The sequence below is a fragment of the Paractinoplanes hotanensis genome, from assembly GCF_023717965.1.
In the GTDB taxonomy this organism is placed as follows: domain Bacteria; phylum Actinomycetota; class Actinomycetes; order Mycobacteriales; family Micromonosporaceae; genus Actinoplanes; species Actinoplanes polyasparticus.
On sequence record NZ_JAMQOL010000040.1, the window covers coordinates 1 to 56,263 of the forward strand.

53 protein-coding genes and 1 pseudogene (1 of these 54 cut by a window edge) are annotated in these 56,263 nt (G+C 70.0%); 36 read left to right on the forward strand and 18 right to left on the reverse strand.

Annotated elements, in window-relative coordinates; all coding sequences use genetic code 11:
• Positions 1 to 95: 95 nt before the first annotated feature.
• Positions 96 to 1,964, reverse strand: coding sequence for a translational GTPase TypA (gene typA, locus LXN57_RS27495; RefSeq protein ID WP_251801121.1), 1,869 nt, complete (start codon positions 1,962 to 1,964; stop codon positions 96 to 98).
• Between the two features lie 138 nt (positions 1,965 to 2,102).
• Here typA and LXN57_RS27500 point away from each other — a divergent pair, with 138 nt between their 5' ends.
• Together LXN57_RS27500 and LXN57_RS27505 are read left to right on the forward strand one after the other, a co-directional pair.
• Positions 2,103 to 2,900, forward strand: a complete 798-nt coding sequence (locus LXN57_RS27500) for a transglycosylase SLT domain-containing protein (protein ID WP_251801122.1) — start codon at positions 2,103 to 2,105, stop codon at positions 2,898 to 2,900.
• Positions 2,901 to 3,047: 147 nt separating this feature from the next.
• Positions 3,048 to 3,473: an uL11 family ribosomal protein gene (locus LXN57_RS27505; RefSeq protein WP_221381832.1), complete on the forward strand. Its 426-nt coding sequence runs from the start codon at positions 3,048 to 3,050 to the stop codon at positions 3,471 to 3,473.
• Between the two features lie 38 nt (positions 3,474 to 3,511).
• Here LXN57_RS27505 and LXN57_RS27510 read toward each other — a convergent pair whose 3' ends face one another.
• Positions 3,512 to 4,111: an ATP-dependent Clp protease proteolytic subunit gene (locus tag LXN57_RS27510; RefSeq protein ID WP_251801123.1), complete on the reverse strand. Its 600-nt coding sequence runs from the start codon at positions 4,109 to 4,111 to the stop codon at positions 3,512 to 3,514.
• Between the two features lie 105 nt (positions 4,112 to 4,216).
• Positions 4,217 to 4,819, reverse strand: coding sequence for a TetR/AcrR family transcriptional regulator (locus LXN57_RS27515; protein WP_251801124.1), 603 nt, complete (start codon positions 4,817 to 4,819; stop codon positions 4,217 to 4,219).
• Between the two features lie 92 nt (positions 4,820 to 4,911).
• Here LXN57_RS27515 and LXN57_RS27520 point away from each other — a divergent pair, with 92 nt between their 5' ends.
• The 4 genes from LXN57_RS27520 to LXN57_RS27535 all read left to right on the forward strand — a co-directional run bounded on the left by LXN57_RS27520 (position 4,912) and on the right by LXN57_RS27535 (position 9,225).
• Positions 4,912 to 6,033: an epoxide hydrolase family protein gene (locus LXN57_RS27520; protein ID WP_251801125.1), complete on the forward strand. Its 1,122-nt coding sequence runs from the start codon at positions 4,912 to 4,914 to the stop codon at positions 6,031 to 6,033.
• Between the two features lie 165 nt (positions 6,034 to 6,198).
• The gene (locus tag LXN57_RS27525; RefSeq protein ID WP_251801126.1) at positions 6,199 to 6,933 is read left to right on the forward strand and encodes a GntR family transcriptional regulator; all 735 of its coding nucleotides are present in this window, start codon (positions 6,199 to 6,201) and stop codon (positions 6,931 to 6,933) included.
• Positions 6,934 to 6,959: 26 nt separating this feature from the next.
• A complete protein-coding gene (locus LXN57_RS27530; RefSeq protein ID WP_251801127.1) occupies positions 6,960 to 8,492 on the forward strand; it encodes an NCS1 family nucleobase:cation symporter-1 in 1,533 nt (510 codons plus the stop codon).
• Position 8,493: 1 nt separating this feature from the next.
• Positions 8,494 to 9,225 carry an aspartate/glutamate racemase family protein gene (locus tag LXN57_RS27535; RefSeq protein WP_251801128.1) on the forward strand — a complete coding sequence of 244 codons (732 nt, stop codon included), beginning with the start codon at positions 8,494 to 8,496 and terminating at the stop codon, positions 9,223 to 9,225.
• Here LXN57_RS27535 and LXN57_RS27540 read toward each other — a convergent pair.
• The 3 genes from LXN57_RS27540 to LXN57_RS27550 are packed head-to-tail and all read right to left on the reverse strand — an operon-like array spanning position 9,212 to position 12,060.
• Positions 9,212 to 10,669, reverse strand: a complete 1,458-nt coding sequence (locus LXN57_RS27540; protein ID WP_251801129.1) for a GGDEF domain-containing protein — start codon at positions 10,667 to 10,669, stop codon at positions 9,212 to 9,214. The genes LXN57_RS27535 and LXN57_RS27540 overlap by 14 nt on opposite strands.
• A 39-nt stretch (positions 10,670 to 10,708) precedes the next feature.
• Entirely contained in the window at positions 10,709 to 11,356 is a 648-nt protein-coding gene (locus LXN57_RS27545; RefSeq protein WP_251801130.1) for an MBL fold metallo-hydrolase, read from the reverse strand.
• A complete protein-coding gene (locus LXN57_RS27550) occupies positions 11,356 to 12,060 on the reverse strand; it encodes a maleylpyruvate isomerase family mycothiol-dependent enzyme (RefSeq protein ID WP_251801131.1) in 705 nt (234 codons plus the stop codon). Before LXN57_RS27550 ends, LXN57_RS27545 begins: the two co-directional genes overlap by 1 nt.
• A 247-nt stretch (positions 12,061 to 12,307) precedes the next feature.
• On the opposite strand from LXN57_RS27550, the gene rsgA reads away from it, so the two are divergent.
• The 14 genes from rsgA to LXN57_RS27620 all read left to right on the forward strand — a co-directional run bounded on the left by rsgA (position 12,308) and on the right by LXN57_RS27620 (position 29,605).
• Entirely contained in the window at positions 12,308 to 13,345 is a 1,038-nt protein-coding gene (gene rsgA / locus LXN57_RS27555; protein ID WP_251801132.1) for a ribosome small subunit-dependent GTPase A, read from the forward strand.
• 25 nt (positions 13,346 to 13,370) lie between these two features.
• Positions 13,371 to 15,164 (forward strand): DUF6311 domain-containing protein, encoded by a 1,794-nt coding sequence (locus tag LXN57_RS27560; protein WP_251801133.1) that lies wholly within the window; start codon positions 13,371 to 13,373, stop codon positions 15,162 to 15,164.
• Between the two features lie 196 nt (positions 15,165 to 15,360).
• Entirely contained in the window at positions 15,361 to 18,321 is a 2,961-nt protein-coding gene (gene uvrA / locus LXN57_RS27565; protein ID WP_251801134.1) for an excinuclease ABC subunit UvrA, read from the forward strand.
• A gap of 224 nt (positions 18,322 to 18,545) precedes the next feature.
• Complete coding sequence (locus tag LXN57_RS27570) at positions 18,546 to 19,076, forward strand: Rieske (2Fe-2S) protein (RefSeq protein ID WP_251801135.1); 531 nt, start codon at positions 18,546 to 18,548, stop codon at positions 19,074 to 19,076.
• A gap of 98 nt (positions 19,077 to 19,174) precedes the next feature.
• Positions 19,175 to 21,502: an excinuclease ABC subunit UvrC gene (uvrC, locus tag LXN57_RS27575; protein WP_251801136.1), complete on the forward strand. Its 2,328-nt coding sequence runs from the start codon at positions 19,175 to 19,177 to the stop codon at positions 21,500 to 21,502.
• A gap of 398 nt (positions 21,503 to 21,900) precedes the next feature.
• Positions 21,901 to 22,800: an RNase adapter RapZ gene (rapZ, locus tag LXN57_RS27580; RefSeq protein ID WP_251801250.1), complete on the forward strand. Its 900-nt coding sequence runs from the start codon at positions 21,901 to 21,903 to the stop codon at positions 22,798 to 22,800.
• Between the two features lie 2 nt (positions 22,801 to 22,802).
• A complete protein-coding gene (locus LXN57_RS27585; protein ID WP_251801137.1) occupies positions 22,803 to 23,786 on the forward strand; it encodes a gluconeogenesis factor YvcK family protein in 984 nt (327 codons plus the stop codon).
• A 58-nt stretch (positions 23,787 to 23,844) separates the two neighbouring features.
• Positions 23,845 to 24,825 (forward strand): DNA-binding protein WhiA, encoded by a 981-nt coding sequence (gene whiA / locus LXN57_RS27590; protein WP_221381814.1) that lies wholly within the window; start codon positions 23,845 to 23,847, stop codon positions 24,823 to 24,825.
• A 154-nt stretch (positions 24,826 to 24,979) separates the two neighbouring features.
• The gene (locus LXN57_RS27595) at positions 24,980 to 25,393 is read left to right on the forward strand and encodes a hypothetical protein (RefSeq protein WP_251801138.1); all 414 of its coding nucleotides are present in this window, start codon (positions 24,980 to 24,982) and stop codon (positions 25,391 to 25,393) included.
• 371 nt (positions 25,394 to 25,764) lie between these two features.
• The gene (gene gap, locus LXN57_RS27600; protein WP_221381812.1) at positions 25,765 to 26,763 is read left to right on the forward strand and encodes a type I glyceraldehyde-3-phosphate dehydrogenase; all 999 of its coding nucleotides are present in this window, start codon (positions 25,765 to 25,767) and stop codon (positions 26,761 to 26,763) included.
• Complete coding sequence (locus LXN57_RS27605; RefSeq protein ID WP_251801251.1) at positions 26,760 to 27,974, forward strand: phosphoglycerate kinase; 1,215 nt, start codon at positions 26,760 to 26,762, stop codon at positions 27,972 to 27,974. Before gap ends, LXN57_RS27605 begins: the two co-directional genes overlap by 4 nt.
• On the forward strand, positions 27,974 to 28,762 hold the full coding sequence (gene tpiA, locus LXN57_RS27610) for a triose-phosphate isomerase (RefSeq protein ID WP_251801139.1): 789 nt from the start codon (positions 27,974 to 27,976) through the stop codon (positions 28,760 to 28,762). Before LXN57_RS27605 ends, tpiA begins: the two co-directional genes overlap by 1 nt.
• Positions 28,763 to 28,851: 89 nt before the next feature.
• Entirely contained in the window at positions 28,852 to 29,109 is a 258-nt protein-coding gene (secG, locus tag LXN57_RS27615; RefSeq protein WP_251801140.1) for a preprotein translocase subunit SecG, read from the forward strand.
• A 148-nt stretch (positions 29,110 to 29,257) separates the two neighbouring features.
• The gene (locus LXN57_RS27620; protein ID WP_221381809.1) at positions 29,258 to 29,605 is read left to right on the forward strand and encodes an RNA polymerase-binding protein RbpA; all 348 of its coding nucleotides are present in this window, start codon (positions 29,258 to 29,260) and stop codon (positions 29,603 to 29,605) included.
• A gap of 6 nt (positions 29,606 to 29,611) precedes the next feature.
• Here the strand turns inward: LXN57_RS27620 and LXN57_RS27625 are convergent, their stop codons facing one another.
• Positions 29,612 to 30,211 (reverse strand): GNAT family N-acetyltransferase, encoded by a 600-nt coding sequence (locus LXN57_RS27625; RefSeq protein WP_251801141.1) that lies wholly within the window; start codon positions 30,209 to 30,211, stop codon positions 29,612 to 29,614.
• A gap of 78 nt (positions 30,212 to 30,289) precedes the next feature.
• On the opposite strand from LXN57_RS27625, the gene LXN57_RS27630 reads away from it, so the two are divergent.
• The gene (locus tag LXN57_RS27630; protein WP_251801252.1) at positions 30,290 to 30,697 is read left to right on the forward strand and encodes a VOC family protein; all 408 of its coding nucleotides are present in this window, start codon (positions 30,290 to 30,292) and stop codon (positions 30,695 to 30,697) included.
• Here LXN57_RS27630 and pgl read toward each other — a convergent pair.
• The 5 genes from pgl to tkt all read right to left on the reverse strand — a co-directional run bounded on the left by pgl (position 30,694) and on the right by tkt (position 37,369).
• Positions 30,694 to 31,434 (reverse strand): 6-phosphogluconolactonase, encoded by a 741-nt coding sequence (pgl, locus tag LXN57_RS27635; protein WP_251801142.1) that lies wholly within the window; start codon positions 31,432 to 31,434, stop codon positions 30,694 to 30,696. The genes LXN57_RS27630 and pgl overlap by 4 nt on opposite strands.
• Before the next feature lie 87 nt (positions 31,435 to 31,521).
• On the reverse strand, positions 31,522 to 32,535 hold the full coding sequence (locus LXN57_RS27640) for a glucose-6-phosphate dehydrogenase assembly protein OpcA (RefSeq protein WP_251801143.1): 1,014 nt from the start codon (positions 32,533 to 32,535) through the stop codon (positions 31,522 to 31,524).
• A gap of 16 nt (positions 32,536 to 32,551) precedes the next feature.
• Entirely contained in the window at positions 32,552 to 34,069 is a 1,518-nt protein-coding gene (zwf, locus tag LXN57_RS27645) for a glucose-6-phosphate dehydrogenase (RefSeq protein WP_322112172.1), read from the reverse strand.
• 94 nt (positions 34,070 to 34,163) lie between these two features.
• Positions 34,164 to 35,300 (reverse strand): transaldolase, encoded by a 1,137-nt coding sequence (tal, locus tag LXN57_RS27650; RefSeq protein WP_251801145.1) that lies wholly within the window; start codon positions 35,298 to 35,300, stop codon positions 34,164 to 34,166.
• An 11-nt stretch (positions 35,301 to 35,311) separates the two neighbouring features.
• Positions 35,312 to 37,369, reverse strand: coding sequence for a transketolase (gene tkt / locus LXN57_RS27655; protein ID WP_251801253.1), 2,058 nt, complete (start codon positions 37,367 to 37,369; stop codon positions 35,312 to 35,314).
• 335 nt (positions 37,370 to 37,704) lie between these two features.
• On the opposite strand from tkt, the gene LXN57_RS27660 reads away from it, so the two are divergent.
• The 3 genes from LXN57_RS27660 (at position 37,705) to LXN57_RS27670 (ending at position 40,292) form a co-directional block, all read left to right on the forward strand.
• Positions 37,705 to 38,670 carry a heme o synthase gene (locus LXN57_RS27660; protein ID WP_251801254.1) on the forward strand — a complete coding sequence of 322 codons (966 nt, stop codon included), beginning with the start codon at positions 37,705 to 37,707 and terminating at the stop codon, positions 38,668 to 38,670.
• Positions 38,671 to 39,069: 399 nt separating this feature from the next.
• Positions 39,070 to 39,363: a hypothetical protein gene (locus LXN57_RS27665; protein ID WP_221381802.1), complete on the forward strand. Its 294-nt coding sequence runs from the start codon at positions 39,070 to 39,072 to the stop codon at positions 39,361 to 39,363.
• A 23-nt stretch (positions 39,364 to 39,386) separates the two neighbouring features.
• Complete coding sequence (locus tag LXN57_RS27670; RefSeq protein ID WP_251801146.1) at positions 39,387 to 40,292, forward strand: ATP-grasp domain-containing protein; 906 nt, start codon at positions 39,387 to 39,389, stop codon at positions 40,290 to 40,292.
• 1,237 nt (positions 40,293 to 41,529) lie between these two features.
• On the opposite strand, the gene LXN57_RS27675 is transcribed toward LXN57_RS27670, so the two are convergent.
• Entirely contained in the window at positions 41,530 to 42,474 is a 945-nt protein-coding gene (locus tag LXN57_RS27675) for a COX15/CtaA family protein (protein ID WP_251801147.1), read from the reverse strand.
• A 116-nt stretch (positions 42,475 to 42,590) separates the two neighbouring features.
• Here LXN57_RS27675 and LXN57_RS27680 point away from each other — a divergent pair, with 116 nt between their 5' ends.
• From LXN57_RS27680 to LXN57_RS27720, 9 genes are all read left to right on the forward strand, one after another.
• Entirely contained in the window at positions 42,591 to 43,364 is a 774-nt protein-coding gene (locus LXN57_RS27680) for a helix-turn-helix transcriptional regulator (protein WP_251801148.1), read from the forward strand.
• Positions 43,361 to 44,782, forward strand: coding sequence for a Fe-S cluster assembly protein SufB (sufB, locus tag LXN57_RS27685; protein ID WP_221381798.1), 1,422 nt, complete (start codon positions 43,361 to 43,363; stop codon positions 44,780 to 44,782). The genes LXN57_RS27680 and sufB overlap by 4 nt, the downstream gene beginning before the upstream one ends.
• Before the next feature lie 3 nt (positions 44,783 to 44,785).
• On the forward strand, positions 44,786 to 45,916 hold the full coding sequence (gene sufD / locus LXN57_RS27690) for a Fe-S cluster assembly protein SufD (RefSeq protein ID WP_251801149.1): 1,131 nt from the start codon (positions 44,786 to 44,788) through the stop codon (positions 45,914 to 45,916).
• A gap of 84 nt (positions 45,917 to 46,000) precedes the next feature.
• The gene (locus LXN57_RS27695) at positions 46,001 to 46,333 is read left to right on the forward strand and encodes a non-heme iron oxygenase ferredoxin subunit (protein ID WP_251801150.1); all 333 of its coding nucleotides are present in this window, start codon (positions 46,001 to 46,003) and stop codon (positions 46,331 to 46,333) included.
• Positions 46,330 to 47,091 carry a Fe-S cluster assembly ATPase SufC gene (sufC, locus tag LXN57_RS27700; RefSeq protein ID WP_251801151.1) on the forward strand — a complete coding sequence of 254 codons (762 nt, stop codon included), beginning with the start codon at positions 46,330 to 46,332 and terminating at the stop codon, positions 47,089 to 47,091. The genes LXN57_RS27695 and sufC overlap by 4 nt, the downstream gene beginning before the upstream one ends.
• 28 nt (positions 47,092 to 47,119) lie before the next feature.
• Entirely contained in the window at positions 47,120 to 48,343 is a 1,224-nt protein-coding gene (locus LXN57_RS27705; RefSeq protein WP_251801152.1) for a cysteine desulfurase, read from the forward strand.
• Complete coding sequence (sufU, locus tag LXN57_RS27710) at positions 48,343 to 48,810, forward strand: Fe-S cluster assembly sulfur transfer protein SufU (RefSeq protein WP_251801153.1); 468 nt, start codon at positions 48,343 to 48,345, stop codon at positions 48,808 to 48,810. The genes LXN57_RS27705 and sufU overlap by 1 nt, the downstream gene beginning before the upstream one ends.
• Entirely contained in the window at positions 48,807 to 49,214 is a 408-nt protein-coding gene (locus LXN57_RS27715) for a metal-sulfur cluster assembly factor (protein ID WP_308206662.1), read from the forward strand. Before sufU ends, LXN57_RS27715 begins: the two co-directional genes overlap by 4 nt.
• A gap of 40 nt (positions 49,215 to 49,254) precedes the next feature.
• Positions 49,255 to 49,998 (forward strand): maleylpyruvate isomerase family mycothiol-dependent enzyme, encoded by a 744-nt coding sequence (locus LXN57_RS27720; RefSeq protein ID WP_251801154.1) that lies wholly within the window; start codon positions 49,255 to 49,257, stop codon positions 49,996 to 49,998.
• A gap of 27 nt (positions 49,999 to 50,025) precedes the next feature.
• On the opposite strand, the gene LXN57_RS27725 is transcribed toward LXN57_RS27720, so the two are convergent.
• Together LXN57_RS27725 and LXN57_RS27730 are read right to left on the reverse strand one after the other, a co-directional pair.
• Entirely contained in the window at positions 50,026 to 50,928 is a 903-nt protein-coding gene (locus tag LXN57_RS27725; RefSeq protein WP_251801155.1) for a CPBP family intramembrane glutamic endopeptidase, read from the reverse strand.
• Between the two features lie 129 nt (positions 50,929 to 51,057).
• On the reverse strand, positions 51,058 to 51,753 hold the full coding sequence (locus tag LXN57_RS27730; protein WP_251801156.1) for a histidine phosphatase family protein: 696 nt from the start codon (positions 51,751 to 51,753) through the stop codon (positions 51,058 to 51,060).
• 663 nt (positions 51,754 to 52,416) lie between these two features.
• Between LXN57_RS27730 and LXN57_RS27735 the strand changes: the two genes are divergently transcribed.
• A complete protein-coding gene (locus tag LXN57_RS27735; RefSeq protein WP_251801157.1) occupies positions 52,417 to 53,019 on the forward strand; it encodes a LysE family transporter in 603 nt (200 codons plus the stop codon).
• Positions 53,020 to 53,558: 539 nt separating this feature from the next.
• Here LXN57_RS27735 and LXN57_RS48635 read toward each other — a convergent pair.
• A pseudogene (locus tag LXN57_RS48635) lies at positions 53,559 to 54,308 on the reverse strand (Vgb family protein); the annotation flags it as partial.
• A gap of 224 nt (positions 54,309 to 54,532) precedes the next feature.
• Between LXN57_RS48635 and LXN57_RS27745 the strand changes: the two are divergent.
• Positions 54,533 to 54,685 (forward strand): hypothetical protein, encoded by a 153-nt coding sequence (locus LXN57_RS27745; RefSeq protein WP_251801159.1) that lies wholly within the window; start codon positions 54,533 to 54,535, stop codon positions 54,683 to 54,685.
• Between the two features lie 28 nt (positions 54,686 to 54,713).
• Here LXN57_RS27745 and LXN57_RS27750 read toward each other — a convergent pair whose 3' ends face one another.
• On the reverse strand, positions 54,714 to 55,394 hold the full coding sequence (locus tag LXN57_RS27750) for a DNA alkylation repair protein (RefSeq protein WP_251801160.1): 681 nt from the start codon (positions 55,392 to 55,394) through the stop codon (positions 54,714 to 54,716).
• Between the two features lie 32 nt (positions 55,395 to 55,426).
• On the opposite strand from LXN57_RS27750, the gene LXN57_RS27755 reads away from it, so the two are divergent.
• Positions 55,427 to 56,059 (forward strand): acVLRF1 family peptidyl-tRNA hydrolase, encoded by a 633-nt coding sequence (locus LXN57_RS27755; RefSeq protein ID WP_251801161.1) that lies wholly within the window; start codon positions 55,427 to 55,429, stop codon positions 56,057 to 56,059.
• On the opposite strand, the gene ypfJ is transcribed toward LXN57_RS27755, so the two are convergent.
• Positions 56,056 to 56,263, reverse strand: the 3' portion of a protein-coding gene (ypfJ, locus tag LXN57_RS27760; RefSeq protein WP_251801162.1) for a KPN_02809 family neutral zinc metallopeptidase. The gene runs 689 nt beyond the window's last position; only the last 208 of its 897 coding nucleotides appear in the window; its start codon lies off the right edge, out of view — the gene reads right to left on this strand; the stop codon is at positions 56,056 to 56,058. The two genes, LXN57_RS27755 and ypfJ, sit on opposite strands and share 4 nt — an antisense overlap.

Genomic DNA, 56,263 nt, shown 5'->3' on the forward strand with positions numbered 1-56,263 from the left:
CGCCCGCCCCCCCCCCCGCGGGGGGGGGGGGGGGGGCCCCCCCCCCCCCCCCCGCTACGACATCTGCCGTTGACGTATTCGGTGTTGACGTGGGTTTACTGCTGGTGCTTGCGGCGGGCGGCGGCCCGGCCGCGGGTCTGCTGGTCGAGCACGACCTTGCGGATGCGCACCGCGGCCGGAGTGACCTCGACGCACTCGTCCTCGCGGCAGAACTCGAGCGCCTGCTCCAGCGAGAGCTTGCGCGGCGGGATCAGGCGCTCGGTGTTGTCGGCGGCCGCGGCCCGCATGTTGGTGAGCTTCTTCTCCTTGGTGATGTTGACGTCCATGTCGTCCTCGCGGGAGTTCTCGCCGACGATCATGCCCTCGTACACCTCGGTGGCCGGCTCGACGAAGAGCTGGCCGCGCTCCTGCAGGTTGATCATGGCGAACCCGGTGACCGCGCCGGCCCGGTCGGCCACCATCGAGCCGTTGCTGCGGGTGCGTAGCTCGCCGAACCACGGCTCGTAGTCCTCGAACAGGTGGTGCATGATGCCGGTGCCGCGGGTCTCGGTGAGGAACTCGGTGCGGAAGCCGATCAGGCCGCGCGCCGGGACCAGCCATTCCATGCGCAGCCAGCCGGTGCCGTGGTTGATCAGCTCTTCCATCCGGCCCTTGCGGGTGGACAGCAGCGTGGTGATGGCGCCCATGTACTCGTCGGGGGCGTCGATCGTCAGCCGCTCGACCGGCTCGTGGACCTTGCCGTCGATGGTCTTGGTGACCACCTGCGGCTTGCCCACGGTGAGCTCGTAGTTCTCGCGGCGCATCTGCTCGACCAGGATGGCCAGGGCGAGCTCGCCACGACCCTGCACCTCCCAGGCGTCCGGCCGCTCGGTGTTGAGGATGCGCAGCGAGACGTTGCCGACCAGCTCGCGGTCGAGGCGGTCCTTGACCATGCGGGCCGTGACCTTGGCCCCCTTGACCTTGCCGACCAGCGGCGACGTGTTGGTGCCGAGGACCATCGAGATGGCCGGCTCGTCGACGGTGATCAGCGGGAGCGGGATCGGGTTCTCCGCGTCGGCCAGGGTCTCGCCGATCATGATGTCGGAGATGCCGGCGACGGCCATGATGTCACCCGGGCCGGCGCTCTCGGCCGGCTTGCGCTCGAGGCCCTCGGTGATCAGCAGTTCCGAGATGCGGACGTTGCTGATCGTGCCGTCGGTCTTGCACCAGGCCACGGTCTGGCCCTTGCGGATCGTGCCCTCGTGCACCCGGCACAGCGCGAGGCGGCCGAGGAAGTTGGAGGCGTCGAGGTTGACGACGTGCGCCTGCAGCGGCGCGCCCTCGGTGTAGGTCGGCGCGGGGATGGTCTCGAGAATGGTGTTGAACAGCACCTCGAGGTCGGTCGCGTCCTCGGGGACGGTGCCGTCCTTGGGCTGGTTGAGCGAGGCGATGCCGTCGCGGGCGCACGCGTAGACGATCGGGAACTCGATCTGGTGCTCGTCGGCGTCGAGGTCGAGGAAGAGCTCGTACGTCTCGTCGACGACCTCCTTGATCCGAGCGTCGGGACGATCGACCTTGTTGATGATCAGGATGATCGGCAGCTTGGCGGCCAGCGCCTTGCGGAGCACGAATCGGGTCTGGGGGAGCGGGCCCTCGGACGCGTCGACGAGCAGGGCAACCCCGTCGACCATCGTGAGCCCGCGCTCGACCTCGCCGCCGAAGTCGGCGTGGCCGGGGGTGTCGATGATGTTGATGGTGACGGGCGCGTCGGCCCCGGTCGGCTGGTAGCTGATCGCCGTGTTCTTGGCGAGAATGGTGATGCCCTTTTCCCGCTCCAGGTCTCCGGAGTCCATGACGCGGTCGGCCATCTCGCCCCGTGCGTGGGACTGGCTCCCCTGGCGCAGCATGGCGTCGACCAGGGTGGTTTTGCCATGGTCGACGTGGGCGATGATGGCGACGTTGCGTAGGTCGGTGCGGGTCTGCATACCACCATTGTCCCCGGAGAAAGTTGCGGTCGCGGGTCGGGGTCGATCGACGTTTCAGTCCTCGTTTAAGGGTGCTGCGCCGGATCGGGACGAAGGGTTAGCGTCCGCCGGCAACAGGTGCTTACGGGGAGGAATGAGATGGCGCGAGGACTCAAGATAGGCGCGGCCGTCGTCGCGCTGGTCATAGCCACCGGCTGCGGGCTGGTCCGCGGTAACGACGACGAGGTGGCGGCTCCGGCGCCGACCGCGGAGTCGGTGGCCCCGTCCGAGGAGCCCGAGCCGATCGCCGAAGTCACCGAGGCGCCGACGCCCGCGCCGGTGGCCACGTCGAAGAAACCGTCGAAGAAGGCCACCACCAGGGCCGCCGAGCCGACCCAGCCCGCGTTCTGGAGCGAGTTGCCGGCCTGTGCGCACTACGACAAGACGAAGCCGGTGCCCAAGAAGACGGTCAAGAAGGCGCTGCGGTCGGCCTCGTCGCGCATCTACTGGCGTACCGAAGCACCGACCTTGAAGTTGAACTATCCGCTGGTCAAGGCCATCGCTTGGCAGGAGAGCGGCTGGCAGACCAACATCCACAACTGTGACGGCGGGACGGGCGTCATGCAGGTCATGCCGGACACCGTGGATTTCGTCAACAACCGGTTCGGCCTGGCCTACGACGCGAAGAACTACAAGGACAACGCGTACGCGGGCGCCAACTACATGGCCTGGTTCACGCGGTGGGCGGGGCAGAACTACTTCAACGAGAACTACAACCTGAGCCCGAGCAGGTGCAAGTCGCACACCTCGTGGTGCCTGCTGAACGTCGTCATCTCGGGTTACAACGCCGGTCAGGGCGGCATCGAGGCGGCGGCGCAGAGCAAGACCCTGCCCAACCCGCAGTACGTGGCGGCGGTGCGCTCGCTGATGAACCGGTGCGAGTGCGACCAGTTCTGACGGCCGAGATACACTGGGAGGCGGAACCCGAGACTCGCCGTTTTGACCGGTTCACCGGCCCGGTTGTAAGGTCTCGGGGTTGTCGTGTGTTGAAGAAGCTGGCGAGCTGCTCTAGCTTGTGCAGCTCACCTTAAGGAGCCTTACGCAATGCCGCCCAAGAAAAAGACTCATGAGGTAACCCTCGCACTTGAGGCGGGTAACGCCGCGATGGTCGACCTCGGCAAGATGCTTGGTCCGACCGGGGCCAACATGCGTGCGGTCAAGGTCGAGTACGACGAGGCGACGGCGAAGAACCGCGGCGAGATCATCCCGGTCATCGTCAGCGTCTTCGAGGACCGCAGCCACTCGCTGGCCTACAAGACGCCGCCCACCAGCTTCCTGATCCGCAAGGCTCTGGGCATCCAGTCGGGCGCGTCCAACCCGCTGACCCAGACCGTGGGCACGCTGAGCCAGACCCAGGTCAAGGAGATCGCCGAGCGCAAGCTCCCCGACCTCAACGCGAACGACATCGATGCCGCGATCCAGATCGTCGCCGGCACCGCCCGCTCCATGGGCGTGAAGCTCGCTTCCTGAACCACCTGAAAACGGGCCCCGGTTTTCCGGGGCCCGTTTTATGCCTTGCCGATGATCTCGTCGATCAGCCCGTACTCGAGGGCCTCCTGGGCGGTGAGGCCGCGCCCGGCCGACAGGTCGTCCTCGATCCGGCTGCGCGACTGCCCGGTGACCTCGACCAGCCGCAGTGTGACCTCTTCGAGTTCGCGCAGGTGCTGCCCGGCGGCCCGGGCGACCTCGTCGGCCGTGCCGGTGACGCCGGTGGACCGGGGTTCGTTGAGCTTGAACCGGGCGTGCCGGTAGGCGGCCCGGCGCTCGGCCGCGGCGAGCAGGGCGACCACGGCCCCGCCGACCTGCGAGGTGACCACCGCGTGCACGGGCGCGGCCATGGCATCGATCACGTCGATGATCGACAGCACGGCCCCGAGCTCGCCGGCCTGGCTGGCCAGGTGCAGTTGCACCGGCGCCGGCCCGGCGGAATCCAGGGTCAGCAGCGCGGCGGCCATCCCGGTGGCGGCCTCGGCCGTGAGCTGGCCCCGGACCAGCACGATTCGCTGGTCGAACAGCTTTTCCTCGAGCCAGCCGGGCATGGCCGGCTGCTGCCACGGTTCCGGCTGCTGGGGCTGGGGCTGGCCCCAGCGCATCGGATCGTGCCGCATCTCCACCGCACACCTCCCGACGCCCGCCGTTCGGAGCCGCGGGCACCTTCACCCTATCCAGCCCCACGAACCCCGACGCCCCCTTCCGCTGAGGGCTGAGGGGCCTCAGGCTCGCCACCGCCAGTTGACCTCGGCCTCGGCCGGGGGAGGGCCGGGCAGGTCGCCCGGCGCGCGCAGGCCGTCGAGCAGCAGAGTCACGTAGCGCCGGCGCAACTCGGTGGTGCGGCCGGCGTCGAGCACCCGGACCGCCGCGCACATGTCGAGCAGCACCGTCATGTCGGCCGGCACGGCACCCGGTCGCATGCGGCCGCGGGCACGCTGGAACAGCGCGTCGCCGAGTTCGCTCGCCCGCATCGCGTCGGCGTTCATCTCGGCCGTGGGGGTGAACGTGCCGGCGAGGTGGACGGTCAGCGAGTGCACGTCGGCCTCCACCACGCCCCGCAGGAACGTCTCGAACGCCGCCCAGTCGTCGGGTTCGCGCGCGGCCTGCTCGGCCTCGGCGATGAACCGGCGCAGCCCTTCGTGGCACAGCGTGCGCAGCAGGTCTTCCTTGCCGGGGTAGCGCCGGTAGAGCGCGCTGATGCCGACGCCGGCGCGCTCGGCGACGGCCGCGATCGGCGCCCGGGCGTCGGCCAGGAACACCTCTCGCGCCGCGGCGAGGATCGTCTCACTGTTGCGGGCGGCCTCGCGCGCCCTGCCTGCCGTCATGGGCCCAGATTACCTCTGGAACGGAACGTTCCGCTCTGCTAGGTTGAAACGGAACGAAGCATTCCGTTCCGAACGGTAGACCGGGAGCCGACATGACCGAGATCCGCCCCTTCCGCATCGCCATCGACCAGGCCGACGTCGACGACCTGCGCGATCGCCTCGCCCGCACCCGGTGGGCCGGCGAGATCCCCGGCCAGGCCTGGCAGCGCGGCGTCCCGGTGGCGTACCTGCGAGAGCTCGCCCGTTACTGGGAGCGCGAGTTCGACTGGCGTGCCGCCGAGGCCCGGCTCAACGAGCTGCCCCAGTTCCTGACCGAGGTCGACGGCCAGACGCTGCACTTCGCGCACATCCGCTCGGCCAACCCCGACGCGGTCCCGCTGCTGATCAGCCACGACTGGCCCGGCTCGTTCGCCCTCTACCTGCCGGTCGTCGAGGCGCTCAGCCCCGACTTCCACCTCGTGCTGGCCAGCAACCCCGGGGTCGCCTTCTCCGGCCCGCTGACCTCGGCGGGCTGGTCGACGGGCCGCAGCGCCGCCGCGCTGGCCGAGGTCATGAGCCGGCTCGGCTACGAGCGGTACGGCGTGCAGGGCAACGGCGGTGGCGCCGCCATCGCCGTCGAGGTGGGGCGTCAACAGCCCGGCCGGGTGATCGGCGTGCACGTCAACGGCCACATCACGTTCCCCTCGGGCGACCCGGCCGAGTTCGAGGGGCTCACCGAGGCCGAGCAGGGCCGGTTGGGCCGCCTCCAGGAGTTCCGCGACGACAAGATGGGCTTCAACGCGATCCAGTCCACGCGCCCGCAGACGCTCGCCTACGGTCTGCACGACTCGCCGGTCGGCCAGCTGGCCTGGATCGTCGAGAAGTTCCAGGAGTGGACCGACCCGGCCGCCGCCCGGCCCGAGGACGCCGTCGACCGCGACCTGCTGCTCACCGACGTGAGCCTCTACTGGTTCACGGGCACGGCGGGCTCGTCGGCCAACCTGTATTACGAGATGGCGCACGACCCGTCGGCGTGGGCCCCGAAAGAGAAGTCGACGGTGCCGCTGGGGGTGGCGCTCGGGGTCACCGACATCACGGTGCGGCGGTTCGCCGAGCGGGACACTCCGGTCACGCACTGGACGGAGCTGCCGGCCGGCGGCAACTTCCTCTCGGCCGAGCAGCCGAAGATGTTCGCCGACGACGTACGCGCGTTCTTCGCCGGGCTGCCGCGGTAATTCTCCCCGTCGCCTGCCCGGCGGTGAGGCGGTCGGCCCGGCGGCATCGCCGGGCAGGCGCTGCGTGACCAGCTGGCCTTCGCCGAGGGCTTCGCGCAACAGATGCGGGACCACCTGGATCAGCACGGTAAAGGGCCGGTAACCGGCTTCGTCTAGAGTCCGGGCATGCCAGGTCCACGCCGCCGGTCGATCCTGATCTCGCGGCTGGCCGACCGGCCGCTGGGCCGCCCGCAGAACGTCATTCTCGACGAGCTGCGCGGCATCATCCTGGACGGGCAGGTGCCGCCGGGTTCCGCCATCCCGGTCGACGCGGTCGCGACCGCCTTCGGCGTGAGCCGGATCCCCGTACGCGAAGCCCTGATGACCTTGATCGGGGAGGGGCTCGTCGATCACCGGCCCAACGGCGGCTACCGCGTGGCCATGATGACCGCGCCGGAGTTCGCCGAGATCTATCTGGTGCGCGAGGCGCTGGAGACGGCCGGGCTGCGGGCGGCCGTGGAGCTGGCGTGCGCGGACGACGACGAACGGGCCCGGGCCGCGCACTCGGCCCTCGACGAGGCGATCCAGGCGTACGACGGAAGGCTCTACCACCGGGAGAGCCGGCGCTTCCACCTGGCGCTGATCCGGCCGTGCCGGATGCGGCGCCTGCTGCACATGCTCGACCTGGCCTGGAACCAGACCGAGCCGCTGCAGCCGATGTCACATCTGGACAGTGCCGAACGCGAGCTGCTGCACGCCGATCACGCGGGCATGCTCGCCGCCTTCTGCGCGCGCGATCCCGACGCGCTGATCGCGGTGTTCGCGACCCACCACCATCGGCTGCAGGCCGCGATCGGGGCCTTGCCGCAGGACACCGGGCTGTTCGAGCCGGAAGATATACAGTTCCGCTCATCCATGTGAAACAGCCGATACCTAGCGTCACGGCTATGGCCGACATCACCACGAGCAAGCCCGAGGACCTGGTCGAAGCCGCCGGCATGCCGGTCGGCAGCGGCGTCATCAAACCCTCCTACGATCCGCGCCTGACCAACGAGGACCTGGCGCCCCTGCGGAATCAGCACTGGGGCTCCTACAACATCTTCGCCTTCTGGATGTCCGACGTGCACAGCGTCGGCGGCTACGTGACCGCGGGCAGCCTGTTCGCGCTGGGCCTGTCGAGCTGGCAGGTGCTGGTGTCGCTGGTCGTCGGCATCACCATCGTCTACTTCTTCTGCAACCTGGTCGCCAAGCCGAGCCAGGTCACCGGCGTGCCGTACCCGGTGATCAACCGGGCCGCGTTCGGGGTGCTCGGGGCCAACGTGCCGGCGATCATCCGCGGGGCGATCGCGGTCGCCTGGTACGGCATCCAGACCTACCTGGCCTCGGCCGCCCTCGACATCGTGGTTCTCAAGTTCTGGCCCGGTCTGGCCCCGTACGCCGATGTCGACCAGTACGGGTTCCTCGGCCTGCCGCTGCTCGGCTGGTGCACGTACGCGCTGCTCTGGGTCCTTCAGGCGGCCGTGTTCTGGACCGGCATGGAGACGATCCGCAAGTTCATCGACTTCTGCGGCCCGGCCGTCTACGTCGTCATGGTGCTGCTCTGCGGCTACCTGATCTACAAGGCGGGCTGGAGCGAGATCGACCTCAACCTGGGTGACGTGAAGTACCACGGCTGGGACGCGGTGCCGGTCATGCTGGGCGCCATCGCGCTCGTGGTGTCGTACTTCTCGGGCCCGATGCTCAACTTCGGTGACTTCTCGCGCTACGGCCGGTCGTTCAGCGCCGTGAAGAAGGGCAACCTGCTCGGCCTGCCGCTGAACTTCCTGTTCTTCGCGATCCTCGTGGTCGTCACCGCCTCGCTGACCCTGCCGGTCTTCGGCGAGCTGATCACCGATCCGGTCGAGACCGTGTCGCGCATCGACAGCACGTTTGCGATCGCCCTCGGCGCGCTGACCTTCACCATCGCCACCATCGGCATCAACATCGTCGCCAACTTCATCTCGCCCGCGTTCGACTTCTCCAACGTCAGCCCGCAACGGATCAGCTGGCGGGCCGGCGGCATGATCGCCGCGGTCGGCTCGGTGCTGCTGACCCCCTGGAACCTCTACAACAACCCGGATGTCATCCACTACACGCTCGAGACCCTGGGCGCCTTCATCGGCCCGCTGTTCGGCGTGCTGATCGCCGACTACTACCTGATCCGCCGCCAGCAGATCGACGTCGACGCGCTGTTCACGATGTCGCCCGAGGGCCGATACCACTACAAGAAGGGCTACAACCCGCCGGCGATCATCGCGACCGCGGTCGGCGCGGTCATCGCGATGGTGCCGGTGCTGTGGACCGGCGGGCCGGGCATGCGCACCACCGCGCAGTACAGCTGGTTCATCGGCATGGGCCTCGGCTTCGTGGTCTATCTGCTGCTGGCGGCCCGGTTCCGCGTCGCCGGGACGAGCGGCGCCGACCGGGTGCTCAAGGGCTGACATGCGGATCCGCGTCATCAACCCCAACACCACGGAGTCGATGACCGCGCTGATCGCGGCGAGTGCCCGGGCCGTCGCCGGTCCGGGCACCGTCGTCGAGGCGGTCACCCCGGCGATGGGGCCGGCGTCGATCGAGAGTCACTACGACGAGGCCCTGGCGGTCCCCGGCATCCTGCAGGCGATCGCTTCGGCGCCCGAGGCCGACGGTTTCGTGCTCGCCTGCTTCGGCGATCCCGGGCTCGACGCGGCCCGGGAGCTGGCGGTGGGTCCGGTGGTCGGCATCGCCGAGGCGGCGATGCACGCGGCCACGCTGGTCGGTCGCGGCTTCAGCGTGGTCACGACCCTTTCCCGTACGCGGGGGAGAGCGCACGATCTGGCCGGGCGCTACGTCGGCGCGGGCGCCTGCCGCGGGGTGCACGCCTGTGACATCCCGGTTCTGGATCTCGAGCGCGACCCCGGCGTGCTCGATCGGGTGGTCGAGGTGGCCCGGGCCGCGCTCGACCGGGACGACTCCGACGTGATCGTGCTGGGCTGCGCGGGCATGGCCGACCTGTGCGCCCGGGCCTCGGCCGAACTCGGCGTCCCGGTCATCGACGGGGTGGCGGCGGCCACCGTGCTGGTGCAGTCGCTGGTCGCCTTGGGCGTGCGCACGTCGAAGCGCGGCGAGTACGCCCCGCCACCGGCCAAGCCGTACACGGGCCCGTTGACCGGGTTCGGGATCACGTCCGGCTGAGGCGGGCGCTCTTCTCGGCGTACATCGCGGCGTCGGCCGCCGCCAGCAGGGCGTCCGCGTCGGGCTGGGCGAGACCGCCGGCCGCGGCCAGGCCGACGCTCACCCCGATCGGATAAAGATCGGTTCCCCGGCGTACGGGCTCCGCGGCCAGCCCGCGCAGGCGTTCAGCCAGCAAGCGGGCGTCCTGGTCGCCGGTCACGTCACCGGCGAGCACCACGAACTCGTCGCCGCCGAGGCGCGCGGCCACGTCGCCCGGGCGCAGAGCAGCCTCCAGGCGGCGGGCGAACTCGACCAGCACGGCATCGCCGGCCGCGTGCCCGTACCGGTCGTTGACCTCCTTGAAGCCGTTGAGGTCGAGGTAGAACAGCACCGGGCCGAAGCCGTCGCCGCGCGGGCCGTCGCCGCGCGGCCCGGACAGCGTGTGTTCCAGCAGCGAGTGCAGCGTCGGGCGGTTGGCCAGGCCGGTCAGCTGGTCGTGCCCGGCCTGATGGGCCAGCGCGGCCCGGATGCGTTCCTGCTCGCGCACCACGAAGACGAAGCGCACCAGGACGAGCGTCGTCATCAGCACCACCGAGACGACCAGCGACACCCGGCTGAGCGTGGTCTCGAGGGTGTGCAGCCCGGCCGTCGTCGGCAGCACCACCAGAGCGATCCCCAGGAAGACGACCCGGGCCGGGTGCAGGCGCTGCTCGCGGGACACCCGGTCGGCGATCCGGTCGGCGTCGCGGTGCACGACGGCGGCCACGAGCAGGCTGTTGGCCAGCAGCAGCACGCCGTCGAGGCGGTCGGTCTGGAGCGTCTCGGACAGCCCGGGGAACAGCTCCGGCAGCGTCGAGATGCCGACGTCGCCGATCAGGGTCAGGGCGAGCGCGCCGACCAGGTACGGCGTCGGGCCGCGCTTGGTGCCCGGCGTGAGCACGAGTATCGCGGTCGCGGCGAACAGCAGCACGTCGCCGAACGGATAGAACGCGGACACCACGATCTGGAGCGACAGCCGTTCGTGCTCGGCGGCCGGCAGGATGACGAACTGCCAGCACAGCCAGGCCATGACCGTCGCCATGACCAGGCCGTCGAGCATGCCCTCGCGCAGCCGGCCGGGAGCGCGCAACTGGGTCAGCCGCACCAGCCCGGCCGCCAGCAACGGGTAGCCGGCGAGCCACAGCAGGTCGGACGGGGTGACCGTGTCCGTGTCGCCGATGATCCAAGTGAGGGCGTCGAAGAGCAGATCGCCGGCGAGCCAGACCGACAGCGCGGCCACGATGAACGCGTATCCCGAGCGGGTCGGGCCCCGCAGCGTGCGCAGCCGCACCCAGGCCAGGGCGACCAGGACCGCGAACGCCGCCAGGTACGACCAGTGTGCCGCCGAAGTGCCCGGCGCTACTGCGGAAACCGCGCCGGCCGGCAGGGCAAACGTCGGCACCAGGAGGGCCGGCACACGTCTCATACCCTCCTCATCGGCACGGGCGAGCTGCGCTCAAGGCAACTACCAGCCGCGGTCACGCCATTCGGCCAGGTGGGGACGCTCTTTGCCGAGCGTCGAGTCGTTGCCGTGGCCCGGATAGAACCAGGTCTCGTCGGGCAGCCGGGTGAACAGCTTGAGCTCGACGTCGTTGAGCAGCGACTCGAAGTTCTCCTTGTTGCCACGCGTGTTGCCGACGCCACCGGGGAACAGGCTGTCACCGGTGAACAGGTGGCCGACGCCGTTCGGGTCGTGGAAGAGCAGGGCGATCGAGCCGGGCGTGTGGCCGACCAGGTGGATCACCTCGAGGGCGTGCTCGCCGACCGCGATCAGGTCGCCCTCGCGCACGGTGCCGGTGACCACGGGGATGCCGTCCGCGTCGGCGGCGTGCGCCAGCGAGGCGGCGCCGGTGGCCTCGACCACCTCGGCCAGAGCCTGCCAGTGGTCGCCGTGGCGGTGGGTGGTGACAACCGTCTCCAGCCCGGGCTCGCCGACCAGCTCGAGCAACGTCGGCGCGTCGTCGGCCGCGTCGATCAGGATCTGCTCGTCGCCGCTGCGCAGCAGGTAGGCGTTGTTGTCCATCTCGCCCACCGACACCTTGGTGATCGTCAAGGAGCCCAGGTCACGGACGGCGGGCGCGCCGCCGCGCCGCACCTCTCCGGTGTACGCCATCACTTCCACCTCGTCGGGGTCGGGAGCTCGCCGTCGGGCGAGACGGTGAGGTCGGCGCCGTCGCCCCGGCCGGTCAGCCAGGCCGCGATCGACTTGGTCGGGCCGCCGACCACCGGCGCGTCCGCCGCGTCGCCGATCGTCAGCACGTGCTCGATGCCGTAGGGGCGCAGCTGCAGAGGGTGCGCGTCCGCGCCGGCCCCGGCGACGATCTCGCGCAGCAGCCGCAGCGCGAACGCGTCCGACCAGTCGGCCGGCGTGTACCCCAGCCCCAGGTCGACGTGGTGCACGGTCACCTCGCGCAACCTGGTCCACGGCACTGCCGCAGCCGATTGCCCCAGCCAGGGCAGGAAGACCGCCCATCCCTCGGCCGGCAGAGCCGCCCCGGCGTCGGCGAAGCGCTCGTGCGCGGCGCGGATGTCCTCCAGCTGTTCGCGCAGCGGCCGGCCGGCGCCGTCGTTGATGCCGGCCTCGCGCTCCTCCGGTGACGCGTACGGCGGGGTCTCGACCCCGGTGCGGGCCGTGATCAGCAGATTCGTCAGGGCGTCGGCGTTGCGGGCCACATGGGTCAGCACGTGCCCGACCGTCCACCCGGGCAGCAGCGACGGCGAGCCGACAGCTGCCGGATCGAGGTCGGCCGCCGTGCGCAGCAGGTCGTCGGTGGCTCGGTCGACGTCCGTCAGCAGAACCAGCGGATCCATCGTCATGACGGACCGCACCGAGCGAAGCGAGGGCCGGTACGGCATGACAGCTGAAATCGAGTCACCCCGACGACCCTAGCGGAGAGGAAATCACTTTCGCCGGGGTAGCCGCGACCGTACCGTCGGTGCAGACGCGTCGACCAGATCCCGCGAAGGAGGTGGGGAGCGTGCTGTTCGTCCTGGCGTCCCTTCACCCGGAGGCCTTGGGCTGACCCACGGTCAGGCCGCCTCCCGTCCCGAAACGGGTTCACCCATGTCGCACGATCTGTCCCAGCTCGGCTGGGACGAGTTCCTCGTATCCGCATACCGTCCCTACGACCGCTCCGACGCCACCGCGGGCCGCGTGCTGCGCGCCGACCGGGGCGTCTGCACCGTCCTCGGCCAGGACGGCGTCGCCCGGGCCAGCCTCGGCGGCAGTGTGCTGCTCAAAGCGGCGAAAGACCCGGCGCTGCTGCCCTGCGCCGGCGACTGGGTGGTGCTGCGGCACTGGCCCGACCGGCGGACCACGATCGAGGCTGTCCTGCCCCGGCGCACCTGCCTGGTGCGCCGCACCTCCGACAAGGACAGCACCGGCCAGGTTCTCGCCGCGAACATGGACACCGTCGCCGTGGTCGAGCCGATCCACCCCGAACCGGACGACGCGCGCATCGAGCGCCTGCTCGCCCTGGCCTGGGAGTCCGGCGCCCGGCCGCTGCTGGTGCTGACCAAGGCCGACACGTCGGCCGACCCCGAGGCGATCAGCCGGCAGATCGCCGGGATCGCGCCGGGTGTGCCGGTGGTCGCGGTCAGCGCGCGGCTCTCGCTCGGCGTCGAGCAACTTCGCGCGTACGCCGGGAAGGGTCGCACCCTGGCGTTGCTGGGGCGCTCCGGCGCGGGCAAGTCGACGCTTGTCAACGCGCTGGCGGGCACGCCGGTCATGCCCGTGCAGCAGATCCGCGACGTCGACGGCAAGGGGCGGCACACCACCGCGTACCGCAATCTGGTTCTGCTGCCGGGCGGCGGCGCCGTGCTGGACACGCCGGGCATCCGGGGGGTCGGTCTGCTCGACACCGCGGAGGGCCTGGCCCGGGCGTTCGCCGACATCACCGGGGTGGCCGCGCGGTGCCGCTTCGACGACTGCCGGCACGAGACCGAGCCCGCCTGCGCGGTGGCCCGGGCGGTGGCCGACGGCACACTGGCCCCGCGGCGGCTGGCCAGCTGGCGCAAGTTGCGACACGAGATCGAGGTCGAGTCGGCGCGGCAGTCGGCCCGCCTGACCGGGGCGGCCGGGCACCGCCGCAGGCGTTCCTGACGCATCCCTCTGTCACAATGCACCGGTGCGTGCGGTGGAGGAAGTCGTCGAAGGCAAGGCCGAACCCCGGCCCGAGCCGCCGGCGCCGCGGCGTTCCCGGGCCGACCTTGGGGCAGGGCTGAGCTATCTGTCGCTCGCCGTGCTGGTGATGATCCAGCTCTGGCGCGACCCGAGCGGCCGGGTGCTGGCCAGCAACGACGACGACCACGGGGTCTTCCAGTTCTTCCTGGCCCACGGCGAGCGGGTGCTCTTCCACGGCGACAACCCGCTGTTCAGCGACCGCATCAACGTGCCCGACGGCGTCAACATGATGGCCAACACCTCGGTGCTGGCCGTGAGCCTGCCGTTCGCGCCGGTCACGCACTTCTTCGGGCCGGCCGTCGCGGTCGTGCTGCTGCTCACGCTCGGCCTGGCCGGCACGGCCTTCGCCTGGTATTGGGTGCTGTCGCGCCACCTGGTGACCAGCCGGGTCGCGGCCTGGATCGGCGGCCTGTGGTGCGGCTTCGCGCCGACGATGATCTCGCACGCCAACGGCCATGTGAACTTCGTCAGTCAGTGGGTGCTGCCGTTCATCGTCTGGCAGGTGCTGCGGCTGCGCGAGCCCGGCCGGCAGTGGCGCGGCGGCGTCGTCCTCGGCCTGCTGATCGTGCTGCAGGTCTTCATCAACGAGGAGAGCCTGCTCTTCACCGCGATGGCCCTGGGCGTGTTCGTCATCGCGTACGCCCTGATGGCCCCGGCCCGGGCCCGGCAGGACGCGCGGCATCTGCTCGCCGGCCTCGGGGTGGCGGCCGCGGTGGCCGGCGCTCTGCTGGCCTATCCGCTGTGGTTCCAGTTCTTCGGTCCGGGCAACTACAGCGGCCAGCCGTTCGCCCCCGACAAGTACGCGACCGACCTCGCCTCGCTGGTCGGGTTCGCCCGGCAGTCATTGGCCGGCAACGCCGAGCTCACCCGGCGGATGAGCGTCAGCGGCACGGAGGACAACGTGTTCTTCGGCCCGGTCGGCTTCGTGATGATCGTGGCGTCGGTGGTGGTGCTGTGGCGTTCGGTGGCCGCCCGCGCCACCGCGATCGCCGCCCTCGTCCTGCTGGTCGCCTCGATGGGCCCCACCCTCGTCGTCCTCGGCCACCGCACGTCCGTCCCGCTGCCGTTCGGGCTGGTCAGCCACGTGCCGATCATCGACCTGGTCAGCGTCACCCGGTTCGCCATGGTGCCCGCGACCATCGCCGGCGTGCTCCTCGCGCTGGCCACCGACCGCGTGCGCGGCTTCACGCCGCGCGGGCGCCGGCTGTGGCAGGTGGGCCTCGTGCTCGCCCTGGTGCCGTTGTTCCCCAAGCCACTGCCGGTCGTCGAGGCCGACCCGCTGCCGCCGTTCATCGCCGAGGGCACCTGGCGGCAGTACGTGACCGACGACCGCAGCCTGGTCACGGTGCCGCTGCCCGAGGTCACCACGGGCCGGGCGGGCGTGCGCTGGTCGGCGCAGACCCTGCTCGACTACCGGTCCCCGCGCGGCTACTTCATGGGCCCGGTCGCCCCGCCGCTCGACCGCACCGGATCGTGGAACGCGCCGCGCCGGTTCACCTCCGACCTGCTGTGGCGGGTGCGCGAGTACGGCGTACGCCCCCCGCTGACCGCGGGCGACAAGGCCCGGATCACCGAAGACCTGATCTTCTGGCGGGCCGCTGTGGTGGTTCTGGTGCCCGGCAGCCGCAACGAGGGACCGCTGCTCGACACGCTCACGGCCGCGCTCGGCCCGCCTCAGCAGGTGGGCGGCGTACGCCTGTGGGACGTACGCTTCTTGCCTGTTCCACCGAACGAGTGACCCTGTCCAACCACCCCGGGCCATCACCCCTTCAGCGGAATCAAAAGCCGATTACCCGGCCGGGAGTGCGGGAATTAGCGCGATGTGACAAGCGCTGCACGTAGGCGGCGCTGTCGGCGGCAAAACTTGTCGTACCCCATGGCTAGAGTGGCCGCGGCTCTGCTCTTTTCAAACACCTGTACGGAGAGGCTGGCTGGTGGCCGACCGTTTGACTATTAGAGGCGCGCGCGAGCACAACCTGCGCGACGTCAGCTTGGACCTGCCCCGCGACGCCCTGATCGTGTTCACCGGTCTGTCCGGCTCCGGCAAGTCCAGCCTCGCGTTCGACACGATCTTCGCCGAGGGGCAGCGTCGCTACGTCGAGTCCCTGTCGTCGTACGCGAGGCAGTTCCTCGGGCAGATGGACAAGCCCGACGTCGACTTCATCGAGGGCCTGTCCCCGGCGGTGTCCATCGACCAGAAGTCGACCTCGCGCAACCCGCGCTCGACGGTCGGCACCATCACCGAGGTCTACGACTACCTGCGCCTGCTGTTCGCGCGCACGGGCATCCCGCACTGCCCGGTCTGCGGCGAGCGGATCAGCAAGCAGACCCCGCAGCAGATCGTCGACCGCGTCCTCGAGATGGACGAGGGCACCCGTTTCATGGTCCTCGCCCCGGTCATCCGCGGCCGCAAGGGCGAATACATCGACCTGTTCGCCGACCTGCAGGCCAAGGGCTACGCCCGGGCCCGGGTCGACGGCGTGGTCCACCCGCTGACCGAGCCGCCGAAGCTGAAGAAGCAGGAGAAGCACACCATCGAGGTGGTGGTCGACCGGCTCAGCGTCAAGGCGGCCGGCAAGCAGCGGCTCACCGACTCGATCGAGTCCGCGCTCGGCCTGGCCGGCGGCATCGTGCTGCTCGACTTCGTCGACCTGCCGGAGGACGACCCGCAGCGCGAGCGCCGCTTCTCCGAGCACCTGGCCTGCCCGAACGACCACCCGCTGGCCATCGAGGACCTCGAGCCCCGGGTGTTCTCGTTCAACGCCCCGTACGGCGCGTGTCCCGAGTGCACCGGCCTGGGCACCAAGAAAGAGGTCGACCCCGAGCTGCTCATCCCGGACGAGGAGCGCAGCATCCGCGAGGGCGCGATCCAGCCGTGGTCCGGCGGTCAGACCCAGGAATACTTCCTGCGCCTGCTCGAGGCGCTGGCCAAGGCCGAGAAGTTCAGCGTCGACACACCGTGGCGGCAGCTGCCCAGCCGGGCGCAGAAGATGATCCTGCACGGCTCGGAAGACCAGGTCCACGTGCGCTACCGGAACAAGTACGGCCGCGAGCGGTCCTACTACACCGGCTTCGAGGGCGTGGTGCAGTGGATCGAGCGGCGGCACAACGACACCGAGAGCGACTGGTCGCGCGACAAGTACGAGGGCTACATGCGCGACGTGCCCTGCCCGGTCTGCGGCGGCTCCCGGCTCAAGCCCGAGGTGCTGGCCGTGACGATCGCCGGCAAGAGCATCGCCGAGGTCTGCAACCTGTCGATCGGTGACTGCGCCGACCTGCTGGCGAGCATCGCGCTCGACGACCGGCAGAAGATGATCGCCGAGCGGGTCCTCAAAGAGATCAACGCCCGGCTGCGGTTCCTGGTCGACGTGGGCCTGGAATACCTGTCGCTCGACCGTGGCGCGGGCACGCTCTCGGGCGGCGAGGCGCAGCGCATCCGGCTCGCCACCCAGATCGGGTCCGGCCTGGTGGGCGTGCTCTACGTGCTCGACGAGCCGTCGATCGGCCTGCATCAGCGCGACAACCACCGGCTCATCGAGACCCTGGTGCGGCTGCGCGACCTGGGCAACACGCTGATCGTGGTCGAGCACGACGAGGACACCATCCGCACCGCCGACTGGATCGTCGACATCGGCCCGGGGGCCGGCGAGCACGGCGGTCACATCGTGCACAGCGGCTCGGTCGAGGGCCTGCTGAAGAACCGGAAGTCGCCCACCGGGGCCTACCTGTCAGGCCGCAAGTCGATCCCGACGCCGGCCGGCCGCCGCCCGCAGATCCCAGGCCGCGAACTGGTCGTGCAGGGCGCCCGCGAGCACAACCTGCGCGGCCTCACCGTGGGCTTCCCGCTCGGGCAGTTCATCGCGGTCACCGGTGTCAGCGGCTCGGGCAAGTCGACCCTGGTCAACGACATCCTCTACACCGTGCTGGCCAACCAGATCAACGGCGCCCGCATGGTGCCGGGCCGGCACACCCGCATCACCGGCCTCGAGAACGTCGACAAGGTCGTCGGCGTCGACCAGTCGCCGATCGGCCGCACGCCGCGGTCCAACCCGGCGACGTACACGGGTGTCTTCGACAACATCCGCAAGCTGTTCGCCGAGACGACCGAGGCCAAGGTGCGCGGCTACGGCCCGGGCCGGTTCTCGTTCAACGTCAAGGGCGGCCGCTGCGAGAACTGCGCGGGCGACGGCACGATTAAGATCGAGATGAACTTCCTGCCCGACGTCTACGTCCCGTGCGAGGTGTGCAAGGGCGCCCGCTACAACCGCGAGACGCTCGAGGTGCACTACAAGGGCAAGACGATCTCCGAGGTGCTCGAGATGCCGATCGAAGAGGCGGCGACCTTCTTCGAGCCGATCACGTCGATCCACCGCCACCTCAAGACGCTGGTCGACGTCGGCCTGGGCTACGTGCGTCTCGGCCAGCCGGCGCCGACGCTGTCCGGTGGTGAGGCGCAGCGCGTCAAGCTGGCGTCCGAGCTGCAGAAGCGGTCGACCGGCAAGACGGTCTACGTGCTCGACGAGCCGACCACCGGTCTGCACTTCGAGGACATCCGCAAGCTGCTGCTGGTGCTCAACGGCCTGGTCGACAAGGGCAACACGGTGATCACCATCGAGCACAACCTCGATGTGATCAAGAACGCCGACTGGCTGATCGACATGGGCCCCGAGGGCGGCAGCAAGGGCGGCCTGGTGCTGGCCACCGGCACGCCGGAAGAGTTGGCCGAGGTGCCCGAGAGCCACACCGGTCAGTTCCTGCGTCACATGCTGGGCCTCGAGGGTGAGGGCAAGGGCGCTCCGGACGCCACGGCCCGGGCCGCCAAGGCCAACGGCAGCCCGGCCAAGGCCGCACCCCGGGCCCGGACGACGCGGTCGCGGGCCAAGGCGGCTGTCTGACCTTCAGCAACATCACAGGTGACTCAAAGCTACGAAGCCCGGTCGAGGACATAGCCTCGACCGGGCAGTGCTTTGTGCGGGGCAAAAGCCGACGAACCCCACCAGAAGTCCGCACCCGGCACCGGATATTTTCGCGGTACGCCTGAACTCGGCGAGCCGCGCCAGCGTATGTAGAGGCGACGCCGTGTGACCACTCACGCGGACCAGGCACTGGAGGACAACCGATGACAGACGTGCAGACCACGACCGACGCCGAGCTCCACGAGGAGGAGCCCGGACGTCCGCGTTCGGCCAAGACGCGCCGTGTGGTCCTGCTCGGCGCCGGTGCGGCAGGCGCCACGGCCGTCCTGGCGGCCTGCGGCACGGGCACCTCGTCCACCAACAGCAACGGCACCGACTTCAGCAACAACCCCGGCCCGGCCGGCAGCAACGGCCCCGGCGGGAGCGACGGCGGCTCGGGCGACAACGGCGGGGGCGCAGCCCTCGCGGCCGTGGGCGACGTGCCCGAGGGTGGCGGCATCATCGCCGGCGACTTCGTGATCACGCAGCCGGTGGCCGGCACCTTCAAGGCGTTCAGCAAGGTGTGCACGCACGCCGGCTGCGACGTCAACAAGATCGACGGTGGCCAGATCTCGTGCCCCTGCCACAACAGCAGGTTCTCGATCGAGACGGGGGAGCCGACCTCGGGGCCGGCGACCAAGGCGCTGCCCGCGACCGAGGTCAAGGTGGACGGCGACAACATCGTCGCGGCCTAGATCTCCGATGATTCCCGGGCCGGAGGTCCGCGCCGTGGCGGCGGCGACGGACCTCCGGTCGGGTAATCATGTCAGTCCCCCGGATTACTGTTGAGCCTGTGCCAGACCCCTCCAGCTACCGCCCCGCGCCGGGCACCATTCCCGAGTCGCCGGGCGTCTACCGCTTCCGCGACCCGGGCGGCCGTGTCATCTACGTGGGCAAGGCCAAGAATCTGCGGAACCGGCTGAATTCGTACTTCGCCGACACCTGGTCGCTGCACGCGCGTACCCAGCAGATGGTCACCACCGCCTCCAGCGTGGACTGGGTGACTGTCGGCACCGAGGTCGAGGCGCTGCAGCTCGAGTTCTCCTGGATCAAAGAGTTCGACCCGCGCTTCAACGTGAAATACCGGGACGACAAGTCCTATCCGTTCCTCGCGGTGACGCTCAACGAGGAATTCCCGCGGCTCCAGGTGATGCGCGGCGCCAAGCGCAAGGGTGTGCGCTACTTCGGCCCCTACTCCCACGCCTGGGCCATCCGCGAGACGCTCGACCTGCTGCTCCGCGTCTTCCCGGCGCGCACCTGCTCGAGCGGTGTCTTCAAGCGCGCCGGCCAGATCGGCCGCCCCTGCCTGCTCGGCTACATCGGCAAGTGCTCGGCCCCCTGCGTCGGCACGGTCTCGGCCGAGCAGCACCGCGCCATCGTCGACGACTTCTGCGACTTCATGGCCGGGCGCACCGACACGTTCGTCAAGCGGCTCGAACGCGACATGATGCAGGCCTCCGAAGAGCTCGAGTTCGAGCGGGCGGCCCGCCTGCGCGACGACATCGCCGCCCTGCGCCGCGCGATGGAGAAGCAGACCGTCGTGCTCGGCGACGGCACCGACGCCGACGTGGTCGCCTTCGCCGAGGACCCGCTCGAGGCGGCCGTCCAGGTCTTCCACGTGCGTGACGGGCGGGTGCGGGGCCAGCGCGGCTGGGTCGTCGAGAAGGTGGAAGACCTGACCACCGGCGACCTGGTCCACCACTTCTGCAGCCAGGTCTACGGCGGCGAAGAGGGCGAGGGCGACGTGCCGCGCGAGGTGCTCGTGCCCGCGCTGCCCGACGACGCCGGCGCCCTGGCCGACTGGCTCTCCGAGCACCGGGGCAGCCGGGTCTCGCTGCGCGTGCCGCAGCGGGGCGACAAGCGGTCGCTGATGGAGACGGTGTCCCGCAACGCGGGCGAGGTGCTGCAACGCCACAAGCTGCGCCGGGCCGGCGACCTGACCACCCGCAGCAAGGCCCTCGACGAGATCGCCGAGGCGCTCGGGCTCGACTCGGCGCCGCTGCGCATCGAGTGTTTCGACGTGTCCCAGATCCAGGGCACCGACGTGGTGGCCTCGATGGTCGTCTTCGAGGACGGCCTGGCCCGCAAGAGCGAATACCGGCGCTTCGCCATCCGCGGCAACCCCGACGGCAGCGGCACCGACGACCTGGCGGCAATGAGCGAGGTGATGCGGCGGCGGTTCGCCCGCTTCCGCGCCCAGCCGGGCGCCGACGCCCCGCGCGACCACCCTGACGATCCCGACGACCTGAGCGTGGCAGATCTGGACGACGCGGACGTGGGTGCGGTCGGCTCGGAGACGGCCGCTGTGGGCTGGGCCGAGGCGGCCGCGGCCGGCGAAGCGGCGGCTCTTGAGGCGATTGCTGAGGGTGCGACCGGTGAAGCGGCGTCTGCTGGAGGTGCGACCGGTGGAGAGCTGGCTGCTGGTGGAGCAATCGCGGGTGGGACGACCGGTGGGACGACCGCTGGGGGAGTGATGGCGGCTGGGCCTGGTGAGGGCGACGAGGTAGCCACCGCCGACCTGCCCGGCATCGACCCGTTGACCGGACGCCCCCGCCGTTTCGCCTACCCGCCGCAACTCGTCGTCGTCGACGGCGGCCAGCCTCAGGTCAACGCGGTGGCCGCCGTCCTCTCCGACCTGGGCATCACCGACGTGGCGCTGTGCGGCCTGGCCAAGCGGCTGGAAGAGGTCTGGCTGCCCGGCGACGACTTCCCGGTGATCCTGCCGCGCACCTCCGAGGCGCTCTACCTGTTGCAACGCGTCCGCGACGAGGCCCACCGCTTCGCCATCACGTTCCACCGCCAGCGCCGCTCGAAGCGAATGACCGCCTCGGCGCTCGACAACGTGCCCGGCCTGGGCGAAACCCGGCGCAAGGCACTGCTGCGCCACTTCGGCTCGCTCAAACGAGTGTCCGCCGCGACCCCCGAAGAGATCACCGAGATCCCCGGCATCGGCCGCCGCACAGCCGAGGCGCTGCTGGCCGCGCTCAACCCCGAGCCCGCCCAGCCGGCCGACACCGGCAACGCGGACCCCGGCCCGGTGCCGGCCGGGGGCGCCGGTCGCACGAAGGCCGGCGCCAACCGCTCGAAGGCCCCCCGGCCCGAGGCGCAGCCGCACCACTAGCCACAGTCGTCCGGTCACCGCCGCCACCACCGAGCGGTGACCGGCCTGCGCTCCCTGTGGACAGCGCCCAGCCCGTATCGCCGTGCCTGTGGACAACCCGAAGCCTGATCGTCCGGAAGAACGTAGGGTCGGCCCCGATCGGGAGGGAGGGTGATCAGACCCGTCGCTGGAGCCCGAAGCGCGCTGGTCGGTTCGCAGCCCGGTGGAAATTCGCGGCGTGGGTCAGCCAGTCGAGATCGCCGGTTGCGTCGGCGTCTCCATGGACCGCGGACAGCCGCGGCACCGATCGGATGGATGACAGGCGTCCGAGGGGATGCCGGTGCCGGCTTCGGCCTAGGATGTTGTGTCCGCCGGGGGCGCGGGCGAAGCGACGCTGGGAGGCGTGCGTGACGGAGTCGATGCCGGAGTTCGTGGCCGACGCGACCGATCCTGACGAGGTGGCCACCGACCTGGTGGTCGTGACCGGGGTCTCCGGCGGTGGGCGCAGCACAGTCGCCCGCGCGCTGGAGAACGTCGGTTTCTACGTGGTCGACAACCTGCCCCAGGCGCTCATGCTCGACATGGCCCAGCTCGCGTTTCAGGCCGGGGGCGCGGCCCGGCGTACGGCCATGGTGCTCGACGTCCGCAGCCGGGCGTTCTCGACCGACCTCGCCGGGGCCATCCACGCCCTGCACGAACGGGGCTTCTCGCCGCGGGTCGTCTTCGTCGACGCCGAGGACGACGTGCTGATCCGCCGCTTCGAGTCGGTGCGCCGCTCGCATCCCCTCCAGGGTGACGGCCGCCTCGCCGACGGCATCGCGGCCGAGCGCAAGCTGCTGGCCGAGGCCCGTGAGCAGTCCGATGTGATCATCGACACCAGCCATCTCAACGTGAACCAGCTCCGCCGCCGCGTCGAGGAGCTGTTCGGCGGCGAGGACGTGCGCCGGCTGCGCATCACCGTGCTGTCCTTCGGCTTCAAGTACGGCCTGCCGCCGGACGCCGACTACGTGATGGACGCCCGGTTCCTGCCCAACCCGTTCTGGGTGCCCGATCTGCGCGACCACACCGGCCTGGAAGAGGCGGTGAGCACCTACGTCCTCGATCAGGAGGGCGCGGGTGACTTCGTGAAGACGTACGCCGGGCTGATCGCGGCCACCGCGTCCGGGTTCGAGCGCGAGGGCAAGCGCTACCTGACTGTCGCCGTCGGCTGCACCGGTGGCAAGCACCGCAGCGTCGCGATCACCGAAGAGCTGACCGCCCAGCTGCGCGACATGCGTCTCTCGGCCCATTCCTCCCACCGCGACCTGGGGCGGGAGTGACCATGCCCCCCGTACGGGTGGTGGCCTTCGGCGGTGGCCACGGGCTCAGCGCGTCGCTGCGGGCCCTGCGCAGCAGCGCCGCCCAGCTCGAGCTCGACATCACCGCCGTGGTCACGGTCGGCGACGACGGCGGTTCCAGCGGCCGGCTGCTGGCCGAGCGGGACGCGCTGCTGCCGCCCGGCGACCTGCGCCAGGCCCTGGCCGCGCTGGCCGACGACCAGCCGATCACCCAGCGCACCGCCCGGCTGCTGCAGTACCGGTTCGCCGAGATTCCGGCGGTCCGCGGCGAGGGCAACGATCCGCTGGTGGGGCACGCCGTGGGCAACCTGCTGCTGCTCGGCCTCATGGAGATGCTGGGCGATCCGGTGCAGGCGCTCGACCAGGCGGCCGCGATGGTGGGCGCTCGCGGGCGGGTGCTGCCGATGGCCCGGCACGCGATCGGCATCGAGGCCGACGTCCGCGGCGCCGACCCGCAGCGTCCCCACGAGGTCGTCACCGTCCGGGGCCAGCACGCCGTCGCGGTCGCGCACGGTCACGTCGAAGCCGTCCGCATCGACCCGGCCGACCCGCCGGTCTGCGCCCAGGCCATCGCCGCTATCGACGAGGCGGACTGGTTGATCTTTGGGCCGGGCAGCTGGTTCACCAGCGTGCTGCCACACCTGATGGTGCCGGGTCTGGCCGAGGCGATCATGAAAAGCTCGGCCCGGCGGCTGGTGACGCTCAACCTGGCCACCGAGAACGAGACGCTCGGCCTCTCGGCCGCCGACCACCTGGCCGCCCTGCACTGGTATCTGCCCGGCCTGCGGGTCGACACGGTGGTTGCCGACGAGCGTTGGGTGGGGGAGACCGAACCCGTCCGGCGGGCCGCGGAAGCTCTGGGCGCCCGCCTGGTGTTGGCACCCGTGGCCGTTGCGGACGGCAGTCCCAGGCATGATCCTGAGTCGTTGGGGGTTGCCCTGGTGCCTGTCCTGGGCGCCGATCGTTAAAGCAAGGGCGTAATGCGGCACTTACTGTTCAAGATCCGGCGCATGAGGTGACAACACGATGGCTATGACGGCAGCGGTCAAGGATGAGCTGAGCCGGGTCGACGTGCCCAAGCCCTGCTGCCGGCGGGCCGAGATGGCGGCCCTTCTCCGGTTCGCGGGCGGCCTGCACATCGTCTCCGGACGGGTGGTGGTCGAGGCCGAACTCGACACCGGCGCGGTGGCCCGGCGGCTGCGGCGCGAGATCGCCGACGTCTACGGCTACCCCAGCGAGGTGCACGTGCTGGCCTCGGGCGGGCTGCGCAAGGGCAGCCACTACATCGTGCGCATCGTCAAGGACGGTGAGGCGCTGGCCCGGCAGACCGGCCTGCTCGACGTGCGCGGCCGTCCCGTCCGGGGCCTGCCGCCGCACGTGGTCTCGGCCAACGTCTGCTGTGCGGTCGCCGCGTGGCGGGGCGCGTTCATGGCCCACGGCTCGCTCACCGAACCGGGCCGCTCCAGCGCGCTCGAGATCACCTGCCCCGGTCCGGAGGCCGCGCTGGCGTTGCGCGGCGCGGCCCGGCGCATCGGCATCACCGCCAAGGACCGCGAGGTGCGCGGCGTCGACCGGGTGGTCATCAAGGACGGCGACGCGATCGCCGCGCTGCTCACCCGGATCGGGGCGCACTCCAGCGTGCTGGCCTGGGAGGAGCGGCGGGTTCGGCGTGAGGTGCGCGCCACGGCCAACCGGCTGGCCAACTTCGACGACGCGAACCTGCGCCGCTCGGCGCGCGCCGCGGTGGCGGCGGCGGCCCGGGTCACCCGAGCCCTCGAGATCCTGGCCGACGAGGCTCCCAACCACCTCACCTCGGCCGGGCAGTTGCGGCTGGAGCACCGGCAGGCGTCGCTGGAGGAGTTGGGCGCGCTGGCTGACCCGCCGCTGACGAAGGATGCGATCGCCGGCCGTATAAGGCGTCTGCTCGCCCTCGCCGACAAGCGCGCCCGTGACCTGGGAATTCCCGACACCGAAGCCGCCGTGACCCCGGAGATGATGGCCTGCTGACCTAGCTCCCTGACAAGATGACGTGTGCCAACATGTCGCTTGTTCAGTTGATGCTGATTCGGCCACGCGAAAGCCTCTTACAACAACGCTCAAAAGCCCGGAAGACTCCCTCGCCATGGGAAGCATTCAGGAACTTGAGCAAAGGGTGACGGCAGTGGAAAAGGAGCAGAAGGAGGTGCGAACCTTGGCGGCGGGCGCGAGTCAGGACGTGTCGGATTACAAGGCGGCCCTCCAGGGGCACACCAGTTCGCTGAACGCTCTCCGCGAGACGCAACTGGAGCAGGCCGCGGACTTGAAGAACCTGTCCTCGGACTTGAAGAACGTGTCCGCGGACATCAAGAACGTGTCCTCGACGGTGGAGAAGGTGCTCGCCGAGTTGAAGGTCATGCGAGAGGCGCAGTTCCAGCAGGTGGCCGACATGCGGACGATGCGGGACACGCAGACCCGGCACTACGTCGACCAGCAGCAGCGCTTCACCACGGTTGAGGTGGGCCTGGACCTTGTCAGGGAGTCGCTTCGGCGCTCCGATGGAGGATCCGAGAACGCCGAGTCTGGTCTTGGCGGCTGAGTAACAACTTCCGGCCCCGGCGGGTGACCACCGGGGCCGGGCCGGAAGCTGTTCCGTTGCGGTTGGTGACGGTCACGTTGCGTACGGGACAACGGTTTTCGGGCGGAAGAAGCGCAGGTTAACGCGGGGGCTCGGTAACGCTCAGGTTGCGACCCCGCGCAAAACAAGCGTGGGCACTCGGATAGGGTCAAGACGACGGCGACGGTGCCGGCAGCTCGGCCGGCCGCGCTGTGCGCCGCCGGTTCGCCGCGGCGCCTCCTCAGTTCAGGCGCGGCGGTCGGACGCCCCTTTGCCGGCCCTCGACGCGGTCGGCAACGCAGACCCCTCCGCCGGTCGCATAATCCGGCGGACCGAAACGAGGAGATCCACCTGTGACCATCCGGGTTGGCATCAATGGCTTCGGCCGTATCGGCCGCAACTTCTTCCGGGCGGTTCTCGCCTCGGGTGCGGACATCGAGATCGTCGGCGTGAACGACCTGACCGACAACGCCACGCTGGCTCACCTGCTCAAGTACGACTCGATCCTCGGCCGCCTGCCGCACGAGGTGAAGGCCACCGCCGACGAGATCACCGTCGCCGGCAAGACCTTCAAGGCGTACGCCGAGAAGGACCCGAACAACCTGCCCTGGGGCGACCTGGGCGCCGACGTCGTCATCGAGTCGACCGGCTTCTTCACCGACGCCTCGAAGGCCAAGGCGCACGTCGACCAGGGCGCCAAGAAGGTCATCATCTCGGCCCCGGCCAAGAACGAAGACATCACCATCGTCATGGGCGTCAACGACAACCTGTACGACGGTGCGAAGCACACGATCATCTCGAACGCTTCCTGCACCACCAACTGCCTCGCCCCGATGGCGAAGGTCCTGAACGACACGATCGGCATCGAGCGTGGCCTCATGACCACGATCCACGCCTACACCCAGGACCAGAACCTGCAGGACGGCCCGCACAAGGACCTGCGCCGCGCTCGCGCCGCGGCCCTGAACATCGTGCCGACCTCGACCGGCGCCGCCAAGGCCGTCAGCCTCGTGCTGCCGGAGCTCAAGGGCAAGCTCGACGGCTTCGCGCTGCGGGTGCCGATCCCGACCGGCTCGGCCACCGACCTCACCTTCACCGCCGGCAAGGACACCTCGGTCGAAGAGGTCAACGCCGCGATCAAGGCCGCCGCGGACGGCCCGCTCAAGGGCATCCTCGTCTACACCGAGGACGAGATCGTCTCGTCGGACATCGTCACCGACCCGGCGTCCTGCATCTTCGACGCCGGTCTGACCAAGGTGATCGGCAACCAGGTCAAGGTCGTCGGCTGGTACGACAACGAGTGGGGCTACTCGAACCGCCTCGTCGACCTGGTCAAGCTCGTCGGGGCCTGATCTTGAAGACTCTCGACGACCTGCTCGGCGAGGGCGTGTCGGGTCGGCGCGTGCTCGTACGCGCCGACCTGAACGTCCCGTTCGACAAGAATGCCCCCCAGGGGGCAAATGCAGTCATCAGCGACGACGGCCGCGCCCGGGCGGTGCTGCCGACGCTGATCGCGCTGCGTGACGCGGGCGCCCGCGTCATCGTCATGTCGCACCTGGGCCGCCCCAAGGGCGCGCCCGACCCCAAGTACACGCTGGCTCCGGTGGCCACCCGCCTGGGTGAGCTGCTCGGCTCGCCGGTGGTCTTCGCGGCCGACACGGTCGGCGAGGACGCCCGCGCCAAGGCCGGCGCTCTCGAGGACGGCCAGGTGCTGCTGCTCGAGAACCTGCGCTTCAACGAGGGCGAGACCGCCAAGGACGACGCGACCCGGGCTGCCTTCGCGGGCGAGCTGGCCGCGGCGGCCGACTTCTACGTGGACGACGCTTTCGGCGCTGTGCATCGCAAGCACGCTTCGGTGTACGACGTGCCGGCCCTGCTGCCGCACTACGCCGGCGGTCTCGTCCTGCGCGAGGTCGACGTGCTCAAGAAGGTCACCGAGAACCCCCAGCAGCCGTACGTCGTGGTGCTCGGCGGCTCGAAGGTGTCCGACAAGCTGGCGGTGATCAAGGCGCTGCTGCCCAAGGTCGACAAGCTCCTGGTCGGCGGCGGCATGTGCTTCACCTTCCTCAAGGCCCAGGGCCACGAGGTCGGCAAGTCGCTGCTCGAGGACGACATGGTCGGCACCTGCCGTGACCTGCTGTCCGAGGCGCAGGGCCGGATCGTGCTGCCGGTCGACGTCGTCGCCGCGACCGAGTTCTCGGCCGACGCCGACTCGGTGACCGTGCCGGCGTCCGAGATCCCGGCCGACCGGCTCGGCCTCGACATCGGCCCCCAGTCGGTGGCCCTGTTCGCCGAGGCCATCGGCCCCGCCAGGACAGTGTTCTGGAACGGCCCGATGGGCGTGTTCGAGCTGGCGCCGTTCGCGGCCGGCACCCGGGGCGTGGCCGAGGCGATCACCAAGATCGACGGCTTCTCCGTGGTCGGCGGCGGCGACTCGGCCGCGGCCGTGCGCACGCTCGGCCTCGACGAGAGCGCCTTCGGGCACATCTCGACCGGTGGCGGCGCTTCCCTGGAATACCTCGAGGGCAAGACCCTCCCCGGCATCGAAGCTCTGGAGAAGTGATGGCGGACGCTCGCCGGCCGCTCATGGCCGGAAACTGGAAGATGAACCTCAACCACTTCGAGGCCAATCTTCTGGTGCAGAAGCTCGCTGCCGGTCTGACCGAGCAGCAGCTGACCGACGTCGAGGTGGCTGTCCTGCCGCCGTTCACCGACCTGCGCACCGTGCAGACCGCCGTCGACGGCGACAAGCTTCAGATCGAGTACGGGGCCCAGGACATCTCGCAGCACAAGTCCGGCGCGTACACCGGGGAGATCGCCGGCTCCATGCTGGAGAAGCTGGGCTGCACCTACGTGCTGGCCGGGCACTCCGAGCGGCGTGAGTACCACAACGAGGACGACGCCATCGTCAACGCGAAGGTGAAGGCGGCCTTCGCGAGCAACCTGACGCCGATCCTGTGCGTCGGCGAGGGCCTGTCCGTCCGCGAGGCGAACGGCCACTGCGCGCACTGCGCTTCGCAGCTCGACGCCGGCCTGGCCGGGCTCAAGCCCGAGCAGGTCAAGCAGATCGTCGTCGCGTACGAGCCGGTCTGGGCGATCGGCACCGGCAAGACCGCGACCCCCGAGGACGCGCAGGAGGTCTGCGGCGAGCTGCGGGCCCGGATCACCGAGAAGTACGGCGATGAGGTCGGCAACGCGGTGCGCATCCTCTACGGCGGCTCGGTGAAGGCGGCCAACATCGCGGCCATCATGGCCAAGCCCGACGTGGACGGCGCCCTGATCGGCGGCGCGAGCCTGGACGCCGAGGAGTTCGCCTCGATCGTCCGGTTTCGTGAGCACGTAGCACGCTGAGTCCGAACGTGTGCCCGGGCGTAACGATCGCCCGGGCACACGCTATTGTTGGACCGCTTGCAGTGCCCTTCGAGAGGAATCGTCCGACCATGCCGATGTGGTTCGCGTACACGTTGATCGCGTTGCTGGTCCTCACCAGCGTCCTGCTGACTCTGCTGATCCTGCTGCACCGCGGCAAGGGCGGCGGCATGTCGAGCATGTTCGGTGGCGGCGTCACCTCCAGCCTGGCCGGCTCGTCGGTCGCCGAGAAGAACCTCGACCGCTACACCGTCCTGGTGGGCATCGTCTGGTTCGCCTGCATCGTGGGTCTCGGGCTCTGGATGCGGGTCGCCGTCCCGAGCACCTGATTTCCTTGCGCCCCGTGCTTCCTGACGGAGCGTGATAGTCGTAGAATGTGCCGCGCGTCCGGTTCTGCCGGGCGCGCGGCTATTTTATGGCCTTGTTTCGGCCTGATTTCCGGTCGGCAAACCCGCCCTCGAGACAGGAGCGACATCCGTGTCCAGTGGCAGTGCGATCCGCGGCAGCCGGGTCGGCTCCTCCCCGGTCCGCCCCGACGAACGCAGCGAGCCCGCCCCGCGCCGTGAGGTGACCTACTTCTGCGCGGCGGGTCACGCCAGCCAGATCTGGTTCTCCGCCGAAGCGCCGTCACCCGACGCGTGGGACTGCCCGCGCTGCGGTCAGCCCGCCGGCCTCGACCGGCAGAATCCGCCGGGGCGGTCGCGAGCCGAGCCGTACAAGTCGCATCTGGCGTACGTCAAGGAGCGGCGCACCGACGAGGACGGCGCCAAGATCCTCGAAGAGGCGCTGGCCAAGCTCCGTCAGCGGCGCGGGCGCGGGGAGTAACGGCCCTCAGGCGGCTGTGTCGCGGCCCAGGTAGGTGACACCGGGCTCGGACGGCACGGCGATCTGCTCGAAGCCCAGACGGTCGTAGAACGCGCGCGCGGCGGTGTTCGCCGGGGCCATGCCCAGGTGCACCCGCTGCGCGCCGGCCGCGTGCAGCCCGGCCAGGAACGACCACATCAGCCCGCGCCCCAGCCCGCGGCCCTGCCACTCCGGCAGCAGGTCGATGTGCAGGTGCGCGGGATAGCGGGCCAGTTCCGGCACGAGCATGCGCTCGGGGTTGTGGTGCAGCTCGAGCCAGAACTCGTCGCGGGGGTCGTTGCCGTACCGGTCGGCGGTGGCGGGCAGCCATTCCTGCCGGTAGCGCCGGACGAACTCGGCCGTGTCGGTGGTGCCGACGACATAGCCGACGGCGTTGCCCGTCCCGTCGTCGAGGATCCGGGCCACGGTCGGCTCGAGAATGACGTACGGGGCTGCGAAGATGTCACCGACGAGACGGTCCGAGCTGTTCTGACCGCGCGCGTCCCCTCCGGAGTCGGCGGTACGCACGCAGATGTCGTAGACGGCGTCGAGGTCGGTAGGCCGGTAGGCGCGGATCTCTGGCTGCACGGATGCATTCTAGGTTCCGCGTACGGTGTGGCCGTGGTCACCGTCCGATGACACCATGTTCCGATGCGGAGCTCACCGATGCAGTGGACCCTCGAAGTTGTCGTCGTCCCCGTCGCCGACGTGGACCGCGCCAAGGAGTTCTACGCCGACCGTCTGGGCTTCGTCGTCGACCACGACACGAAGATCAACGACGATGTCCGGATCGTGCAGCTCACCCCGCCCGGCAGCGGGTGCTCGATCGTCATCGGCAAGGGCGCGGTGCCGAACATGCCGCCCGGCTCGCTCAAGGGACTGCAGCTGGTGGTGCCCGACATCGAACAGGCACATGCCGAACTGGTCGAGCGGGGAGTGGCCGTGAGCGACGTCCAGGCGGTGGGCGAGAACCCGCGGCCCACGCCGCACCCCCTGGACAATGTCGGCTTCGTCTTCTTCGACGACCCGGACGGCAACAGCTGGGCCGTCCAGCAGATCTCGTCGCGCGCCTAGCGCTCGCCCACCTTGGCCGCCGCGGCCTTGTCGAGCAGCCAGTAGGTCTTCGTCCGTCCGGTCGCGTGCGCCGCCGGCAGCAGCTTGTCGCCGTCCAGAGCCCGGCTCACCGAGTCGGTCTTGTCCGGGCCGGCCGCGATGAGCCACACCTCATCGGCCGACTGGATGGTCGGCATGGTCAGGGTGATCCGGTTCGGCGGCGGCTTCGGGCTGTTGTGGACGGCGGCGGTGGTGCTGCCGGTCTCGTTGAGCACGGGGTGTTCGGGGAAGAGCGAGGCCACGTGACCGTCCTCGCCGACGCCCAGCATCAGCACGTCGAACGGCGGCAGGTCGGCCCCGCCGAGGCGCAGCTCCGCGGCGTACCGGGCGGCAGCCGCCTCGGTGTCGTCGCCGTCGGCGCCGTCCGAGGCGGGCATGGCGTGCACGCGGGCCGGGTCGAGCGGCAGCGCGTCGAGCAGGGCCTCGCGGGCCTGGGTCTCGTTGCGCTCCGGGTCACCGGCGGGCAGGAAGCGCTCGTCGCCCCACCACAGGTCGAGCTGAGCCCAGTCGATCGCCTTGGCCTCGGGCAGCTCCTTGAGGGCGGCCAGCACCCGCTTGGCGATCCGGCCGCCGGTCAGCACGACGCCGGCCGAGCCGCGTTCCGCCTGCGCGTCCACGATCTTGGCGATCAGCCGGGACGCCACGGTCGCGGCCAGGGTGTCGGCGTCCGGAACGACCACCACCAGGGTCTTGCTCACAGTTGCGTCTCCTGTCGGTGTTGTCGGTGTCAAAGGGCTGAGGCCGCCCACCGATGACGGTGGACGGCCCCCTTGCGTTCTCGTTCCCTACGCGGCCGTGCCACCGGGACCGGCCATCGCGGCCTCGTCGCCGGCCTGCGCGGCCAGCGCGGGATCCTTCCAGACGTGGACGCGCATCGGCGGCTTGTGGTCGAGGCCGGACACGCCGGCCATCGAGCCGAGGGCGTCGGCGTAGATCTGGTCGGCGTCCAGGCGGCGCAGCTCCTCGGCCAGTTCGTCGCCGACCGGCCGCTTGGGCAGCGGCATGTAGCGGTCCTCCTGGCCGGTGCGGCTGAACAGCGCCGTGTTCTCCTCCCGGGTCACGGTGACCGTGTCGCCGTTCTCGCACTGGAGCATCACCGCGTGCATGCGCGGCGCGCGGTCGCTTGCCTGCAGTTCGGGCACGATGCCGAGCCGGGACTGGAGCCAGCCCTTCATCAGCCAGGCCGTCGGGTCCTTGGGCGGGGCCACGATGGTCGCGCCGGTCACCCGGGCCTCGGTGGTGTCGAACGCGCCGGCCACCAGGGTGCGCCACAGGGTGATGCGGGTCCAGGTGAGGTCGGTGTCGCCGGGCGCGTAGTCGACCGCCCGCTGGCGCAGCGCGGCCACCGGGTCGTGGGCCTGCGCGCAGTCGGTGATGCGCCGGTCGGCCACCACGCCGAGGAAGTCGTTCGCGATCATGTCCGGCGGCTCCTGGTGCCACCAGGTGACGACCGGGACGTCCGGGGCCAGCAGAGGCATGACCACCGACTCGGCGTGCAGCGCGAGACGGCCGTACATGCGCATGACGACCGCCTCGGCCGGCCCCAGCCGGCCACCGACGACGATCTCGGCGTCCAGACGGCTGCGACCCTCCAGATCGGAGCGCACCACGATGAGCAGCCGGCACGGGTGCGCGGCGGCGGCGATCGTGGCTGCCGCCTCGGCCTCGCGGACCTTCTTCTCCTCTACGACGGCGACCAGGGTCAGGGCGAGGCCGGAGGCCACACCGCCGGCGCTGCGCCGCTCGGCGGCGAGCGCCTTGACCACCTCGTTGCCGGTGGTGTCCCACAAGCCGATCACTTCGTTCCCCTATCCATCAGGCACGCCGCCAGGCCCGGCCCTCGCGGGCCAGCATCTCGTCCGAAGCGCGCGGGCCCCACTCGCCGGACCGGTAGGGCTCGGGCTTGGTGCCCGCCCACGCGGCCTCCAGCGGGTCGATGACCTGCCAGCTCTGCTCGATCTCGGCCGCGTCCGGGAACAGGGTCCGGTCGCCGACCAGCACGTCCAGCACGAGACGCTCGTACGCCTCGGGGCTGGACTCGGTGAACGCCTCGCCGTACTGGAAGTCCATCGCGATGTCGCGAACCTCCATCGTGGTGCCCGGCACCTTGGAGCCGTACTTCAGCACCACGCCCTCGTCGGGCTGCACGCGGATGACCAGCTGGTTGTGACCGAGCATCTCGACGTCGGCCGGGTCGAACGGCAGGTGCGGAGCCTTCTTGAAGAGGATCGCGATCTCGGTCACCCGGCGTGGCATGCGCTTGCCCACGCGTACGTAGAAGGGAACTTCGGCCCAGCGGCGGTTCTGGATGCCGAGCCGTACGGCCGCGTAGGTCTCCGTCGTGGAGTCCGCCGGGATGTTCTTCTCCTCGAGATAGCCGACCGCGCGCTCGCCGGCCACCCAGCCCGGAAGATACTGACCGCGGACGGAGCCCTTGGAGATGTCCTTCGGGATGGCGATGGCCTTGAGGACCTTGAGCTTCTCGGCCCGCACGTCGTCGGGGTCGAAGCTCGTCGGCTCCTCCATCGCCACCAGGGCCAGCAGCTGGAGCAGGTGGTTCTGGAGCACGTCGCGGGCGGCGCCGGACGCGTCGTAGAACGCGGCCCGGGTACCGATGCCCACGTCCTCGGCCATCGTGATCTGCACCGAGTCGACGTACTTGGAATTCCAGACCGGCTCGAACAGGCTGTTGGCGAAGCGCAGGGCCAGGATGTTCTGGACCGTCTCCTTGCCCAGGTAGTGGTCGATGCGGTAGACGTCGCCGGGCGTGAAGACCTCGTCGACCAGCTGGTTCAGTGAGATGGCGGTCTGCAGGTCGTTGCCGAACGGCTTCTCGACCACCACCCGGCGCCAGCCACCGGACTTGGCGTTGTCGGCCATGCCGGTGCGGGCCAGCTGGTTGAGCACCAGCGGGAACGCGGCCGGCGGGATCGAGAAGTAGAAGGCGGCGTTGCCCGGGATGCCGTTGCGCTCCCGGAGGTCGTCGAGGGTCTCGGCCAGGTGGTCGAACGCGGCGTCGTCGTCGAACGAGCCGGGCACGAACTGGAACTGGCTGGCGAGCCGCTGCCAGACGTCCTCGCGCCACGGGGTCCGGGCGCCCTTCTTCGCCGCTTCGTACGCCAGCGACTCGAAGTCACCGTCACCCCAGTCGCGGCGGGCGAAGCCCAGAACCACGAAACCGGGCGGCAGGAGACCGCGGTTGGCCAGGTCGTAGACGGCCGGGATGAGCTTCTTTCGGGACAGGTCACCGGTGACTCCGAAGATCACCAGAGCGCAAGGCTCGGGGATCCGGGGAAGCCTGCGGTCCTGTGCGCTACGCAGCGGATTGCCCACGTGGTCCATCCTGCCAGTTTTCGGTGTCGAGCAAGTGTCTAAGCAGGGACAGAGGAGGGGACTCGCGGCACGCGAGCCCCCTCACTGCTGTGTGTCAGGCCGCGTCGCTCGGGTTGTCCGAGCCCTTGGCCGCCGCCTTGAGCGACTTGTCGACGCCCTCGAGCAGTTCCTTCCAGCTGGCCTCGAACTTGTCGACGCCCTCGTCCTCGAGCACCTTGAACACGTCGGGGAGGTCGATGCCGACCGCGGCCAGGTCGGCGAAGACCTTCCGGGCGGCGTCGTACGAGCCGGTCACCGCGTCGGGGCGGACCACACCGTGGTCGGCGAACGCGTGGATCACGGCTTCGGGCATGGTGTTGACCGTGCCCGGAGCGACCAGCTCCTCGACGTAGATGGTGTCCTTGTACTCCGGGTTCTTGGTGGAGGTGGACGCCCACAGCGGGCGCTGCGGATGCGCGCCGGCGGCCGCGAGCGCCTTCCACCGGTCGGTGCTGAAGACCTCTTCGTACGCCTCGTAGGCGAGCTGGGCGTTGGCGATGGCCGCCTTGCCCTTGAGCGCCTTGGCCTCGTCGCTGCCGATCTTGTCGAGGCGCTTGTCGATCTCGGAGTCCACGCGGGAGACGAAGAACGACGCCACCGAACCGATCTTGGACAGGTCGTGGCCGTTGGCCCGGGCCTGCTCGATGCCGGCCAGGAACGCGTCCATGACCTGGCGGTACCGCTCGTTCGAGAAGATCAGCGTCACGTTGACGCTGATGCCCTCGGCCAGCACCGCGGTGATCGCCGGCAGGCCCGCGAGGGTGGCCGGAATCTTGATGTAGAGGTTCTCGCGGTCGACGAGCCACCAGAGCGTCTTGGCCTCGGCCACGGTGCTCTCGGTCTCGTGCGCCTTGCGCGGGTCGACCTCGATGGACACCCGGCCGTCGACGCCGTTCGAGGCGTCGTAGGCCGGGCGCTCGACGTCGCACGCGTCCCGCACGTCGCGGCCGGTCATCAGCCGGACCGCTTCCTCGACCGTGACACCCTGGGCGGCCAGGTCCCGGAGCTGCTCGTCGTAGGCGTCGGCGTCGGACAGTGCCTTCTGGAAGATGCTCGGGTTGGTGGTCACGCCGACCACGTGCTGCTCGTCGAGCAGCTTCTTGAGCCCGCCCGTGGTCAGGCGGGGGCGGGAGAGGTCGTCGAGCCAGACCGCCACACCAGCGGCGGACAGCTCAGCAAGCCTGTCGGTCATCGAAAACTCCCTCAGTTACCGGTCGTGTGACCGGTGATCTCGCCGACCTTGGCCAGGGCGGCGTTGGCCTTGGCCACCACGTTGTCCGCGGTGAACCCGAACTGCTCGAAGAGGATCTTGGCGGGGGCGCTGGCGCCGTAGTGCTCGATGCTCACGGGCTCGCCCGCCTCACCCAGGATCCTGTCCCAGCTCTGCCGGATGCCGGCCTCAACCGTCACCCGGGCCTTGACGCCGCGCGGCAGCACCTGCTGCTGGTACGCGGTGTCCTGCTCGTAGAACCACTCGAGGCACGGCATCGATACCACGCGGGTCGGGGTGCCCTGGGCCTCGAGTCGCTCCTGGGCGGTGAGGCAGTACTGCACCTCGGAGCCGGTGCCGATGAGGATCACCTTGGGCTCGCCGCCGGACGCCTCGGAGAGGATGTAGCCGCCCCGCAGGGTGCCCTCGGCCGACGCGTACTTCGTACGGTCGATCGTCGGCAGGTTCTGCCGGGACAGCGCCAGGCCGGTCGGGCGGTCCTTGTGCTCGATCGCGCCGCGCCAGGCGTACGCCGTCTCGTTGGCGTCGGCCGGGCGGACGACGTCGAGGCCGACGATGGCCCGCAGCGCGGACAGGGTCTCGATCGGCTGGTGGGTCGGGCCGTCCTCGCCCAGGCCGATGGAGTCGTGCGTCCACACGTAGATGACCGGCAGCTTCATCAGTGCGGACAGGCGTACGGCGCCGCGCATGTAGTCGCTGAAGACCAGGAACGTGCCGCCGTAGGGGCGGGTCTTGCCGTTGGCCGTGATGCCGTTGAGCACCGAGCCCATGCCGTGCTCGCGGATGCCGAAGTGCAGAGTGCGGCCGTACTCGTTGCCGGGGAACGCCTTGGTCGCGTACTCGGCCGGGATGAAGGACGGCTCGCCCTTCATCGTGGTGTTGTTGCTCTCGGCGAGGTCGGCCGAACCGCCCCAGAGTTCGGGCAGCACCGGCGCGAGGGCGTTCAGCACCTGCTGCGACGCGGCGCGGGTGGCCAGGCCCTTGGGGTCGGCCGGGAATTCGGGCAGCGACTTCTCCCAGCCCTCGGGCAGGCCGTGCGCCGACAGCCGGTCGAACAGCGCCCGGCGCTCCGGGTTGGCCTTGGCCCAGGTCTCGAACTTGGTGTTCCACTCGGCGTGCGCCGCCTGGCCCCGCTCGACCACCTGGCGGGTGTGCGCGAGGACGTCCTCGGCGACCGCGAACGTCTCGTTCGGGTCGAAGCCCAGGATCTTCTTGGTGGCGGCGACCTCGTCGGCGCCCAGCGCGGAGCCGTGGATCTTGCCGGTGTTCTGCTTGTTCGGCGCCGGCCAGCCGATGATCGTGCGCAGCACGATGAACGTCGGCTTGTCGGTGACCTTGTTGCCCGCCGCGATCGCGGCGTAGAGCGCCTCGACGTCCTCGTGGTACTCGCTGCCCTGGGACGGGTCGCCCTTGCGCCAGTCCACGTGCCGGACGTCCCAGCCGTACGCGGCGTAACGCGCGCCGACGTCCTCGTTCTTGGCGATCCGGGTGTCGTCCTCGATGGAGATCTCGTTGTCGTCGTAGATCACCGTGAGGTTGCCGAGCTTCTGGACGCCGGCGATGGCGCTCGACTCGTGGCTGACGCCCTCTTCGATGTCGCCGTCCGAACACAACACGTACACGTTGTGGTCGAACAGAGAGTCATCGGTCTTGGGCTCGGGGTCGAACAGGCCACGCTCGCGGCGGGCGGCCATCGCCATGCCCACCGCGTTGCCGATGCCCTGACCGAGCGGGCCGGTGGTGACCTCGACGCCGGGGGTGTGCCCGTACTCGGGGTGGCCCGGGGTCAGCGAGTCCCACTGCCGCAGCGAGGCCAGGTCGTCCAGGGCCAGGCCGAAGCCGTTCAGGTAGAGCTGAATGTAGAGGGTGAGGCTGGAGTGACCACAGGAGAGCACGAAGCGGTCCCGCCCGGCCCAGTGCGGGTCGGTCGGGTCATGCCGCATGACCCGGTTGAACAGCAGGTAGGCCGCGGGGGCGAGGCTCATCGCGGTGCCGGGATGGCCGTTGCCGGATTTCTCGACGGCATCCATCGCCAGGACCCGGACAGTGTCCACTGCCTTGCGGTCTAGGTCGGACCAATTGAGAGCAGGATCTTTGGCAGCCACGTCGGTTGTGCTCCTCGGGGCATGATTTTGGGAACCCTTTTGAGCTTGACCCTATCCACTTGCCTTAAACCCCCGCCCGGGGAACGCCCGAGGCCCATACGCTGAGAGCGGACACGCGACGTGTGACGCCGTGCACCCGATGTGGGTCGCCGGAGCAGCGCAGATGGCTGAGCGTAGGCTGTCTCAGCGTGCCGCCGGCTGGCGCCGGCAACGGTCGTGAGTTGGCTAATGCCGAAGCCGGAAGGTGGCAGTCCGTGAGCATGATCACCGAGCGTCCCGTCCCTGGACGGGCGGTCGGCGTGGCGGAGGGCGCCGCGGACGCGGTTCGCCCCGGAGCGCGTCTCGATCTCGTAGCCCTGCTGCGCGCGTACCTGTCGCTGTGCAAGCCGCAGATCGTCGAACTGCTCCTGGTGACCACCGTCCCGACCATGATGGTCGCGGCCGGCGGGTGGCCTGACCTGCGCACTCTTGCCGTGGTGCTGATCGGCGGGTCGATGGCGGGCGGCGCCGCGAGCGCGCTCAACTGCTACATCGACCGCGACATCGACCAGGTCATGCGCCGGACGAAGCGGCGGCCGCTGCCGGCCAACGCCGTGACCCCGCGGGCCGTGCTCGTCTTCGGTCTGACCCTCGCCGTGATCTCCGTCGCGCTGATGGCCGTCTTCACCAACTGGCTGGCCACGGCGCTGACCGCCGGGGCGATCTTCTACTACGACGTCGTCTACACGCTGTGGCTGAAGCGGCGCACTCCGGCCAACACGTTCTGGGGCGGCATCTGCGGCTCGGCGCCGGTGATCATCGGCTGGGCCGCCGTGACGGGCACCGTGTCGGCGCTGGGGTGGGCGCTTTTTGCGGTTGTCTTTTTTTGGCAGATGCCGCACTTCTATGCGCTCGCCATCAAGTACAAGGACGACTATGCCCGCGCCGGCATCCCGATGTTGCCGGTCGTGCGCTCGGCCCGGCGGGTCAACGGCGAGATCGTGCTCTACACCGTGCTCACCGTGGTGGCCTCGCTCGCTGTCTGGCCGCTGGGGTCGGGGCTGGGCCTGGGCCTGATCTACGGCATCACGGCCATCGCCACCGGGGCCGCCTTCCTGGGCGAGGCGCTGCTGCTGGTCAAGCGGTCGCGCGCCGGCGAGCCGACCAAGCCGATGCGGCTGTTCCACTGGTCCATCACCTACCTGACGATCCTGTTCATCGCCGTGGCGGTGGACGCGCTCGTCTGAGCCTCCCGCTGACGCGTCGCGCGCCCTCCCGCTGACCGCGGGACGGGCGCGCTGCCGTATGCGGGCCGGACGCTTTCCGGTGGCCGTTCGTTGAGTCGCGGCGCGTGCCACTTTTCGGCGTGGCGCGCAAGGCCGCAGGTGCGTGGTGGTGGCGTTCCGTCGTGCGGCTCCGCCGGTCGATCGTCGGCCCAGGGTCACCGACGTCGCACAACGTGACCGAATTCGTCGCATTTTTGGTTACGCAAGGTCACTCAATAGATGGAAAACTGTGGATGCGACCATATCGGGCAAAATGGTGTTTTAGCTACGTGACCAAAGGTTAAACCCGCAGGTAATTCGGCTCACAAAAGGCGGGCGGAGGTACTTGCCTCGGCCCACGAGGTGCTTACTCTTCCGTTCATGGCTCAAGGTTCCGATACGACACTGACCGCGGGGATCAAGTCCTTCGCCGCCGGCCACGGTGGTGCCAAGGCGGTCATCGAGTACGTCGGCAAGCGTGGTGCCCGCATTGTCCTCGTCGGCGAGGACGGGGAGTGGTCCGACCAGTTCGCCGACGACACCAACCAGGCCCGCAAGGCTTGTGAGAACGCCGGCGTCGAGGTGGAGAACGAGTGGGAGCGCGAGCTCATGGAGCAGATGCGCCCCAGCAACGACCTGTGGCGCTCGATGTCCCGCCGGAGCATGGCACGCTGAGTCGACCCCGAGTTGACCCCGAGTTGTCCCCGACTTCCGACCCTGCGACCCGGGAGCGATCCCGGGTCGCTCTCGTCACCTGCGACCTCTTCCCGGACCTCTGGGAGGACGACCTGCCGCTGCGCGATGTCCTGCTCTCCCGCGGCGCTGAGGTGGACGTCCTCGGCTGGGACGACACCGAGGCCGACTGGGCGGCGTACGACGTGGCGGTGATCCGCTCACCCTGGGACTACGTCGCCCGCCGCGACAGCTTCGTCAGCTGGGCGCACAGCGTTGCTCGCTTGCTCAACCCGGCCGACGTGCTCGAGTGGAACACCGACAAGCGCTACCTGGCCGAACTGGCGAACGCCGGCCTGCCGGTCACGCCCACGGATTTCGTGGCCCCGGGCGACTCGTGGACCCCGCCGTCCGACGGCGAATGGGTCGTGAAGCCCACGGTCAGCGCCGGCAGTCAGGACACGGGCCGCTACCTGTTGCCCGCCCAGCAGGCCCTGGCCGAGGCCCACGTGGCCCGCCTGGCCGCCGCCGGCCGCACAGCGATGATCCAGCCCTACCTGTCCGCGGTCGACGAGCAGGGCGAGACCGCGCTCATCTTCCTGCCCGACACCGGCGGCGTCCTCTCGTTCAGCCACGCGATCCGCAAGGGCGCGATGCTCACCGGCCCCGACGAGGGCGCCATCGATCCCGGCAGCGAACGGATCGACCCCCGCAGCCCGACCGAGGCCGAGCGCGCGACCGCCGAACGCGTGCTCGAAGCCGTCCCCGGCGGCGCAGGGCGCCTGCTCTACGCCCGCGTCGACCTGATCCCCGGCCCGGACGGTGCGCCGCTGCTGGTCGAGCTCGAACTGACCGAGCCTTCCCTCTTCCTGAAAGAGGGCGGAGACGCCGCCACCCGTCGCCTGGCCGAGGCCATCCTCGCGCGCATCTGACCGGCGGCTTTCCGTGAACAGGCCTGATCCACGCACATAGGTGGCTTGGTAGCTTGCTCTCGCCACCCCACAGGCGACCACGCCGACCAGCGTGGCCCGCCGCCCGGAGACGCCGCTATCCGGCGCCTGGCCGGGTTCGATCGCGGCGGCCCTTCGTTGTCAGGCCGGTGCACGCGTCGGGTGATGGCCGGAGAGAGAAGACCATCACCCGCGCGCAGGTGGGTTGGTGCGGCGGTCGCGCAGAGACACCGGGAACGGCCGCCGCACCAGCGCGTGCTGTCGTATAGAACCACCCTCTTTCTTTGGGAGGCGCTCGACCGGATTGCCCTGCGGCGCGGCGCGCGGCGGGTACGCGCGGCCGGATGGCACGGTCGGGGCGGATCCGGCACCGCACGACGCGATGCCGTTGATCGGGGACGGCGCGGGGGTTATGGCTGTTGGCGGGTGGCGTCCGGAGAGCCGTCCTCGGCGGGGACACCGGTGCCGGCGGCCTGCGGCGGACGCCACCCCTTCGGCAGGGTTTCGCGGGAGCCGCTCCGCCTGACGGGGAACGGAGCGGCAACCCTGCCGGGTCCAATGGCCGGGCCGTGCGTCAGCCTGGCCGCGGCTTGGCTGAGGTCGGTCGGCGCAGCATCGGGAAGGTCGGCCGGTGTGGGGGAGCGAGGCTGATGGGTGCCATGGGGACAGCGTGCCGAAGCGGGCCGCTCAAAGTCCGGCCAATGTTTTTTCTGTGGATGACACGCGGGTTATCCACAGGGCCCGATCCTCGAGGCGCAGGTCAGCGCGTTTCGTAGGTGGCCCGATTGTTGCAAGTCGGCCCTAGGGCAGGTGGGTGTGGCGGGGCAGGCGGATGCGGGGAGGCAGGCGGGTGTGGCGGGGCAGGCGGTGGCGGGTCAGGCGTGCAGGGCGGGTCAGTGGGCTACGCAGGCGGGCGCGGCGGGGCAGGCGGGCGAGGCGGGCTTGGCGTGCCTGCGTGCCTGCGTGCCTGCGTGCCTGCGTGCCTGCGGGCCTGCGTGCCTGCGGAACCCAAAGGTCCTGGAAGCAAGCGATGGCTTTTTAGCCCGGCGAAGGGCCGGCAGGGCGTTGAGCTAGCCGGACGGCCGAAGCGGAAGGCTGAGAATTCGTGGGCGCCCACGAATCGATGGCTCAAGCTCGACAAGGGCCGGTTGAGGCGGTCCAACGGGCCGGAGCGGAAGCGCGGGCCCGAGGTGGTGGCGTGAGAGGGCGACGGGGTGGGTCAGCGCGAGGAGGGGACCGGTTCGTCGTCTGCCACTGGGGTGGGAGAGAGCTCGGTGGGGGCCGGGGGCGCGGGCAGGTCGGGGCGGGACCGCAATGACCAGATGACGGCCAGGGTGGAGGTCCAGACCAGGGCCGCGCCGAGCATGTGGGCGCCGACCAGCAGGACCGGGAGGTGGGTGAAGTACTGCACGAAGCCGATCAGGCCCTGGGCCAGCTCGACCACCAGCAGCACCACCGCGGCGCGGACGGTGGTGGCGGGGGCCTTCACGGCGCGCAGCGCGAAGACCAGGGCGACGGTGAGGCCGATGAGCAGGAACACCACGTCGGCGTGGGCCTGGGAGACCGTGGCCGGGTCGAGGCCGTTGCGCTTCGCGTCCTCGTCGCCGGCGTGGGGGCCGCTGCCGGTCACGACCACGCCCAGGGCGATCACCGCGGCGCTGACCGCGGAGAGGATCCACACGAGGTGGTTGATCGGGCGCGGCACCAGTGGCACCGGCGGTCCGTCGCCCTCGGCGGCGCGGCGCCACAGGGCGTACGCGAAAGCGATGATCACGATGGAGATGAGGAAGTGGATGCCGACGACCCACGGGTTGAGGTCGGTGAGCACCGTGATGCCGCCCACGACGGCCTGAAGCGGGATGTAGAACAGCACTGCGACCGACAGCAGAACCCGGGAACGGCGGCGAGGCTTTTCCAGCAGGGCGGCGATCACGCAGGCCACCGCGATGATGCCGAGCGCGAACGTGAGCATCCGGTTGCCGAATTCGATCACGCCGTGCACGCCCATCTCGGCGGTCGTCGTGTACGAGCTGTCGGTGCACCGGGGCCAGGTGGGGCAGCCGAGGCCCGACCCGGTGAGACGGACCGCCGCACCGGTGACGACCAGCGCGACGTTGGCGACAAGGGACGCCAAGGCCAGGGGGCGCAGCGGTAGGAATCTCACCTCTGGCATCGTACGCAGGGAATTGATCTTGAAATGAAGGCCCCGCGGGCCTCGGTGGCATGGATCACCGGAGAGTCAGTTTGCGGGCGTCCGCGGAAATACGTAACGTTGGCGTAGTGAAATACGAGGTGCAGATCCGGAGCGGAGTGGTGGCGTCAGCCAGCGCTTCGGACGGTCGCACCCGTGACCGGGTCGCCCAGCTGCTGCTCGAGCGTGGTTCCGCCACCGCGGCCGAGCTCGGCGCCGAGCTGAGCCTGAGCCCGGCGGCCATCCGCAAGCACCTCGACGCGATGCTCGCCGACCAGCTGGTCGAGACCCGCGAGGTCCGCAACACCGGCCCGCGTGGCCGGGGGCGTCCCGCCAAGGCGTTCGCGCTGACGGCGGCCGCCCGGGAAGATCTGAACCCGCACTTCTACGACGGTATCGCCACGGCCGCGCTGCGCTGGATCCAGCAGCATCACGGTCCCGAGGCCGTCACCGCCTTCGCGTCGGCCCAGGTCGGCGCGCTCGAGGAACGATGCCGGGCCGCTCTGCGCGAGGCCGGCGACGACCCCATCGCGCGGGCGGAGGCGCTCGCCGAGGCGCTCACCGCCGAGGGCTACGCTGCCAACGCGACCGTGATCGCGTCCGGCGGCCAGCTGTGCCAGCACTCCTGCCCGGTGGCGCACGTGGCCGCCGAGTTCCCTCAGCTGTGCGACGCCGAGACCGAGGTCATCTCGCGGCTCATCGGCACCCACGTGCAGCGTCTCGCCACGATCGCGCACGGCGACCGGGTGTGCACCACGCACATCCCGGCCCCCGCGCGAGGACCTTCCGACCGCCCCACCCAGCCGCCCGTGACCGGACTGAAGACCGCAACAAAGGCAACCACGGTTAGGACAGATAAATGACCGACCAAATCGTCAGCCAGGAAGAGCACCTCGCCGCCCTGGGCAAGTACGAATACGGGTGGGCCGACGCCGACGTCGCGGGTTCGACCGCGCAGCGCGGCCTGTCCGAGGCCGTGGTGCGCAACATCTCCGCGTTGAAGAACGAGCCCGAGTGGATGCTCAACCTGCGTCTCAAGGGCCTCCGCCTCTTCGACCGCAAGCCCATGCCGAACTGGGGCGCCGACCTCACCGGCATCGACTTCCAGAACATCAAGTACTTCGTGCGCTCCACCGAGAAGCAGGCCGCCACCTGGGACGACCTGCCGGCGGACATCAAGAGCACGTACGACAAGCTGGGGATTCCGGAGGCCGAGAAGCAGCGCCTCGTCTCCGGTGTCGCCGCGCAGTACGAGTCCGAGGTCGTCTACCACGCGATTCGTGAGGACCTCGAGGAGCAGGGCGTTCTGTTCCTCGACACCGACACGGCGCTCAAGGAGCACCCGGAGATCTTCCAGGAGTACTTCGGCACCGTCATCCCGGTCGGCGACAACAAGTTCGCCGCGCTGAACACCAGCGTGTGGTCGGGTGGCTCGTTCATCTACGTGCCCAAGAACGTCAAGGTCGACATCCCGCTGCAGGCCTACTTCCGGATCAACACCGAGAACATGGGCCAGTTCGAGCGGACGCTGATCATCGCCGACGAGGGCAGCTACGTGCACTACGTCGAGGGCTGCACCGCGCCGATCTACTCGTCCGACTCGCTGCACTCCGCGGTCGTCGAGATCGTCGTCAAGAAGAACGCCCGGGTGCGTTACACGACCATCCAGAACTGGTCGAACAACGTCTACAACCTGGTCACCAAGCGCGCCACCTGCGAAGAGGGCGCGACCATGGAGTGGATCGACGGCAACATCGGCTCCAAGGTGACCATGAAGTACCCGGCGGTCTACATGACCGGCCCGCACGCCAAGGGCGAGGTGCTCTCGATCGCCATGGCCGGCGAGGGCCAGCACCAGGACTCTGGCGCCAAGATGGTGCACGCCGCGCCGCACACCTCCTCGACGATCGTCTCCAAGTCGATCGCCCGGGGCGGCGGCCGCACGTCGTACCGCGGTCTCGTGCAGGTGCTGGAGGGCTCGTCGTCCTCCAAGAGCACGGTCAAGTGCGACGCGCTCCTGGTCGACACCATCTCGCGCTCGGACACCTACCCGTACGTCGACATCCGCGAGGACGACGTGTCGATGGGGCACGAGGCGACCGTCTCCAAGGTCTCCGAAGACCAGCTCTTCTACCTGATGAGCCGCGGTCTGACCGAGGACGAGGCGATGGCGATGATCGTGCGTGGCTTCATCGAGCCGATCGCCAAGGAACTGCCGATGGAGTACGCCCTCGAACTGAACCGTCTCATTGAGCTCCAGATGGAAGGCGCGGTCGGCTAACCGATGACCACCGAAACAACGATTGCTCCGCCCAGCACCAAGTCACAGGTGCTGCGCTCGTTCGACGTCGCCGAGTTCCCGGCCCTCAACGGGCTCGAGGAGGAGTGGCGTTTCACCCCGCTCAAGCGCCTGCGCGAGCTGGTCAGGGCCACCGCCCTGACCGGCACGGCGCCCCAGGTCGAGCACGGTGATCTGCCCGCCGGCGTGAGCGTGCGGAGCGTCGAGAAGGTCGACCCGGTGCTCACGCCGTTCGACCGGGTCAGCGCCCTGGCGTTCGGCTCGGCGGCCGGCGTGACCCTGATCGAGGTCGCGCCCGAGACCGAGCCCGAGCAGGCCGTGGTGATCCGCCTGGTCGGCAAGGGCGGCGAGGCCGCGGCCGGCCGCACCTTCGTCAAGGTCGGCGCGTTCGCCAAGGTCACGCTGGTGCTCGAACAGACCGGCACGACCACGCTGGCCGACAACATCGAGGTCCTGGTGGGCGACAGCGCCCAGCTCACCTTCGTGACGGTCGCCGACTGGGACGCCGACGCGGTGCAGGCCCAGCACGTGAAGATCCGGATCGGCAAGGACGCCCGGGCCGTCCACGTGCAGGTGGCGCTCGGCGGCGACCTGGTCCGCCAGTTCACCAGCGTCGAATACACCGGCCGTGGCGGTGACGCCGAGCTGTGGGGCCTCTACTTCGCCGACGCCGGCCAGCACTTCGAGCACCGCCAGCTGGTCGACCACTCGGTGCCGGACTGCCGCAGCTACGTCGGCTACCGGGGCGCTCTGCAGGGCGTTTCCGCGCAGACCGTCTGGGTCGGCGACGTGCTGATCCGGGCCGCGGCCACGGGCACCGACACGTACGAGATCAACCGCAACCTCATCCTGACCGACGGCGCCGTGGCCCACTCGGTGCCCAACCTCGAGATCGAGACCGGTGAGATCGTCGGCGCCGGGCACGCCAGCGCGACCGGCCGCTTCGACGAGGAGCAGCTGTTCTACCTGATGGCGCGGGGCATCCCCGAGGGTGAGGCGCGCAAGCTCGTGGTCCGGGGCTTCTTCGCCGAGCTGCTCAACAAGATCCCGGTCGAGGAACTGCGCGAGCGCCTCGGCACCGCGATCGAGGCTCGTCTGGCGGAGTCAGCGTCATGATGGACTGCACCGAGCGGCACTTGTCCGAGCCGGGCGACGGCCTCGCAGGCGAGGGCCGGGAGAGCATGACAGGGCAGGCTCAGAGTGAGTTTTGAGTTGGTCGGTCCTGTCGCCGACGTCGCGAAGGGCGCCGCGATCTCGGTGGAGCTCGACGGCGTCGACATCGCGGTGGTGCACGCCGACGACGACAACTTCTATGCCGTACGCGATGAATGCTCGCACGCCGCGGTCCCCCTCTCCGAGGGCGAGGTCGAGGGTTGCATGCTCGAGTGCTGGCTGCACGGCTCCCGGTTCGATCTGCGCACCGGCGAGCCGAGCGGCCCGCCCGCGTTCACCCCGGTGGCGACCTACCCCGTCGAGATCCGCGACGGCGACATCTATGTATCGACGACCCCGAGTAATGGAGTAAACCCGTGAGCACCCTGGAGATCCGCGACCTGCAGGTGTCGGTCAAGCTGCCCGAGGGCGACCTGAAGCCGATCCTGGCCGGGGTCGACCTCACCGTGAAGTCGGGCGAGACCCACGCCATCATGGGTCCGAACGGCTCGGGCAAGTCGACGCTGGCGTACTCCATCGCGGGCCACCCCAAGTACGAGATCACCGGCGGCACCGTTACGCTGGACGGCGACAACGTCCTCGACATGACCGTCGACGAGCGGGCCCGCGCCGGCCTCTTCCTGGCCATGCAGTACCCGGTCGAGGTGCCCGGCGTTTCCGTGGCCAACTTCCTGCGTACGGCGAAGACCGCGATCGACGGCGAGGCGCCGAAGCTCCGCACGTGGGCCGGTGACCTGCGCAAGGCCATGGAGAAGCTCCAGATGGACCCGGCGTTCGCCCAGCGCAACGTCAACGAGGGCTTCTCCGGCGGTGAGAAGAAGCGCCACGAGATCATGCAGCTCGAGTTGCTCAAGCCGAAGATGGCCATCCTCGACGAGACCGACTCGGGCCTCGACATCGACGCGCTGCGCGTCGTCAGCGAGGGCGTGAACCGGGTCCGCGAGACCGGCGACACCGGCCTGCTGCTGATCACCCACTACACCCGCATCCTGCGCTACATCAAGCCGGACTTCGTGCACGTCTTCGTCGCTGGCAGGATCGTTCAGGAGGGCGGCCCGGAGCTCGCCGAGCAGCTCGAGGCCGAGGGCTACGAGCGCTACGTCGGCGCGCGGGTCTGAGCCGGCCTTTCTCGCTAGGAGAAGAACGATGACGTTCGACGTGGTCCGGGTCCGAGCCGACTTCCCGATCCTGACGCGGGAGGTCAACGGCCACCCGCTGGTGTATCTGGACAGTGCGAACACCTCGCAGAAACCGGCGCAGGTGATCAAGGCGATGCGCATGCACAACGAGCGGCACAACGGCAACGTGTCCCGCTCCGTGCACACGCTCGGCACCGAGGCCACGTCGGCGTACGAGGACGCCCGCGGCAAGGTCGCGTCCTTCGTCGGCGCGACCACTCCCGACGAGATCGTCTTCACGAAGAACTCGACCGAGGCGATCAACCTGGTCGCGTACTCGCTCGGGCAGCACCTGGCGCTCCAGCCGGGCGACGAGATCGTGATCTCCGAGATGGAGCATCACTCGAACATCGTCCCGTGGCAGCTGCTGTGCGAGCGCACCGGCGCCACGCTGCGCTGGTTCGGGGTGACCGACGAGGGCCGGCTGGCGCCCGACGACGATCTGATCAACGAGCGCACGAAGATCGTCTCCATCGTGCACATGTCGAACGTGCTCGGCACGATCAACGACGTGTCCGGGATCGTGGCGCGGGCGCACGAGGTCGGCGCGCTGGTGCTGCTCGACTGCTCGCAGTCGGTGCCGCACCTGCCGGTCGACGTCCAGGCGCTCGGGGCCGACTTCATCGCGTTCACCGGCCACAAGATGCTCGGCCCGACCGGCATCGGCGTCCTCTGGGGCCGGTATTCGCTGCTCGCCGAGATGCCGCCGTTCCTGGCCGGCGGTTCGATGATCGAGACGGTGACGATGGGCGGCACCACCTTCGCCGCGCCACCGGCCCGCTTCGAGGCCGGCACGCCGCCGATCGCCGAGGCGGTCGGTCTCGGGGCTGCCGTCGACTACCTGACCGCGCTGGGCATGGAGGCGGTGCATCAGCACGAGCAGGAGATCACCGCGTACGCGCTGAAGACCCTGACCGACGTGCCGGGGGTCCAGATCTTCGGCCCGGCCACCCCCGAGGGACGTGGCGGCACGCTGTCCTTCGGCGTCGACGGGATTCACCCGCACGACGTGGGCCAGGTCCTCGACGCGCTCGGTGTCGAGGTGCGGGTCGGGCACCACTGCGCGAAGCCGACCTGCGCCCGGTTCGGGGTGCCGGCGATGACCCGCGCGTCGTTCTACCTCTACACCACCACGGACGAGATCGACGCCCTCGCCCGCGGCCTCGACCAGGTCAAGAAGGTGTTCGGCTGATGATGCTCGACGGGCTGTACCAAGAGATCATCTTGGACCACTACAAGCATCCGCACGGCCGTGGCCTGCGCGACCCGTTCAACGGCGAGGCGCACCACGTCAACCCGACCTGCGGCGACGAGATCACGGTCCGGGTCAGCTCCACCGCGGGTGAGCTTTCCGACATTTCGTACGACGGTCTGGGCTGCTCGATCAGCCAGGCCTCCGCGTCGGTGCTGTACGAACTGCTGCGTGGACGTCCGCCGGGGGACGCGGCGGGAATCCACGAGGCGTTCGTGGCGCTGATGCAGGGACGTGGCCAGGTCGAGCCCGACGAGGACGTGCTCGGCGACGGCATCGCGTTCGCCGGGGTCGCCAAGTTTCCGGCCCGGGTCAAGTGCGCGCTGCTGCCATGGATGGCGTTCAAGGATGCTGCCGCACGCGCAGGAATCGACGTTTCCTCAGAGGCTTCAGAGGTGAAGGCATGACTGACACTCCCGTTACCGCTCCCGCTCCCGCTTCTGCTTCCGACGAGGGCGCCACCGCGGTCGCCCCTTCGGAGGTTTCCAAGGCCACCGTCGCGGACGTCGAAGAGGCGATGAAGGACGTCGTCGACCCCGAGCTCGGGATCAACGTGGTCGACCTCGGCCTGGTCTACGACGCCTACGTCGACGACGACAACATCGCCACCCTCGACATGACGCTCACCTCGGCGGCCTGCCCGCTGACCGACGTCATCGAGGACCAGACGCGCACGGCGCTGACCACCGGCCCCGGCGGCGGCCTGGTCAAGGACTTCCGGATCAACTGGGTGTGGCTGCCGCCGTGGGGCCCCGACAAGATCACCGACGACGGTCGCGAGCAGCTGCGGGCCCTCGGCTTCAACGTCTGATCTCCGCCCTTCTGTCGTACCCCACTGCTAGAAAAAGGGCATGGATTACCCAGCCCTCCTCACCCTGATCGACGAGCGGTCGGCGGCGCTGCGTGACGCAGTCGCCGCCGCTGCTGTTTCTGACACCCGCGTGCCGGGCTGCCCCGAATGGGATCTCGGCGATCTCGTGGCGCACGTCGGCGCGGTCCAGCGCTTCTGGGCCGTGGTCGTCGGCGCGCACGATCCGACCGGCCCGCCCTCGCGCGCGGCGCTGGGCGACCGCGAACCCCACGGCGAACTGCTGGAATGGTCCGCCGCGTCGACCGATCTGTTGCTGTCGGCCCTTCGCGGTTCGTCGGCCGAGGTGCCGGCGTGGGCCTGGTGGGGCAAGTCGTCCGCGCCGCTCACCGTCGGGGCGATCGCCCGCCACCAGGTGCAAGAGGCGGCGGTCCACGCGTACGACGCGCAAGAGACCGTGGGCAAGGCCGAACCCCTGCCGGCCTTTGTCGCGGTCGACGGGCTGGCCGAGTTTCTACAGGTCGGGGTGGGGTCGCTCGGGGCTTGGCCGCATCGTCCGGCCCGGATCGCCTTCGTCGCGGTCGACGGGCCGGGGCACATCCTCGATCTGTCACCCTCGGGTGGCGTTCTCGACCCGGCGGCCGCGGGTGATCCGGTGGTCACCGTGCGCGGGTCGACCAGCGATCTGGTGCTGGCGCTCTACGGCCGGGTGCCGTTCGATCGCCTCACCGTCGACGGGGATCGCGAGGTGCTGCCCCAGCTGCGGGCCTGGTCCAATCCCGACTGACTCGTCGTGCCGGCCTGCCGCCGCCCGCTACTCGGCCGGGATCGGTGGCCGGATCCTTGGTGCTGCCAGCGCCGGAGATTCGGCAGTCACGGGCCGCCCCGCGGCCGGGTCGGTCCCGTCGCCTGCGGTGATGGGGTGGGCGGCCGGTCGGGCCGCCGGTTCTTGCGGTGTCGGCTGGGCTTCGGGGTCTCGCGGTCTTGGCTCGGTTTCTGGGTTTGGCGGTGTCGGTTCGGCTGGGACGAGCAGCAGGGCGTTGAGGTCGATGGCGATGTGCAGCAGGATCGCGGGGAGCAGGCTGCCCGAGAGCAGCGTCAGGAAGGTGAAGACGGAGCCGAGAACGGCCGAGTTCACCATGCCGAGACGGCCTTGGTAGGCGTGGATGCCGACGAAGAGCAGCAGGCTCAACACGACCGCGGCGACGGTCGGCAGGTGGAACACCTTGATGCCCAGCGCGATCAGGGCGTACCGGAAGACGACCTCCTCGGTGACGCCCGCCGTGACTGACAGGGCGGCGGCGAACCGGCGTTCGCGGTCGGTGCGCGGCACCAGGACGGCGATCTGGGCGCGACCCGGCGGCTGATGCCCGGCACGCATGCGTTTCCGCAGGCGGAAGCCGCCGATCACCATGGTCAGTGTGACCCACCCGGCCAGCAGCCAGGCGATGAGGGCACCGGCGGGCATCCCCAGGGTGGGCAGTTCCGGTAGGTCCCAACCCGGCGTCTCCGGCCCGGTGAAGGAGGCCGTCACCACCACCAGCATCGCCACAGCGGCCCGGGCCCAACCGCTGACAACGGCGGCCCGATAGAACCGGACCCGGCTCGCGGGATCAGCCCGTACCTGGTCCAGGATGCGTTTTGTCCGCGCGGTGCCGACGAAGACGTCGGTCAAAAGCACGAGCACGAACAACGCCGACAGGATGAGGGGAGCCACGACCGGAGATCATGACGATCGATCACCGGTGCGGCAACCCCATCCGCCGGCGCCGGCCCCAGTCGCAATTCCGCCGTCCGGTGTCGTGGGGGTCACGTGGCGGCTCAGCGTGATCGGCGGAGCCGGCATCTATACGGGCGGCAGGTGGTCGACCGAGTTGTAGTAGGCCAGTTTCAGGCGGCCGTCCACCTCGACGAAGCGGCTCAGTGAGGCGTTGCGGACGCTGCCCGCGGATCGTTCCGCTTCGAGCACCTCGTCCCAGCTGAGCTCTTCGATGACGGCGCGCATCATCAGTACGACCGCATCGTGGGCGACGACGATGACCCGTTGGCCGTCGTGGTTGCGGTGCAGGTCGTCGAGGAACGAGCCGAGCCGCACCTCGATGTCGGCGAACGACTCGCCTCCCGGTGGCGTGTAGCGGTACTCGCCGGCTTCGGCTCGCCGCTGGGCCTCGTCGGGGAAGCGCTGGGTCACGGCCGCGCGCGTGAGCATCTCGAGGTCGCCGAGCAGCCGGTCGACCAGCCGGTCGTCGGTCGTCGGCTCGGGCAGGGCGACGCCCGACTTCTCGGCCGCAATCCGCCATGTCTCGCGCGCCCGCAGGTAGGGCGAGGTGATCACCACCTGGGGCAGTTCGTCCTCGGGCCGGTCGCCGATCCACTCACCGAGCGCGGCGGCCTGCGCCCGGCCGTACTCGGTCAGCGGCACTTCGGCGTCCCGGCCGCTGACTTCGGCCTCGAGCAGCTCGTCTTTGTCGGCCGTGGGAAACGCGACGTTGGCCAGGCTCTGCCCGTGCCGGACAAGCAGAAGTTCGGCAACCACACCCATGATTCGACCCTATCCAGCCGGCGTCCCGGCCGCGAACGTCGCCCGGTCAGTCTGCGGTGGAACGCCCACTATGCGGCGGAAGTGCGGGCGCAAAGCCACGCCGTCAGCGAAACCGGCAGGCGCGGGCGACGGTGTCGATCGGCAGGGCCGTGGTGGCGAAGATGAGCTGGGCCCGCAGAACCCCGTTGGTGGAGCAGCCACTGGAGGGGGAGTAGCCGGCCGTGGCTTGGGTTGGGTTGGGTTGGGTTGGTCGAGTTTGCGGGCGCGGCGGCGGAGGGGGCCGGGATGTAGGCGTGTTGCTTGGGTTGGTCGAGTTTGCGGCGCGGCGGCGACAGGGAGCCGGGATGCACGACGTATGGCCTGCGTCGGTCGATTTGCCGGGCGGGTCGGTGGCGCGGAGGTACCGGTGAGGACGATGGCTGACGAGCACCGGCGCGCCGGTGCGGGTGTTCGCCTTGTGGCGGGGCGACCGGCTTGATTGGGCGCAGCGCAGCGCGCGGCACTGGTGCGCGATAAATCGGTCGCCTCGGCGGGAGGGGATCGGCAGCATGGGTGCGTGACCAAGCCGATGCTGTTTCCCGCTGTCCCTGTTGCTGTGGCCGAACGGGCCACGCGACAGCAGCGGGCCGGCCTGCGGGAAACGGCGGTCCGTCAGCAGCGGTCATGAGCGCGGCGTTCCTGGCCGGCGTTGTCGCCGGCTACGGGGTCGCGCTGCCCATGGGCGCCATCGGGGTGCTCATCGCCGGGCTCAGCGCCCGCACCTCGTTGCGGGTAGGCGCGGCGGCCGGTCTGGGCGCGGCGACCGCCGACGGCATCTTCGCTGCTCTGGCCGTGGCCGGTGGAGCAGCCATCGCCGGAGTGATCGCTCCCATCGCCGCACCCCTGCGCTGGGCTGCAGCCGTGGTGCTGCTGATCATCGCCGCGATGACCGCACGCGCCGCTTTTCGCAAGCCCGGCACCCCCGCGGTCGATCGCCGCCCGACGACGCCGTGGCGCGCCTACGCCGGAGTGCTCGGCCTGACCCTGCTCAACCCGGCCACAGTCATCTACTTCGCCGCGCTGGTGCTGGGCCGGGGCGGCGAAGGCAGCGGCATCCTTTTCGTCGCCGGTGTCGTGCTGGCCTCAGCCAGCTGGCAGCTGGTGATCGCCGGCGGCGGTTCCCTCATCGGCCGCTGGCTGACCGGGCCTCGCGGCCGGGCCCTCACCGCGCTCGTCTCCAGCCTGGTTGTAGCGGCCCTGGCCGTCCGTCTCCTGTTCCCAGCCTGAGAGCAGCCCACCCACCTCCGACTCGCCGCTTGAGCAGCCACCGAGCCCGGCTGGCCGCCTAGGTAGCCACCGATCCCTGGTTGGTTGTTTGAGCGGTTGCTCGGCTTCGGTGGGCTGTTTGAGCGTTCGCCCGTTCCGGGTTGGTTGTTTGAGCGGTTGCCCACCTCCGGTTGGCTGTTTGAGCGGTCGTCCGTTTCTGGGTTGGCTGTCTGAGCGTCCGCCCGTTTCCGGTTGACTGTTTGAGCAGTCTGCCCACCTCGGGTTGGTTGTTTGAGCAGCCACCCCACACTCCGGCTCGTCGTTTGAGCCGGCGCCGACCGCCGACTTTCCGATTGCGGCCGTCCGGCTCGTGCTCCTCGCTTGAGCGGTCGTCCGCCTTCGGCTCGTTGCTTGAGCGGCTCGTCCGACAGCGAGGGAGCTTCGGTCAGCGGGGGAGGCGGGCGACCGCTCCGGTTTCGAGGGCTGCGTAGACGGCGCCGTCGGGGGGCGAGGGTGATGCCGTGCGGCTCGGATGACGGGGTGGGGAGGTCGTGTTCCTCGATCTGGCCGGCGGGGGTGATGTGGGCTATGCGGTTGGTGGCCCATTCGGTGAACCAGCAGCCGCCGGCCGGGTCGGCGGTGATGGCGTGCGGCCGGGCGGCGCGGTCGGGGAGGGGGAACTCGGTGATCGCGCCGTCGGTGGTTATGCGGCCTACCTGGCCGGCGCCGATCTCGACGAACCAGACCGTGCCGTCGGCGCCCAGCGTGATGCCGACCGGGGCCGCGCCTTCGGTGGGTAGCGGGTGGATCGTCACCTGGCCGTCGACGGTGATGCGGCCGATCGCGTGGGCCTGGTTGATCGTGAACCACAGGGCCTCGTCGGCGCCCGGGGTGATCATCGAGGGGAAGCCGCCGGTCGTCGGGAGAGGGAACTCGGTGATCTCGCCGTCGGGAGTGAGCCGGCCGATGACGTCGGTGTTCATCTCGGTGAACCACAGTGCGCCGTCGGCCCCGGTCGTTATGCCGAAGGGTGCTCCACACACGGTGAAGGAGCTCTGCTTGCCGTCCGTGGTGATGCGTCCGATCCGGTCGTCACGGTTGCGGGTGAACCACAACGCTCCGTCGGGGCCGGCTGTGATGATGGAGGGACCGCTCGCCGCGTTCTCCAGCGGATGGTCCTCGACCGAGCCGTCGCCGGCCAGCCGCGCGATGCGCCCACCGTGCACCAGCGTGATCCACAGGCCGCCGTCCGGCCCGGCGACGATGCCGTAGGGCCCGGCGGACGAATCCGAGATCATGATTTCCTGCATGAGAACTCCTCTGTGCGACGGCCGACGTGCGCCGGGTGGGGCCGACGTGCGTGGGCGGCGGGCAGCGGGTGAGGCCGACGTGGGCGGTCCAGGGACAGCGGTGGGGGCTGACGGGCGCCGGGTGGCGCCGGGGTGCGTGGGCGGCAGGCCGCGGGTAGGACGGACGTGCGTGGGCGGTGGGGAACGGATGAGGCCGACGTGGGTGGGGGACGGGCAGGGTGTGGGTGGCGGGAGCGGTTAAGGCCGACGTGGCCGGCGGTGGGCAGCAGATGAGGCCGATGCGGGCGGGCGACGAGCAGCGGGTGGGCCGACGTAAGCCGAGTGAGGGCGAACTTGCGCGGGGCGGGGCGGGGCTGGGCGCGGGCGGGGTGGCGTAAGACAGGTTGGGCGGGGCAGGGCGGCTGGTCAGAGATGCTTCATCGCCTCGCGGACGGACAGGCCGGACAGGCTCGAGCGGTGGGCCTCGACGAAGGTGCGGACCGCGTCGGGATCGGTGCGGGCGTACTGACGCAGCGCCCAGCCGATCGCCTTGCGGACGAAGAAGTCGCGATGACCGGTCTGGGCCTCGCAATAGCCGAGCAGCCGGCCCGTGTCTGTCGCCGGGCCGTAGTGCAGCTGGTGCAGGATCGCCGTGCGGACCAGCCACATGTTGTCGTCGCGGGACCACTCGTCCATCACGGTGACCAGGGACGGATGGCGGGACACCAGCCCGCCCGTGAACCGCGTGGCCAACACGTCGACCGTGTCCCACCAGGACTTGGTGGTGATAAGCGCGCGCAACGTCGGCACGAAGCCGGGGCCGGGGACGGCCACGTGGCGGACCAGGTAGGAACACGCCACGTATTGGAATTCGCGCTGCTCACGAACCCACAGCGCGGGTGCGACGGACCGCAGGTCGGCCTCGGCCGGAGGGGGCAGGCCGCGCAGAGCCGCGCGTTCCAGCTTCTGCAGGGCGGGCGCGGGCAGGCCGAGGAACGGGAATTGGCCCTTCATGTAGGCCGCCTGGGCCGCGGCCCGCACCGGGTCGGCCGCGGGGAGCAGATGCTCGTCGAGCCTTTCCAGCAGCGTGGCGGTCAGGTCCGTCATGGCCCGCATCCTGCCACCGTAGTCTGACAAGAATGGGCGAACGGGCGGCTGCGGGCGGCGGGAAATGGGTGGATGTCGCGCCGGAACGGCTGGTGCGGTGGCTCGAGAACTTCGAGCGCCGCCATGGCCCGTACCGGGAAACGGGTTTGACCTTGACCGCGGCGGACGGCGCCTCGGCCACCTGGCACACGCCGCCCGGCGCCGACGAGGTGGCGACGCTCGCCGAGCTGATCGAGACGGCGCAGCGGCCGCGCAGGCTGGGGCTGCTGCTGGCGCGCAAGGGTGCGGTCGCCGTGGGCATCGCGGACGGACCGAAACTGATCACATCCAAGGTGGACACGCACTATGTGCAGGGTCGCACGGCTGCGGGCGGCTGGTCCCAGCAGCGCTTCGCGCGCCGCCGGGACAATCAGGCAAAAGCAGCAGCTGCCGACGGCGCCGGCATCGTAGGGCGCATTCTTCTTCCGGAAGTACGCGCCATCGCCGCGCTCGTGACGGGCGGCGATCACACCGCCGTCGAGGCGATCCTGGCCGATCCCCGGCTCGCCCCGGTGGCCGCCGCCCGCGCCGAACGGTTCCTGGACGTGCCCGAGCCCCGGCACGCGGTGCTGGTGTCCGCGATCGCCGGGGCCCGGGCGGTGTCCGTACTGGTGAAGGAGCCTTAGAACGACGTAGCGCAACTCTCCGGGCTGCCCGAGTCGTAGCCCTTCTGGAAGTTCTGCTGACGCTGCGCGGCCGTGCCGTGGGTGAACTCGGCCGGGTTGACCGGGTTGCCGCTGCGCTTCTGGAGCTCGTCGTCGCCGATCCGGCCGGCCGTCTGGATGCCTTCCTCGATGTCCTGCTGGGTCAGGCTCTTGAAGATCTTCTGG

Excerpts from the sequence above, each read along its gene's own strand:
- typA (WP_251801121.1), bottom strand. The coding sequence starts at position 1,964 with ATGCAGACCCGCACCGACCTACGCAACGTCGCCATCATCGCCCACGTC.
- LXN57_RS27500 (WP_251801122.1), top strand. The coding sequence starts at position 2,103 with ATGGCGCGAGGACTCAAGATAGGCGCGGCCGTCGTCGCGCTGGTCATA.
- LXN57_RS27505 (WP_221381832.1), top strand. The coding sequence starts at position 3,048 with ATGCCGCCCAAGAAAAAGACTCATGAGGTAACCCTCGCACTTGAGGCG.
- LXN57_RS27510 (WP_251801123.1), bottom strand. The coding sequence starts at position 4,111 with ATGCGGCACGATCCGATGCGCTGGGGCCAGCCCCAGCCCCAGCAGCCG.
- LXN57_RS27515 (WP_251801124.1), bottom strand. The coding sequence starts at position 4,819 with ATGACGGCAGGCAGGGCGCGCGAGGCCGCCCGCAACAGTGAGACGATC.
- LXN57_RS27520 (WP_251801125.1), top strand. The coding sequence starts at position 4,912 with ATGACCGAGATCCGCCCCTTCCGCATCGCCATCGACCAGGCCGACGTC.
- LXN57_RS27525 (WP_251801126.1), top strand. The coding sequence starts at position 6,199 with ATGCCAGGTCCACGCCGCCGGTCGATCCTGATCTCGCGGCTGGCCGAC.
- LXN57_RS27530 (WP_251801127.1), top strand. The coding sequence starts at position 6,960 with ATGGCCGACATCACCACGAGCAAGCCCGAGGACCTGGTCGAAGCCGCC.
- LXN57_RS27535 (WP_251801128.1), top strand. The coding sequence starts at position 8,494 with ATGCGGATCCGCGTCATCAACCCCAACACCACGGAGTCGATGACCGCG.
- LXN57_RS27540 (WP_251801129.1), bottom strand. The coding sequence starts at position 10,669 with ATGAGACGTGTGCCGGCCCTCCTGGTGCCGACGTTTGCCCTGCCGGCC.
- LXN57_RS27545 (WP_251801130.1), bottom strand. The coding sequence starts at position 11,356 with ATGGCGTACACCGGAGAGGTGCGGCGCGGCGGCGCGCCCGCCGTCCGT.
- LXN57_RS27550 (WP_251801131.1), bottom strand. The coding sequence starts at position 12,060 with ATGACGATGGATCCGCTGGTTCTGCTGACGGACGTCGACCGAGCCACC.
- rsgA (WP_251801132.1), top strand. The coding sequence starts at position 12,308 with ATGTCGCACGATCTGTCCCAGCTCGGCTGGGACGAGTTCCTCGTATCC.
- LXN57_RS27570 (WP_251801135.1), top strand. The coding sequence starts at position 18,546 with ATGACAGACGTGCAGACCACGACCGACGCCGAGCTCCACGAGGAGGAG.
- rapZ (WP_251801250.1), top strand. The coding sequence starts at position 21,901 with ATGCCGGAGTTCGTGGCCGACGCGACCGATCCTGACGAGGTGGCCACC.
- LXN57_RS27585 (WP_251801137.1), top strand. The coding sequence starts at position 22,803 with ATGCCCCCCGTACGGGTGGTGGCCTTCGGCGGTGGCCACGGGCTCAGC.
- whiA (WP_221381814.1), top strand. The coding sequence starts at position 23,845 with ATGGCTATGACGGCAGCGGTCAAGGATGAGCTGAGCCGGGTCGACGTG.
- tpiA (WP_251801139.1), top strand. The coding sequence starts at position 27,974 with ATGGCGGACGCTCGCCGGCCGCTCATGGCCGGAAACTGGAAGATGAAC.
- secG (WP_251801140.1), top strand. The coding sequence starts at position 28,852 with ATGCCGATGTGGTTCGCGTACACGTTGATCGCGTTGCTGGTCCTCACC.
- LXN57_RS27630 (WP_251801252.1), top strand. The coding sequence starts at position 30,290 with ATGCAGTGGACCCTCGAAGTTGTCGTCGTCCCCGTCGCCGACGTGGAC.
- tal (WP_251801145.1), bottom strand. The coding sequence starts at position 35,300 with ATGACCGACAGGCTTGCTGAGCTGTCCGCCGCTGGTGTGGCGGTCTGG.
- tkt (WP_251801253.1), bottom strand. The coding sequence starts at position 37,369 with ATGGATGCCGTCGAGAAATCCGGCAACGGCCATCCCGGCACCGCGATG.
- LXN57_RS27660 (WP_251801254.1), top strand. The coding sequence starts at position 37,705 with ATGATCACCGAGCGTCCCGTCCCTGGACGGGCGGTCGGCGTGGCGGAG.
- LXN57_RS27665 (WP_221381802.1), top strand. The coding sequence starts at position 39,070 with ATGGCTCAAGGTTCCGATACGACACTGACCGCGGGGATCAAGTCCTTC.
- sufB (WP_221381798.1), top strand. The coding sequence starts at position 43,361 with ATGACCGACCAAATCGTCAGCCAGGAAGAGCACCTCGCCGCCCTGGGC.
- sufD (WP_251801149.1), top strand. The coding sequence starts at position 44,786 with ATGACCACCGAAACAACGATTGCTCCGCCCAGCACCAAGTCACAGGTG.
- LXN57_RS27705 (WP_251801152.1), top strand. The coding sequence starts at position 47,120 with ATGACGTTCGACGTGGTCCGGGTCCGAGCCGACTTCCCGATCCTGACG.
- sufU (WP_251801153.1), top strand. The coding sequence starts at position 48,343 with ATGATGCTCGACGGGCTGTACCAAGAGATCATCTTGGACCACTACAAG.
- LXN57_RS27715 (WP_308206662.1), top strand. The coding sequence starts at position 48,807 with ATGACTGACACTCCCGTTACCGCTCCCGCTCCCGCTTCTGCTTCCGAC.
- LXN57_RS27720 (WP_251801154.1), top strand. The coding sequence starts at position 49,255 with ATGGATTACCCAGCCCTCCTCACCCTGATCGACGAGCGGTCGGCGGCG.
- LXN57_RS27730 (WP_251801156.1), bottom strand. The coding sequence starts at position 51,753 with ATGGGTGTGGTTGCCGAACTTCTGCTTGTCCGGCACGGGCAGAGCCTG.
- LXN57_RS27735 (WP_251801157.1), top strand. The coding sequence starts at position 52,417 with ATGAGCGCGGCGTTCCTGGCCGGCGTTGTCGCCGGCTACGGGGTCGCG.
- LXN57_RS27750 (WP_251801160.1), bottom strand. The coding sequence starts at position 55,394 with ATGACGGACCTGACCGCCACGCTGCTGGAAAGGCTCGACGAGCATCTG.
- LXN57_RS27755 (WP_251801161.1), top strand. The coding sequence starts at position 55,427 with ATGGGCGAACGGGCGGCTGCGGGCGGCGGGAAATGGGTGGATGTCGCG.